The following is a 57,671-nucleotide window of genomic DNA, read 5'->3' as shown; positions in this document are numbered from 1 at the left end:
GGCAAAGAGCAGGTTCTCCTCCGGCGACAGGGTGTAGGCGGAGTGTCCCCAGTAGCCACCGGCAAACGGGCCGAGCTTGCCGCTGTCTACAAAATTCTGCAGGCTCAGCTGGGTGGCGGCGAAGTCGATGGCCGGTGCGTTGGGTGACAACGAGTTGGCCATCGACTCGGTGGCGGCAACGTTGGCCGAGAGTGCGCTGACGATATCAACCCAGTCCAGTGCACTCAGGTGGTAAAAATGTACCGGGTGGTCATGAACAAAGAGTCCGCCGGTCAACAGATTGCGGATATGACGGGCATTCTCCGGCACAGTGACATTTACCGCATCCTCAACCGAACGTACCGAGGTAACGCCGTGAATATAGGTGCAGACGCCGCAGAGGCGCTGGGTGATCAGCCAGGCTTCATCCGGATCGCGGCCCTGGAGGATGGTCTCGATGCCGCGGAACAGAGTACCTGAACTCCAAGCATCAGTTACCACACCGTTGTTGATCTCTACTTCTATTTTCAGGTGACCTTCGATTCGGGTCACCGGATCTATAACTAAACGTTCAACCATGATTCAATACTCCCTCGTTAATTACTGCTGCTTTTCTTGTTGCCCCGGTCAGCGTTCTTCACACGCCCATTCCCTTTGGTGGAACCATCAGTCGGGATATCACCGGTGCCATCGGTAGGGGTATCGCCACCATCAGTCGGGATATCACTGCCGCCACCTGAAGGGTAGTCATCCGACCCACCTGATTCCTCCACACTTCCGGAATAGACTGGGCTCATGGTGTCCCAGAAATTGGGTTCACTGCAGCCGATACACGGGTGGCCGACCTGCATGGGGAAGCTGGTCCCGTCGTTGAACTTGATGGTCGAACAGTTGTTGCGGGTGCGCGGACCTTTGCAACCTTGATGTTCCAGGCAGAACCTCTCCAGGCTGTCCTCATCATAGGGGCAGCGATCATGCACTGTACGACCATGGGCAAAAGTTGGACGGCCGAGTGAATCCAGGGCAGGAAGCTGCCCGTTCAGCAAATAGCTCGTGATAACTGCGACGAAATTGACAGGATTTGGCGGACAACCCGGCAGGTTGATGACTGGCACGTTGAGGCTCGGGAGCGCGTCCTGGACACCTTTGGCACCCGTCGGGTTTGGAGAAGCGGCTGCCAGGCCTCCATAGGCTGCACAGGTGCCGCAGGCAATCACCGCTTTGGCCTTGGGCAGGATCTCTTCCGCTATGCTCAGCATGGTACGCCCCCCAATGGTGCCGTAGATACCGTTGTCGGCGGTGGGGATGGCACCTTCCACAACACAGAAAAACTCACCCTGATGGACAGCTGCGGCCTCAGCAAGCAGGGCCTCAACAGTATGCCCAGCTGCGGCCATGAGAGTTTCATGATACTCCAGGGAAATGGTATCGAACAGCAGCTCGTCCATCCATGGGCTTGAAGTCCTGAGGATAGACTCGGTGCAGCCGGTACACTCGGCAAAATGCAGCCATAGGACGGGAGGTCTGTTGTCGGAGGTCAAGGCCTCGGCAATTTTGGGAATGAAAGTGATGTCGAGACTGAGCGCTGTAGCGACAACTCCACAGAATTTCATAAAGTCCCTACGATGAACGCCCTTTGTCGTCTGGGCCTGTTCTAACCTGAATTTCGGTTTCATACACATACTCCTTGCACAGAATTTTGGGAAAACCTACAGCTCTGAGACTCAATTTCCCAACATCATTCTCTGTCGTTAATAGAGAGACTCCCCCCCCATGGGTTGCCTACACTAAGAAACAGTCCACGGCAGCAAAGCGGCTGTGTCATTTCTTTTCAGCTCAACCAAATCTCTTCGACAGGAATGCATCTACTGCAAAGGTAAACCTAACAATATTATAGGCATACATCTATCACCTGCCAGGATCAAGCCTGCAACACAGCAATAGCCTAGAAGCGGTAGCAATACAACTATTTTTTTTACGGAAGTAACAACACTTAGCCGCACCAAAACACCCACAATGTGGCAGAAATCCAATTTGTTTCAAATGCTTGCAGCAGATAAAAAAAAGGCATTTCCAAGCCTTTTTTTTACTCATTTTTCCCGGCCGCCTTTCGGCAACCGGAAAGATGAGAGACCAGTTGCGGAAATTACAGTTAGAGAACCTTAATTTGGTAATGGCTGTCCTGATCGTTGTCGGTCACGTGCACCGCGCAAGCGATGCATGGGTCGTAGGAGTGAACGATACGCAGGATCTCAACCGGCTGCTCCGGGTTGGCCACCGGGGTACCGATAAGTGCTTCCTCGACAGGTCCACGTGATCCCGAAGCGCAGCGCGGGCCCAGGTTCCAGGTAGAAGGAACCACCATCTGGTAGTTACCGATCTTCTGGTTCTCGATGTTGATCCAGTGGCCCAGCGCTCCGCGTGGTGCCTCATTGAGACCTATTCCGGCTGCCTGATTCGGCATGGAAGCGGAAACTCTTGCGCTGCTGCCCGGCTGGAGCTGATCGAGCCAGTACCCCATCTCATCGGCGATGATCTTGGTCTCAATGGCCCTGGCGGCAGAACGGCCCAGGGTGGAATGCAGGGCATCAACACCAAGGCCTGCCTTGGCGAGAAAACCGTCTACAGCACTCACCACATTGGGGTGTCCCATACCGTAAGCAACCAACATACGTGCCAGAGGACCAACCTCCATCGGCTCACCTTTATAACGAGGAGCTTTCAGCCAGCTGTACCGATCATCAGTGTTGTAGCCAGTGTAGTTCGGCACGGTCTCTCCATATTGCGGATACCTGGCAGTGGAGCCTTCATACCAGCTATGGCGTACATGCTCGTTAATCTCAGCAAGCATAACGTCATTCACCTGGCCGATATTCTTATCCATGATTACACCAGCAGGCAGGAACAGATCACCCTGATCACTATTGCTCATCTGGAACTCACCAAAGGCCAGGTAATTCCTGAAACCACCGATTGTACCCCACTCAGGGTAAGCGGAGGCAAGATGCTGGACATCCGGCAGGTAGACATTGTCGATAAAATCACGCATCTCATTTAAGAGACTGCGGAATTCACCTATACGGGTGGTATTGATCTCATCTGCACAGGTAACGCCACCTACTCGTAAACTCTGGATATGCGGGTTCTTGCCACCAAAGATAGCGTGCATGCGGCCCGCCTTCACCTGTTGACGCAGGGCATAAAGATAATGCGCTGCAAAGAGCAGGTTCTCTTCAGGTGACAGGGTGTAGGCTGAGTGGCCCCAGTAACCTCCGGCAAAGGGGCCGAGCTTTCCACTGTTTACGAAATTCTGCAGACTTTCCTGTGTAGCAGCGAAATCTATAGCTGGTGCATTGGCTGAAAGTGACTTGGCCAGTGACTCGGTAGCGGAAACACTGGCAGAGAGTGCGCTGACGATATCAACCCAGTCAAGGGCACTCAGATGATAAAAATGTACCGGATGGTCATGCACGTACAGGCCACCGGTTAAAAGATTACGTATATGTCGGGCATTCTCAGGCACAGTGATGTTTAAGGCGTCCTCTACCGAACGCACTGAAGTTACGCCATGAATATAGGTGCATACCCCGCAGAGACGCTGGGTAATCAACCACGCTTCTTCCGGCTCGCGGCCCTGCAGGATGGTCTCGACCCCGCGGAACAGCGTTCCCGAGCTCCAGGCATCGGTGACAACACCGTTGTTAATTTCCACTTCGATTTTCAGGTGACCTTCGATTCGAGTCACCGGATCAATAACTATTCGCTCAGACATGATTTTGTCTCCTCATGTGAAATTTTCAGTGAACGGCACACAACTCAGCCATCATTGCTCCGGCCGCTAGGAAGCGGTATACAACGGAGTCATGGTGTCCCAGAAGTCAGGTTCGCAGCAGCCGATACATGGATGCCCCACCTGCATGGGAAAGCTGGTACCATCATTGAATTTCACATTCGGACAATTGCTTGAAGTCCACTGTCCTTTACAGCCAAAATTTTTCTGGCATTTCGATTTCTCCCGCCTGTATGGGCATTGCTGATGAATCCTCTTGCCATGGGCAAAAAGCGGCCTTTGGTTGCTGTCCAGCGCCGGCAGGGAACCGTTGAGCAGATAGTTGGTAAGTACTGCCACAAAATTGACAGGGTTGGGTGGGCAACCCGGAAGATTGATTACCGGTACATTCAGGTCAGGTAAGGCATCAAGAACACCTTTAGCGCCGGTCGGGTTGGGTGATGCTGCAGCCAATCCGCCATAGGCCGCACAGGTACCGCAGGCTATGACAGCCTGGGCCTTGGGGATAATTTCATTGGCGATACTCAGCATGGTACGGCCACCGATGGTGCCGTAAATGCCGTTATCCGCAGTGGGAATAGATCCCTCAACTACACAGAAAAACTGCCCCTCATAGGCGTTTGCGGCGTCTGTGAGCAAAGTCTCGACAGTGTGCCCGGCCGCTGCCATCAGGGTCTCATGATACTCGAGAGAGATGGTATCGAACAGCAGCTCGTCCATCCACGGTGCGGAGCTCCGCAGCAAGGACTCAGTGCAACCGGTACATTCGGAAAAATGCAGCCAGAGAACCGGCGGACGGTTGCCGGTGGTCAGCGCCTCGGCAATTTTGGGAATAAAAGTGGCGTCCAGACTGAGTGCACCAGCCACGGCACCACAAAACTTGAGAAAATCCCGACGATGAATGCCTGTTCCGGAATGGTTAGACAGGGATCGTAATTTCGGTTTCATACGTATACTCCTTAAGATTGTAAAAGGAAAAGCTTGCCACGAATCTCAATTTCCCTCACGTCCTCTGTCTTTTGAAAAGAACTCCCCCCGAGAGATCCGGCTGAAAGCGGTGCCCCCCTCGACACCGGGATAAAACCCTCTTTCGACCAAACCTCACTCGCTCTCTTCGACAGGACCGGGCATCTGTAATGCACCAGTCAATGGACGCGTTACAATCTAGCCAACCTTCCTTTAGGATTTGGTAAAATTTCCAAAAGAATCGTGTTGACACGCAGCAATGTATATCCATAAAAATTTCATGTTACAATGACTTTTTCGACCAACTCTGAAGACTGCACCTCCCCCTTCCCGATGAATCCTGCCGGGGAAAATATCGTCTTTAACCAAGTGACACTCACCGCGCAAACACGACAGGCCAACAGGTTAAGCGCGGCCAGCCCCAGGGGTTGGACAGCAAAATCCTGACAGGAAACCGTCATCAGGTTTGAGCTGATCGAGCCGGTCTCCATCTCATCGACGATGAACGTTGTCCGATGGTTGCGGCGGCAGAGAATGTAGAAACGGGATAGGCTGAACAGTACATTGCCCGAAGAAAAGGATAGACCATGATCACCCCTTACATTTCCTCGCACTTCGGAAAACAAGGGGGAAAATATTTACAGAATAGTGCAGATTTAATTCATACTCAGGTGCTGATAACCGCCCGGCAATACCTAAAATTCAAATTCTATTTTCAACAAACTATTCTTCCTCATAAAAGAATCGTTCCTCCCCAAATGCAGGCTTAAGCTGATCAAGCCAGGTGGCTGCCTCATCGTATCGGGCAAAAAATGGTTTCTGCACCCAGTTGGGGTTGCGGCCCTGAATGAATCGCAGTACCAGCGCTTTCTCGCCAGTCAACTCCACAACACCCTGAATCTCGACCTTACCCGGACCAGCGCTCATCGAAGGTCCGCGAACAGTACGGGCCAGCCCTGAAACTTTGCGAACCGCCCGACGATAGATATTCCAGGCCTCAACCAGCGGCACCTCAAAATAGCTTCGCGGCCCCGTATCCCTGACTATGAACATATAGTAGGGAATCAACCCCAGTTGTACCTGCTCCTGCCACATCCTCTGCCAGATATCCGAGGCAGCATTGATATGTCTGAGTAGCGGCGACTGCGTACGGAGAACTGCACCAGTCCCCTGAATTCGCGAAATCGCCGTGCGCACCGGTTCGGGCTGCATTTCCCGCCAATGGTTGAAATGCACCATCAGCGCCATATGTTTCCCGGCTTTGGTCACACACTCAAAAAGACGCAACAGGTCGTCACTGTCATGATCGGTCAGAAAACGATATGGCCAGTAAGAAAGAGCTTTACTGCCTATACGAATATTCCTCAACTGGCTGAATTCTTCCTTCAAGAGGGGCATTACTATTTTTTCCAGCCGCCGCGCGCTCATCACCAGAGGGTCTCCACCAGTAATAAGCAGATCGGTAACTTCAGGATGACGACGCAGATAAGCAAAAAGTACCTCTGGGTCAGTTGCGGCTATTCGTAATTCTTTTTCACCGACAAACTGAGGCCAGCGAAAGCAAAAAGTACAGTACGAAAAACAGAATTGCCCCTGACTGGGGAAATAGAGCACTGTCTCCCTGTATTTATGCTGCATCCCGGTTATCGGGACCTCATCCAGCCTGGGCACATTGAGCGTCTGCTGGTTGGCCGGGTGGGGGTTCAGTTCCTTATGAATCTCCTGGGCAGCATGCTTTATCTGCTCCGTCGACGCCTGTTGCCGCAACAAATCAGCAATTCGATTGAAATGCGTTGTTGACAACATTTCTGCCTGGGGAAAACAGAGCTGGAACATCGGATCCTGAGGGATTTTATCCCAGTCGATGAGTTGGTCGATCACATAGTGGTTCACTCGAAACGGCAGTACTGTAGCAACCACCCGAATGGCGAAACGTTGTTCCTCGGATAAACGTTCGAGTTGAGAAATCTGACTAAGCTGATGAGTACCGAACAGACGGGTTTCCATGGCGCACCTCCTATAGTTTTAGTGTACCGTGACTACCTGAACTCGGCAAACAGATGCGCGACTCTTGATGTCAACCCGTATCGGCAATATCCTGGAAAGAACTCATACAGCAGGCTATAAAAAAATAATTCTGACCGGAGCAAAGTTGACAATGGGCAACCTACTTCTCAAAACGGTGGTTCAGACCCTGTTCTTTTTAACGAGCAGAAAAAAAGTACGGGAGCAGACCATTGAGTTCCAGGCTCGCTATAACAACATGGCAAAAGAACTAACAGCCGCGGCAGGAGCAACCCAGGTGTTGGTGCCACCCATGCCGGGTGTTGATGAGAATATGCGCAACTGGTCATATTACCAGTTGCTGGAACATAACAGACTGGTCAACGAGGCGATAACAGCCTCGACAGAACAACTGGCAAAGAACCAGCCTCTTTCAGGAAAAGCAAAAATAAACCCGGCAACCGATGTGTTGCCCGCGGATGATATTGGCATTGAAGCTGTGGAAGGGTTTAACAGGTCAGTGGATGAGCATCTGCGCGTAATAGATGCACTTGATCAGTTGCGAAACACAGCGACCGCACCTCATCCTCTCTTTGGAACCTTTGACGCCCACAGGTGGAACTGTATGTTCGCGTTCCATCTGCGCATCCACCTTAAGCAGGCCCAAAAGATTATCGACCAGCTCCCTGAACTGATTAGAAATTCGGGGTAATCTCTTAATCTCAACACAGTAAACCCGGCGATAGTCATACCGGTCGCCAGGCATTCCACCAGGCCGAAACCGAGTAGCCAACCGGGATAAGCGTGCAGGTTACTCCAGATACTGCTGCCCCCCGGATAATCAGTGATACTCCCCCGGATGGTGCCAGGGGCACCGCAAACCAGCACCGGCAGCAAGGCAAAAAAAATAGTTTAGAATTACGGGTAGTTCTCTGTTTTCTGTAAACAGATTATCCAGAATGTACTCAGGCAACGACAACAAATCTGGTACGTTTTTGCCCACCTACCGTTCCTTGATGGGTACTTTTTATACAGCCCCCAGTAAGTCCCGCTATATCAAACAGCTCTCTAAACATATTAACAAATTGATTTTATTGGAATTTAGCAATCCATTCCGAAACGGTATGACTTTTGCTTAAATTTACTTTAGAAACGAAACCCGCATTTGCAATAATTTCAGACAGAGGATTTTTTATGTGGAGCGCACATCACGGAGGCTGGGGAGGTAACATGGGACATTGGTGGCAGGGAGGAAGTTCCTGGTTCTCAATCTGGCCACATCCACATGGTCCTTTTCTTTTTAACTGGCTTGTACCGTTACTTTTTTGGGGAATTGTTCTTTACGCCCTTGTCAGCATTTTCAGATATTTTGCCTCGAAGTCCAATAGCGGCGCAGCACAATCAGCTATGGATATCCTGCACAATCGCTTTGCTGCAGGTGATATTTCTGAAGATGAGTATATCTCAAGAAAAACCGTTCTGGAAAAAGGCTGATGTCTAGCACGCCTGTCATTCCAAGTAACGTTTACATATAGATCCACCGACACCTCACAGGGGAGACCTCTCGGCTCTCCCCTATTCGGTAAAGCCTTTAGCCTGCATTGCCTCGCTGTTCATGAATCGTGCCATACCGGTCTTCATCTTCCTGAACTGCAGTTTTTCATAAAAACCTTCTTTGCCCGGTGAAGCGTAGAGGATGATGTTGCAGTTCGATATTTTCGAGAGGATCTTTTCCATAATCAGCCTGCCCAATCCCTGCCCCTGAAAGTCTGTTGCCACGGCCACATCATAGACCCCGGCCTGATAGACTCCATCCGATATGGCCCGGCCAAATCCCGCCAGTTGTTTTCCCTGGTAGATGAAAACTGTGGTGTAGCTCCCCCTGAAGGCAGCTTCATGCTTTTCGGCTCCGTGGTGAGCCATGCCTACAGATTTCAATATGTCTGAGACATTCTGCCAATCGACTCCTTCACAATCAAATCGCACTTCAAAATTCATTCAATCCTCCGAAGTAACAAGTAGTAAGGTTTTCTGAACTTCAGTTTTATCCCGGATGGCTGAAACCAAGACTATTCACCATGCATTTCAGGGAAAATCCACTGGCCTGTATATGAGTTCAAGACAGTCGCAGCTTGCAGAATCGTACTGTACATTTCCTGGCGAAACCACCATTCTGCCTGCGTTGCAATACTAAACAAAGCACGATAAAATTGTATAAAATACCCTTCAACACATTGCTACTTTTAACTTTTTCTCTAAGAGAGAACGTCGATGGCAAACTCTCCCACCATCATCCAGGCTACACATTCCGATCAATGGGCAATTTTCTCCCCAAACCGGGTGAGTGGGAATCAGCTGATTGCATCTTCATATTAGCGAGGAACTCAGATGATTTGGAAAGCGGATTCTTATCCAGTTCACATTTGTGGTTCTGTCCATATTCTTCACAAAAAACAAAAAAAATTGATCGAGAGATATGAGAACTATTTACGCTCCGCAGAACACATAGCTTTCGAAACAGACCTGACTCAATCATCTCTAATTGATAACACATTGCTTTACTATCCCAGCGGCATAAGGATTCAAAATGATATCCCAAACGAGCTTTACAAAAAGGCAAAACAACTTTGGGATCTCTATGGAATAATAGGTATTGAGTTCGACCTGTTAAAGCCATGCACTGCCGCAACTTGGATGTTTTTAAATTACGCAGAGAAACGAGGATATAATGAAGCGAACGGTATCGACCAGGCACTCTTAACCAGAGCCAAAAAAATCGACTCAAAAAATCTCATTCAACTCGAAGATATCAACGCTCCGCTGAGAGCATTTGACACGGCCAGCAAAGAAGAACAAATTCAATACCTTGAAACAGTCACCTGCAAACTCAAAGATCAGTTCCGTGAACTGGAGACCATGATTCAGTGCATAATACACTCAAACATTGAATGGTTGAGATCTTACCTCGAAAATAACCTGAAGCTATATCCCACATTATTCAACAACCTAGTTATTGAGAGAAATCGTAACTGGCTGCCGAAATTACTCGACGTAATAAAACTTAACCAACCTGTACTCATTGTTGTTGGCGCACTGCATTGCGTAGGAACCTCCGGGTTGCCCAATCTTCTTTTACAAAAAGGGATTCAATTTCGACTCATTGAAGACTAGCCAGCCTGCTGCAACAAAATCAACAAAAACGAATCTCATATGCAGCAATTGCCGTTCTTCTGGACTCCATGGGATATTTCAGTTCCCGATCTTCTTGCGGGTACAGCCAAAAAAACTGGTGAAGATTCCATGAATAACAATTAGATATCTTACTCGTGCAAGAACAATTTCAAACTTTATAAAGCATGCATATGAGCCGTGTTCATATCTCATTTATGCAGCGTAGCGACATCGAGGAGGCCACAAAGGTTCTCAGCATTGCTATGCTGAACAATCCACTCCATATTGCCGTCTTTCAGGGTAATGGAGAGAACGAACGTTTGAAGATTGAAACGATGTTCGTTGAACTGTTTCATACCCGCCCCGGAATAGTTTTTCTTGCCAGGCAAGATTGTAAAGTCATCGGTGTTATGAGGATGAACTCATGCGCTGGTAAGAAAGATCAGGATGAAACACAAATGCTTCCAGATGAGAATGATTTCAATTTCAGGAAGTCTTTTTGGCTCCGGGAATGGGCAATACGAGATCCCCTGGAACAGCACTGGCATCTCGGACCAATCGGTGTACTGCCATCTCATCGAAAAATGGGAATTGGCTCCAAACTTATGCAACGGTTTTGCCAGGAGGTGGATAACTGTTCAGCACCAGCCTACCTGGAAACGGACACAGATGAAAATGTCACCTTTTACCAAAGGTTTGGGTTTGAAATTGTGGCCAGATCAAAGATTTTCCAGGTGGATAGTCGATACATGTCAAGAGCAGCGCAGCGATAACCTCAACACTTTGAACAGATAATAATTGAATTATAAAAACACAATGATCCCGGTAGATATAAAAGAAAAACTTGGCCAATTCGACGAATATTGGAGCCCGAAAAGTGTGGGTGAGCTCAACGGGCAGCTCGTGAAACTGGCAAAATTGAAAGGAGAATTTGTCTGGCATCATCACGCCAGTGAAGACGAATTATTCATGGTGATCCAAGGTAAGCTCACCATCAAGTTACGAGAGCGGGATGTTCAACTGCAGGAAGGACAGTTCTTTATCATTCCCAAAGGGGTAGAGCACATGCCCGTAGCCTTGGAAGAATGTCACGTGATGCTTTTTGAACCTGGGTCTGTTCTCAACACCGGCAATATCGTAAATGAAAAAACTGTTCGTGAAATCGAAAAAATATAACTCATTAAAAACAATTCCGACTTGATCGGACAACATCCAATCAAGTCGGATCGTTATAATTGCGTCTCAACCACTGGGATTACTGGTTATACGAAGTCTTATCGCTCATTCCTTCCCTGGTTGCCGGATTCAGACGCCCGGCCTCAACTGCTTTTTCACTCCACTCCTTGAGCAACAGTTCACGGAATTCATTTTTCTCGTCCACCAGCTTTTCGAGGTTCACCCCTGCCAGCTTCTGTGCCTTCTCTTTAGTGGAGAAATCCGGAATCTGGTAATCGGTTACTCCCAGAGTGGCCAGAATACCTGCCAGTTCAAGGCGTGCCTGCTGCGCTTTTTCATTGGCTACACCGAGCAGACGAAGGGTCTCTTCCGGTGCATGGAAGAATGAACCATGACTGGCGATTGAGTAATCCCAGATCCACTGGCCTGAGCGGATTGACTCCAACACCCCTGCCATCTGCTCTTCGGTGGCGCCTGACTCCCAGGCTTTACCGGCGGTAAGATGCGCCTTTGCCAGGTTATCCATGGTGATTTCCATCATCTGCTCTTTTCTGTCGAGCTTGGTTTTCACCAGTTGCTTGAACTCTTCTTCGGTCTCACGATGACAGGTGAGACAGGTATTTTCCACATTCTCCAACGGGCTGGCAATGTGGTGATCGGAGAACTTGACGCTGCCTTCCTGCTTGTACGGCATATGGCAATCAGCACAGGATACACCGCGTTGTGCGTGGATGCCGGTCTTGTAAATTTCGTAACCCGGATGCTGTGCTTTCAACATTGGAGCCTTACTGATCTTGTGGGTCCAATCTTTGAAACCGTAGTTGTTATAATACCGCTCCATGTCCTCGGCGCCCAAGCCCTCACTCCATGGGAAGGTGACCACCTTGGCAACCTGCTCCGTACCCTCTTTATCGGTATATTCGGTGTTTTTGAAATAATACTCCGAATGGCACTGGGCACAGACCAGTGAGCGCATGTCCTGATGGGTTATCTCATCGAGATTGGTGCCACTTGCTTCAAGAGCACGCTCAAGATATGGCCGGGTAAGGGTCAGGTCGCCGGTGGAGGAATCATGGCAGTCGGCACAGCCGATGGGGTTGACGATCTCTTCCCCCAGGCGTGCCCATTTACCCGTAAAATATTCATTTTCGCCCTGCTCTTCCATCACCCGCACCACATCCGGAGATTTACAGGTCCAGCAGGCTGTGGGCATGGGACCATCCACGGGGCCGACCGGAGCACCGGTTCTCAAGGTATTGATATTGGACTGCAGTGCATAAAAATGACCGCGGGGCGCATTATAGTCTTTGGCAAAACCGTAACCTGCCCAGAGAATTGCCAGCTGCGGCTTCTCTTCGAGCATATCTTTTATTTTGTCGTTCTTTTTCGTCTGTTTCCATGAGTCATACTGACGAGGGTAATAACGTGCCCACTCATCATTTCGACTCTCCACACCATCAGCCTTTACTACGGGGAGTGTGGTCAGAACCTCCCGCTCCACCTGTTTGCCATTAATTGAATTTGCCATCAAGCCCATACCTGCCAGGGCTACCGCCGACCCAATCATCAAAAATCCATATTTATTCACTCTATCCTCCCCAAAATTAAAGTTCGCGAATACCAAGATTATCTGGAGTCGATGAGAGACTCCGTACCCTGCCATGGGGAACCTCCCGGTGACACTCCCAGCATTTTCTGTCTGCAGCAGGGGCTCCGCTGAAATCGTGGTACCTGTCCTGGTTGCTTCTGATTGTCTCTGTTAGCCCTGCATGACATGCGATACAATTTGCCTGAACCCTTTTTGCACCATCATCACTGATTTGAATATTCTGCCCATAGGTGTTCAAGGTAAACGCAACGGAGTGATTCCAGCCGTCTCTAGCCTTGGCCAGATACTTATCAACCATCGAGTCTGTCGGCAGATGGCAATCCACACAGCTTGCGACGTTTTTGTGTGAACTGTGCTGCCAGGTTGCGTACTGCGGGTTCATTACATGGCAGTTGATGCATGCCAGCGGGTCTTTGGAGAGATACGAAAGCGCTTTGGAAGCGTCTACCAGGTAGACGAAAAACGCCAACGCAGCTACAAACGCAGTCAGCGAGCAATACTTTATCCAACAACTTGTTTTCATATGAGAATTCCTCTCCCTGTTATAGAAGGTCCCGTGGGCACCCGGAATCCCTTATGTCCTGAGACTCCCCCGAAGCTCGTGCTGTTGCCAGCATGAAGTACATATACATCCCTCCTCTTGGTTTAATCTTGGTTGTACGTTCATTTTCCTCCCCAGTCACTGGCGTACAATCGTTGCACCCTTAACGTTTCGATATTACGCTACTTGATCATTCCACAAGGTGGCACCCACATTCCTTGACTTAGGTCAAATTCTGATAATATTTCTTGTCGGCAAAGATCAGGCAGCCATGGAAAAGAAGTGATTTGTTATACAGACAGGAGGAGTTCTAACAGAAAGGGTGATTGATACTGGCGGGTTCTCTGGACTATACTGGCTAGGAGAAACCAACGACATTGTTTGCTCCCTCGCTTACAGAGGTGGCAGGCATCATCCCAAGAAGCACAATGATCCTGTGGGCTGCACAAGGTAAGAGCCATGATCGAGATTGACGGGGCATACGGTGAGGGAGGCGGACAGATCGTTCGCTCGGCACTCGGCCTGTCCCTGGTCACCGGTCGGTCGTTCACCATACGAAACATACGGGCAAAAAGGAAAAAGCCAGGACTGTTGCGCCAGCATCTGACTGCCGTTCGCGCTGCCGCCCAGATCAGCTCCGCCCAGGTCCGGGGAGCAGCGCTTGGTTCCGAGACGCTCTATTTTGAACCCGGCGCGGTTCAGGCAGGCAGCTACCTGTTTCAAGTCGGCACAGCCGGCAGCTGCACCCTGGTGCTGCAGGCCATCCTTCCCGGGCTACTGGCTGGCAGCCACCCCTGCCGCGTCACTATCGAGGGGGGCACCCACAACCCCATGGCTCCCCCATTTGAGTTCCTGCAACAGAGCTATCTGCCACTGCTAAACAGGATGGGAGTCGAGATTCGGGCAACACTGGTCCGGCCTGGATTTTTCCCCGTTGGCGGTGGCCGGATAGAGGTGGAGATTATCCCGGCCCGCTCCTTAACGCCGCTTGAACTGGTGACCAGGGGAGAGGTGTCCCTGTCTGCCCGCTCGTACTGCGCCCAGTTACCTGAGCACATCGGCCGCAGGGAGTTGCGGGTTGTCTGCGGCACACTGCATATCGACAGGGCAAACACAAGACATATTCAGGATGAACGATATGGTCCCGGCAATGTGCTCTCGGTGTTTGTCCACTCCGACCAGCTGACCGAGACCTTTACGGGCTTTGGCGAAAAACACCTGAGTGCGGAAAAGGTGGCGCAGCGAACCGTCAGCCAGGTGAAAAGATACCTGAAGAGCGGCGCGCCGGTAGGGCCCAATCTGGCCGACCAGCTGCTGCTGCCAATGGCGCTGGCGGGCACCGGTCATGTCAGAACCCTGCAACCGACCAACCACACCCTGACCAATATCGCGGTAATCGAAACATTTCTCGCCACTCGCTTTGTAGTCTCCCAGGTCTCACACGCCTGCTGGGATATCGCGCTTTAACTTGAGAAATCGAGATTCGATCTGACACTCACCTGCTGAAAAGTTCTATTTTCTTTGCCAGGTTACTCGAAATTAGTCAGCAAAATTTACAGGAAGAATCTTAACCTGATCCTATCCCTGCCCAACTGTAAACTCACAGTAGCAGCTTTCAGTCGGTAACTGGCAGAATCAGCACTAGATTCCGATTGGTAATATCATCTTAAGAAATTCTTTTTAACTTAAAAGCAACAAATGGTTGACTCCGTCAACCTATTTGCCTATAGTTGACATTGTCAATCAAATTGGATGTACATTTTAAATTGACGACACAGATTTTGTCAAAGACGGTATGGAGGAAGACACTTTGATAGGTAACTCACTGAAAACAAATCAGGTGAGCCGGGCACTCATCGAAATTGTCTGGCAATTTGGCCCCAAAGGTTTAGATGGGGAATGTTGCGAAGATCTTTCGATGCCAGAATACCTTGCACTTGAAGCAGCGAGTTTGACTGCTGATTGCCCTGTTCAGCATATTGGAGCCAGGCTCGGATTCACCAAAAGTGGTGCGACCCGCATTGTAAATCGTCTTGAGAAAAAAGGATATATCCAAAAATTACGCTCAAGTGAAGATGCAAGAATATGCTGTGTTGTACCAACAGAAAAGGGGGAGCAGATACTTGCTAATGTATCACAATACTACATAGATAGGTTAAAAACTGTCTTGGATAAAACCCCTGAGGGGCAATCTGAGCTCATAAAAAACGCCTTAATTACAATGGCAGAAGCATTACGCAGATAACGATCACCGAATAATTCGTGCTCACCCAAAAGTTATTTGGAAAGCACTTTTGATCTATTAGCAGATTATATCTGCGCTTTTTTTAACCCTAATGGTTGACGCTGTCAACTAAAGAACAACGCCATGAATTCTTTAGCAAAAACAATAGAATTTTTCGTATTCATTACCGCAGAATTGACAATCCTGTTTCTCGGTATCAGCACATTGGTCGCTTTGGCCCTCATGTATATCCCACAAGATAAACTCCGTTCTTGGCTGTCTAAACGAGGGATCTTTGGAAATTTCCTCGCTGCCATCGTTGGATCACTGACGCCATTCTGTGCTTGTTCAACTATTCCGATGACCTTAGGCATGCTTAAAGCAGGCGCACCTTTCGGTCCAGTGATGTCTTTTGTTATCTCATCGCCTCTCTTGAATCCTATCATTATTACGATGGTAGGTGCATTGATGGGTATCAAAGCATGTCTGCTCTATTTCGGTATTACGTTTATCGGCTCAGTTGTTTTCGGGATTGTATTAGAAAAATCCGGAGGTGCGGCCTGGGTCAAAAATGTTCAAGTAAAGCAAAGCTGCTGCAGTACGGCAACTCCAGATGAACCACGCACCTTTTCAGCAAAACTCAAAGCCTCATTTCTTACGGCTTGGAAAGATTTCAGAGGAGTACTTCCATTCTTACTGATTGGAGTTGCAATCGGTGCTGCTATCTACGGATATATGCCTCAGGAGTTTGTCATTTCATTGGCCGGGCCGGATAATCCATTCGCCATCCCCGTAGCCGCAATAATTGGTATCCCCCTGTATATCAGGGCTGAAACCGCAATCCCTATTGGTATGGCACTCGCAGAGAAGGGGATGAGTATGGGTGCGGTAATAGCATTGATAATCGGAGGTGCCGGTATGGCAATACCTGAGATGAGTATGCTGGCAGGGATCTTTCGCAAACGCCTTGTGGCATCAATTGTCGGTGTAATTTTCGCTACGGCGGTTCTTGGTGGCTTTGCATTCAACCTCATTATCGCCTGAGGGAAAACCATTCCACAGAAAGCAATCGCCCCACAGTCTTATATCAACAGTTGGTGCAACTAACAAAAAAACAATTCAACCAAAAGAGGTAAGAATCATGCAGAAAAATGACCAAACAGGACTATTTAAAAAGCTTTTTGGCAGTTCCAAGAAGGAGAACTGCTGTGGATTTGAAGTTGAGGAAATCCCTGTATCGAAGCGGGATACTGAAGAGAAAAATCAGGAAAAGCAATTGGATGATAAGCATCAAAAGAGCAACGGTTGCGGATGTTGTTGCGGGTGAGACAGATTGAATGGAGATGTGCCTCGGCATTTTTGAGGCACACCCCACTGTTCTCATGATCGTTATCAAACAATGCTAGTTGTCGCCGACCAACCTCTTGGTGGCAACCATTTCGTAAGGACGAAAAGCATGAATGAATTAGATGGAACTTTAAGGGAAATGGATTTGCAGTTTTTCGCTAATGGCAAACATGGTGTCACACTCTCCCAGGCGGCAGAATGTCTTGGTGGCTCAGGTGACTGTGTGTTTCTGGATGTGCGGACAGAAGAGGAAGCCGGTTATGTACAGTTTAACAATGTGCTGCATATTCCGTTCAATCTCTTACCAGACAGAATAGGAGAATTACCTGTTAACAAAACCATTATAGTATTCTGTACTTCAGTTGTCCGGGCAAGCATGGCTGCGTTTTATCTGAAAGCAGAAGGCATGACAGGTGCACGAACCTTGATGGCAAACTCGGAGGAAATGGTGGATCTTTTCTCTCCAGCTCAAGTATTGAGCCATCGAAATTCAATTGCTCAACAAAGGAATAATTGCTGCAACTAGGAGGGATTATATGGACAATTTACGAGCATATTTCAAAGAGATGGATTTTGAAGCATTCGGGACCGGTGGTTTCAGTACACCCGCAGCAAGTCTTCCTGAGCTGATAAAATCAAACATATTTTTACTTGATTTGCGAACTCGGGAAGAGGTCGAATCATTCTCCCTGCCGTTTGCCGCAAATATCCCCATTAATGAGCTTCCGGACCGACTCGACGAAATTCCTCAAGATATTCCGGTAATTCTTTTTTCGAGTGGCCCCTGGCGTTCCAGTGTGGGGCTGGCTTATCTCATCGCAAAAGGTTTTGATGAGGTTTCGATTATTCCGCAGGGGCTACCTGAAATGATGAAAACATTAAAACCCGGGCCATTGTTTGGGGCTGGTGTACATAAGCAAATTCAACCAGAAGTTGCTGCCGAGCAAAGTCAGGCAGCCTGTAATTGCGGGTGATAATGTTAGTAATTGTTGCGCTGTTATCGTTTGGCCTGAGTTTTATCTTTGCCATGGGAGGGGTGGGAGGTGCATTGGCTCTGGTGCCTGCATTGATGGCCATTGGTATCCCCGGAGGTATAGCGCGCCCGATTGGCTTGCTGGTTAATACTGTCAGCCTTGGAGCCGGTACCATTTACAATCTCCGGGCTGGCAAGTTCAAAATAGGAGCGTGGTGGCCTGTAGTACTCTTCTCTCTCCCAGCAGCCCCCATAGGTGCATGGTGCTCCACACGGATACCTCAAGATATGCTTGCGGCTTTCTTGGCCCTCTTTATGGTGGGTTCAGGTTGTCTTATGTTCCTGCCGAATCGGACAACGTTAAAGAAAGCCCGGGTAGCTTGTTCACCAGTGTGCGGTGCATCTCTTGGAGCAACATCAGGTGTGATCGGTGGCATGCTTGGAGTGGGAGGAGGTGGAGTGATCGTTCCTGTGCTTTATGGAATGGGTTTTCGTTCGCACCACATCGCAATGGTGACCGCACTTGTCGTCCCGTTCGCCTCTTTCACAGGATTTATCGCTTATGCTGCAATGGGCTCGATGACATTAGATACTGTTGCAGTTGCTTCTTTAGCGGCGTTGGCCGGTGGTATCCTTGGAACAAAAGTCATGCACCGGATTGATCAGCTGCGAGTTAAACAGCTTCTGGCGCTGACTTTGATAGTCTCAGGAGTCCGACTCTTATGGAAGCTTCTGTCTTGATGGAAGAAAAACTCTGCCGCTTTAAAGTACCGCGCACGCCATAAACACGTTTCAACCGGACAACCATATACACTGTGATTTTGAAATTGAACACCTGAGAAAAAGAACAGGGAGCTGCTCGCAGAGATAGATAAACTTTCTTCTAAGCACCTGCAGCTCCATTCTTTCCCAGACACAGACCAAAAGATAAATGGTCTATGTTTCTCCTAATATCTCCCGCTTCGGATACCAGGCTGAGGAGTTTCTGCGTGGGCGCATAATGTACAGAGATCTGATATATCCCGGCGATTTTTCCAGATCCATCTCTGATATCGAAACCTTTCAACACAATGCAATCGAATTGTCGCCAGAACAGGTGATTAAGCTTCTTCCTGATTATCGCCAGCAAAGGCGAATAGCGGCCAGGTTAAGATGTTTCCAGTAATCATTACCTGCTCGACAAAAAAAGTCTCACAACTGTCAGATTTGATTAAGACCCAATCCCTAAACGCGTCAGGTCCGTTCTACGTTGTGACGTTTTAACCACAACATAGAACGGACCAATCGTTGCCCGGCCCCTGATCCTTCCTCACTCCAATACCGCAGGTCCCGGCAAGGCAGCCATAAACTCAGCAACGGCTCATAGATTCAGGTTGAACTTCAAACCAAGTACGGTCGCATCAGAGATATCTTCGGAACCGTTCGGGTTGATGATGTACTGGAAAGTGGGCATCAGTTGCACCCCGTATCTCAACACAAAATTATAGGTAAGCTCCACCACAAGCTCATTGCCCCGTTGAAGGTCGGAGACGAAATCGTGGGTATAGGTATTGTATTTTGAATGGTCAGAGTGGATGAATATCAGGCCAAGCTTGTCCCTGTCCCGCCCGGGGAACAAACCTTCGTAAAGAAAGCCAAGAGTGGAGGAGACAGGCAGGGCCGCAATCTCTTCATCCGTGTTGACCACCAGCGAACCAAAAAACGCCAGCCCCTGCGCCGGATCGTGCGGCTCTCTGGTCAGCATCCAGTCAAGCAGCAGCCACAGTGAGAGATTGCCATCCGATTCACCGCCGGTCTTGAAGTTGGTAAAATCTCCGGTATGGTAATTCGCTCCCACCTTGATCACATTCTGCGTTCCGCCCTGCTCGGCCCGATCAAAAAAGAGGTGCACCTCACCGGTGAATGCCGCACCATTCAAACCAAGTTCCCAGTCCAGGCCGTTACTGTTCTGCTTCGTCCAGCCACCGTCAAAGATACCGAACTTCGCATCGACCATATCCGACACCCTGTACCTGGTATGAATGCCCGCTGTAGCATCGGGATAGGCATTCAGGGCATACGGGGTAAAGACACCTTTGGGGCTACCGCAGATGCCGTTATTCATGAAGTTGCAATAGAGATCTGAGCGGAGGAAGAGGTCGTTCATAACCAGTCGCCCGATATCCACCGACCATTCATCGGTAATCCGGGTGGTGAACTGAAAGTTGGTCAGCTTGGTTGTCTGTCCGCCAAAGGCCTCCTGGGGTTTGTTAAAATACTCACCGTAAATATAACGACCATCCGGGGATGCGGCAGGGGCTATATACTCCTCTCCGAGGTTATCACCTTCACGACTTGAGACCTTCATCAGGAAAGTGGTTCCTGGAATACCCACCACCTTGTCCAGATCAACTTTGACCTCCGCATTTATGTTATGCAGGTAGGTCGAATCTGTATCAATACCTCCTCCAAGCAAAGCAGCAGGTTCTGCGGTGTACGATAACCCCACATCCAATCCGGCATCATGGAGATCATTGCGCACTCCACCCCAATCACCAGTCAGGTTACCCTCGAAAGAATATGGCCCACCTAAAGCGATTACCGGAAAAAACAATAAAAAAAACAGAACACAAAGCAAGGGAAAGCCATGAAAACCTTTCATAATGCCTCCAATGTGCAAACGTTTTATCTCGCAGCATGAACAAACGACCTGCTGTTTCTCCTTTCCTCCTAACCCTCTATCCCTGAAAAGATCTAAATTCTATCATACCTTCATAATTCAATAGGCAGTCCTTAAATCAGATCAGGCGGCGTCATATTCGAAGTTTTTGACTGTAAACTATAGTAGTCCTATGTTTGCAGCCAAAACACTGAAGAAGATGACGTCGCATGGACTGATTAGCAATCAGATCATCTCTCTGTTGCGAACCTCCTCCTCCACATCCACCACCAATTCACGCATAGTCTCCAGCAGCACATAGATACACGGCACCAGCATGGTGGAGATCAGTGTGGCGGCTCCCATCCCGCCGAGCACCACCACGCCAATGGATTTCATGGTCATGGCACCGGCACCGGTCGCCACAGCAAGAGGAAAGACACCGAATACAAAAGAGAGGATGGTCATCATGATCGCCCTGAAACGTAGCCGTGCCGCGTTTACAGCAGAATCGATAATGGACATGCCACTCTCACGGCTCTCTTTGGCCACCTCGATAATGAGAATCGCGTTTTTCGAGGAAAGACCAATCAACAACACCAGACCGATCTGGGCGAACAGGTTGTTATCAAGGCCGGCGATATTCTGGGCAAAGAGCGCACCAAGCATAACCAGCGGAACCGAGACCATGATCATGATAGGCAAAATCCAACTCTCATACTGGGCAGCCAGCACCAGGTAAACCACAATCAGGGCAAAGGTGAAGACAAAAATCTGCGCATTACCCGCTAGTCGCTCCTGATATGACATTCCCGACCAGTCGAAGCCGTAACTGCCATCTGTCGGCAGCACCCGTTCAGCAACTTCCTCCATAGCCTGCATCGCCTGGCCTGAACTGTAGCCCGGAGCAGCAGATCCATTAATGGTAATGGATCGATACATGTTGTAGTGAGGCAGGTCTGACGGTCCTATGGTTTTGTTTAAGGTTGCAAGGGCTGCCATGGGTACCATTTTGCCTTCGCGGTTGCGTACAAAGAGCTCATTTATATGGTCGACCTCACTGCGGAATCCCATTTTTGACTGAACATAGACCCTGAAAACCTTACCAAATTTGGTGAAATCATTAACGTAGATCGAGCCGAGATAGGTCTGCAGTGTAGTGAAGACTTCGGCGAGATCTACTCCGAGTGCTGCAGTTTTGTTGCGATCTATATCTATACTGACGAATGGATAGTTCGGCGCGTAGGTAGTGTAGGCCACGCCAATACGAGGATCCTGATTCGCTTCAGCCACCAGACCGTATGCGTAATTGACGAACGTGTTCAGATCTCCTGACAGATAGTCCTGAAAGCGAAAATCAAAACCACCCACTGTACCAATACCCGGGATGCCAGGAATATTGAAGGCCACAACATTCGCCTCCAGGATTCCCTGGGCCTTCATATTCGTCTCACCCAAAATAGTTTCTATATCCCGCCCGATCTTCTGGCGATCATCCCAGGAGTCAAGCGATATGAAGCCAGCTCCTGCACTGGAATCAAGGGTGCCGGAAAGCAAATTATAGCCGTCAACCAGTACCAGATCCTTCACCCCCTCAACCCCTTGCAGAAGAACTTCAAGTTCCTTTCTGACCCCACTGGTTTGATTCAGCGACATACCAGGTTTGAGGTTAAACATCACCACCAGCACGCCTTTATCCTCTTCAGGGACAAAGCCGGTGGGAGTGGTTTTCAGTACCCAACCGGTAAGAACCAGCAGGCAAACAAATACCACTACCACCAGATAACGCAGCTTGATCAACAACCGCACCAGCCACATGTACCAGTCGGTGAGCCAGGCGAAAAACTTATCAAAAAGCGCAAAGAAAATAAACTTTCCCTTCCCTTCCGGCAGTCGCCTGATGACGATGGCCGACAGTGCTGGCGACAGGGTCATGGCGTTCAGTGAGGAGATCATAACTGCAAAAGAGATGGTGAGCGCAAACTGCCGGTAAACGGAGCCAACCAGGCCCGGCATCATAGAAACAGGGACAAAAACCGCCACCAATACCAGGGTGGTGGCGATAATCGGCCCGATAAGCTGCAACATTGCCTTTTTCACCACCTGGGGGATAGTCAAATCCGGTTCTTCAGTCATGATTCGTTCGACATTTTCAACCACCAGAATGACGTCGTCCACCACGATACCAATTGCCAGGATAAGACCAAAAAGCGTCAGGAAATTGATCGAAAAGCCTGCGGCAAACATCGCAGCAAAAGTTCCGACCAGAGAAACCGGAATTGCCACCGCTGCAATAACCGTAGGCCGCCAGGATCCCAGAAAAACAAAGACAATTAGAATAACTAAAGCGACGGCGATGAAAAGGTTGATTATCACGTTCTGGATGGCCACCTCAACAAAGAGGGTCGTATCATATGGAATTGAGTAAGTAACCCCCTCTGGGAAGCGCCTTTTTAACTCCTCCATTTTCTCCACAGCCAGTTTCTTGATCGACAGCGCATTAGCTTCAGGCAGCTGATAGATTGCGATGGAGGCGGCGGGCTGGGTATTGACTCGTGCATTCCAGTCGTAATTTTCAGCACCAAGCTCAATATCTGCCACGTCATCGAGGTAGACCAGGGTACCGTCATCCAGAGTTTTGATCACGATATTCTGAAATTGCTGCACATCTTCTAGCTGACCTTCGGTAGTAAGAACAAACTGTAACTGCTGATCATCAAAGGTCGGTGGAGAACCAAGCCTGCCGAGCGCCGCCTGGCGGTTCTGAGATTCTATTGCCGCCACAATCTCGCTGGGGCTGATACCCATCGATTTTATCCGATCCGGGTCGAGCCAGACTCGCATGGAGTACTTCTTCTCACCAAGATTTTCCACCGAGCCTACGCCTGGTATACGACGCAATTCATCGAGGATATTGATGGTTACGAAATTGCTCAGAAAACCTTCGTCATATCGCTCGTCACCGGTGAGTGCAAAAAGACAGACGATAGAAGGAGATTTTTTATCAACCACCACCCCCTGTTGCCGAACTTCAGCAGGCAACTGCGGAGTTGCAATGGAAACTTTGTTCTGCACATCCACCGCAGCAATATCCAGATCATAACCCGGCTCAAAAAACACACTGATACTGGAAGACCCGGAGCTGGTACTGGACGACTGCATATAGATCATTCCCTTTACGCCATTGATCCGGTCTTCCAGAGGCCTGGTCACCGCTTCCTCAACCGTAAAGGCGTTGGCGCCCACGTAGGTTGCCGAGACGACAACAGTTGGCGGGGAAACATCCGGATATTCCTGCACCGGCAAAATAAAAATAGAGACCAAACCACCAAGAACGATCAGCAGGGAAATGACCATCGCGAAGATTGGTCTCTTGATGAAGAATATTGAAAACATAGCTACTCCGTTTCAGGCAGCATATTTTGCTCTCTCAGATACGCTCTGATACCTTTGCTGTCGCTCACATCGGTAACGTCCACTTTCCTATCTGGTTGGAGCTTGGCAAGACTGGAAATTATCACCTGCTCTCCACCTTCAAGACCTTCGGTAATTATCGTGTAGTGCCTGCTCTCATATCCCTTCACCACGTCGGCTCGCTTGATCCTGCTCTCCTCGTCAACGATATAGACAAAGGTGGAGCGCTGATCTTCATTTACAGCCGCAGGGGGTACCACCATAAAACTTGCCTGATCCGTCACCATTACCTCGACATAGACAAATGTTCCTTCCAGCACACTGTGATCCGGGTTACCGACTTCAGCCCGCATGGTGATGGTGCCTGTGGTGCGATCTACCCTGTTATCGCTGAAATCCACAGAACCGGTCAGTTGACCTCGTTCCAACAGGTTGCCAGAATTACCGGGCACGTTGACCCTGGCTTCCATGTTGTCCTGTGACATGTATTTGCGCATGATCTGGAATTGCAGCTCGGTCGGATTGAAATATGCGTACAAGGGGTCGTCACTGATTATGGTTGTCAGAACAGTCTGTTCTCCATATCCGACGATATTTCCCACATCCACGAACTTTCTACTCACCCTGCCGGAGATCGGTGCCCGTACATCGGTGTAGCTCAGGTTCAACTCCGCTTCCCTGATCGCTGCCTGGTCCGCTTTCAAGGTTGCCTCAAGTTCCGCCACCCGGGCTTCATACTGATCCAGGGTGGCTCGCGGAGCCAGTTCTTCGGCCACCAGTGGCTGGTAGCGCTCAACATCCCTGCGTGCCAGAGCCAAGGAGGCTTTGTTCTGTTCAAGACGCGCTTTAGCACTGTCCAGGGCAGCTTCATAGGTATCTTTTTCGATGATGAACAGGATGTCATCTCTCTTGACATAATCTCCCTCGGCAAAAAGTGCCTCCATGAGCTTGCCTGCCACCCTGGCCCGCACCTCTACCCGTTTGGTGGCCTCAGTTTTGCCGGTATACTCCAGCCAGACTGGCAACTGTTCAGCCTGTACTGATATTACCTCAACCGGAAGGGGCGGCGGTTCCTGAGGCGGTCCCTGCTTCTTTTCCTCACTGCAGCCCTGCACCATCACCAGGGTAAGCAACAGCCAGATAATACGACTCAGATGGGTCATCTATATCCCCCTTTAAGGTGTAATCGTAATAAAGATTCCTTTAACATCTAACACATTGTTGCTCTAAATCAAATTCTGTTCTACCATAAAAGACATTTAGATAGATTGTTTTTCGATGAGTTGCAGAGTTGCCCCATACCGGGCGTAACTCAAACTCAACAGTCACGTGCTGATGCTTGGCAGAACGCTCAATAATTTTTCGTTCGGAGAGATATTATGTACCGTATGTCCAGCCTGTTTTCGTTTCTGGTAATCAGCCTCACACTATTTGCTCCTGGTCAGCTTCGATCGGAGACGTCTCAACTCGGGCTCAATGACCTGATAGAGATCGCCCTTCAGCAAAATCCGCAGATAGAAATTGCCAGACAGCAGCTCGCAGGAGATGCGGGAATACTGACCCAGGCGAAATCCGGCTACCTTCCGCGTCTAGGCACTACTGCTGACTACGGCAGGGTATATGTTGACGGTCTGAGTCCTGAGGATGAAGATAACGTCGCCTCCCTGCTTTTGACACTCTCCCAGCTCATCTATGACTTCGGCAGAACCACCGGTCTGATCGATGCCAGCGCCTTCAATGTTGCAGCGTCAGAAGAAAATCTCAGACAAGTTTATCACGATGTGGTCCTCGATGTAAAAAATCAATTCTACGATGTACTTGAGAGTCAGGAGCTCATTGTCGTAGCCGAAGAGGCTGTAGCTAATTATACGCGCCAACTCTATCGGGCCAGAAAATATCTGGAGGCGGGTATACGAACCAGAATCGATGTGACGAACGCTGAGGTCAACCTGGCTAACGAACGGCTGGGCCTGGTGCAGGCCAAAGCTGATTTACAGTCGGCCAGGGTTGCGCTTGAGCAAACTTTAGGTGGTGCACCCAACAACGGGGACTATCAGGTTGTAATAGATGAGACCGGTCTGGGGGACTTGGTTACAGATAAGCCACCGATCCCCGATACATTGAATAACCTTCTGGTTACCGCGGAGCAAAACCGACCTGGGTTGAGTGGATTCGGCTACCTCATTGAAGCGGCTGAAGCAAATCTTCGCTCGGCCAAAGGCGACTACTGGCCGTCCATCGGTGTGACCGGCTCATATACAGGTTACGATACCGATATCTCAAGCCTGAATGACACCTGGCAGGTAGGCGTCGGTGCCACCTGGGAGCTTTTCTCCGGCTTTGAGACAGAGGGGCTGGTTGCCGAGGCCAAGGCCAACCTGCGTGAAGTTACCGCAGGTTATCGCCAATTCAACCTGTCAGTGACGCAACAGGTAACTGACAGCTACCTGCGTGCTGTTGAAAACAAAGAAGGTGTTGATATTGCCGGCCAGTCTCTGGGGCTCGCCGAAGAGAACCTGGAACTGGCCGATAAACGGTATCAAACAGGTCTTGGGGACTGGCTGGAATTTAACGATGCCCAGTTGCTTCTTACCCAAAACCAGACTAATCTGGTTGTAACGTATTACACATACTTGAGATCCCTGGCGCGGATCGAGTGGTCCACCGGGGTTATCCCCGAACTGCAGGACCGCACATACAGATAGCACAGAGAAAAAATACCGAAAACAAGCCAACAACCATTCAGCGTACTGACAGGAAGCTTTATGGATAAGTACAAAGAAACACCTGATATTTTAACTTCTTCTGAAGATTATGCCAGCAGATTTCATGGCAAGACCGGTGAGTATTTCCTCGAGATTCAATTAGCGAAAGTTGAGAAATACCTGGGGGGTTACTACAGGCCAACAATTCTCGACGTGGGCGGAGGCCATGCCCAACTGGCAATCCCCCTCATCCAGAAAGGTTACAATGTAACCATAACCGGCAGTGACGATTGTTGCGAAGAGAGGTTGCTGGCCGCAGGTTTACAGGGAAGCTACAGCTACCATACCTGCGACATGCTCAACCTGCCGTTTAAAGACAACTGTTTCGATGTGGTTCTCGCATTCAGGCTTATATCCCATGTCGAACGTTGGCAACTTCTCATTCGAGAACTGAGTAGAGTCGCCAAAAAAGCAGTAATTATAGATTATCCCGATTGGCGCAGTACCAACATCCTCTACTCCATGCTTTTCCCGATAAAGAAACTCTTTGAAAAAAACACCAGGAACTACACTCTATTCACCCGCAAAGAAATTTCTCAGGAGTTTGAACGTAACGGCTTGATTGTAACCGAATTTGATCCTGAGTTCCTGCTTCCCATGGTGGTGCACAGGGCCGTAAACTCCAGATACTTCTCGCAGTTTTCAGAAAATGTGTTCGCTACGATTGGTGTCACCCAGCTGCTGGGCTCTCCCATAGTCGCCTGCGCTCAGAAATTGCAAAGCACATATCAGGCAGAGCGGTCTTCTTTAAAGAGCTCGGTTCTGTCCCCAGCCAAACTACGGACATCAGACCAGCTCCGCAACAACTGAACCACAAAATCTGACCAGCTCCATCGGAGCTGAGACAGATCGTCGAATCCTATCCTGCCTTGAACTGTTTTTTCACCTCCTGCATGATATTTCGCTGCATGGAAAAGATAGTACCTTCCCTGTGTGCAAACAGGCCTTAACACATTTTCTGCAATTCTCTTCCCGACAATATCCAGCTCCGCTGAGTACCGCGTTGTTATTGGGTTATTTTCTTCATGCGGAACCAATATGGCACAAAGCTTGCTCTCCTGGAATCAAACATTTTTCATAGCATTTTTTATTAGCGATACCTGCCGGAGTGGGCCGGTATCTGTTGCAAACAATTTTGCTTTAATCTCAGGGAGGGAATTATGGCAGACAGTACGATCAAGACAGAAACCGTTGTCGTCGACGAAGCAAAAAGTTCGTTGAGTGATTTATGGAAGAAGGAAGATTACTGGGCGATCTGGCTCGGCTTTGCCCTGCTGCTTGCCGGCCTGGCTATCTTTATGCCACGTCAGCCGGAAGGTATGCAGGAAGTGTTCAACACTTCAAATGCAATCATGAAGCAGGAAGCAGCAAAAGCTCCATTTAAAACTGTAGCTTTTATCGAAGCCCAGGACGCAAAGGAAAAAATCAAGGCAAGAAGTCAAAATTTCGCTAAAGATCTCGCTGCAGTCATGAGCAAGCCGAAAGGTTGGACCACAAACCCACTTGATGCTTTCATCATGACCCAGGAACAGGCAGATGCTAAAAACGCTGCTGCCAAACCTAAATATGAAGCTGCCAAGGTAACTGCAGTTACCGCTAAAGCTGCTGCAATTACCGCTGAAAATGCTGCTGCTGCCGCTGGTTTCGCCAACACCGAGCTGAACAGTGTTGCTGAAAAGAAGATTGATGACTGGAGACGCGCCAACGCCAAAGAATCTTCTGCCAAGAAAAAAACCAAAAACAAGCCTTTTAACCTCTTCCCGAGCCTCTTTGGAATGTTTGTTGCCACCGGTCTGCTGTTCTCGATCGGTATCTACTTTATGGGTGGCTCCGTTACCGGCTTCCTGAAAGGTTTCACCGCTGTTTTTGCAGTAAGTATTCTTGCCTACGTCTTTGCAGGCCAGGCTACCGCTAAACACTACGGCATTGGCTACGCTGCCTGGGCCATCGCCATCGGTATGATTATCGCCAACACTGTCGGCACGCCTAACTGGGTCAAGCCTGCCCTTCAGGTGGAATTCTTCATCAAAACCGGCCTGGTACTGCTCGGTGCCGAGGTACTGTTCAACAAGATCGTTGCCATCGGTGTTCCTGGTATCTTCGTAGCATGGTTCGTAACCCCTACAGTACTTATCACTACCTTCTGGTTCGGTCAGAAAGTATTGAAGATGGAGTCCAAGACTCTGAACATGGTTATCGCCTCTGACATGTCCGTGTGTGGTACCTCTGCAGCTATCGCTGCCGCCGCAGCATGTCGCGCCAAGAAAGAAGAACTTACCCTCGCCATCGGCCTGTCCCTGGTTTTCACCTCCATCATGATGATCGTTATGCCGGCCGTCATTAAAGCCACCGGTATGCCGTATATCCTCGGTGGTGCCTGGATGGGTGGTACCATTGATGCGACTGGTGCCGTTGCCGCTGCCGGTGCCTTCCTTTCCGAGAAAGCACTCTACGTTGCTGCAACCATCAAGATGATCCAGAACGTACTGATCGGTGTTACCGCTTTTGGTATCGCTGTTTACTGGACCATGAAGGTAGAGCCCAAAGAGACCGGCAACAAAGTTGGCTGGATGGAAATCTGGCACCGCTTTCCGAAGTTCGTACTCGGCTTCCTCGCGGCTTCTGTTTTCTTCTCTTTCCTCTACACCCAGATCGGACCGGACGCTGGTTTCACCATGATCGACAACGGAGTATTGAGAGGTTTCACCAAGACCTGCCGCGGCTGGTTCTTCTGCTTCTCTTTTGCTGCAATCGGTCTTGCTACCAACTTCCGTGAGCTTGCTCACTACTTCAAAGGCGGCAAGCCTTTCATCCTCTATGTATGCGGCCAGTCTCTGAACCTGGTTCTTACCCTTGGCATGGCCTATATCATGTTCTATCTGGTATTCCCGGAGATCACTGCTGCGATCTAATACAATTGGGGAATTAAACAGTAAAACTGCACGGGGATAACCCGGGCAGATAGAACACAATGCGGCGGAGCCCTTACAGGCTCCGCCGCATTCTTCACCGAGGAGAAATCTATGGAAACTGCATCACCCAAAAGCCAGGTTCGGGGCTTTGCCCAACTCATTGCCTGCTGCTTTGTCGTCTGGGCCACTACATTTCATGTTCTGCCTGCGTTGACCCAGTCTCACCCCGACATCCTTACACTTGCTGACTTTATTGATGAATCTGAAATCGATACTGGTGAATTCTACTATACAGGCGTCGAAGTTGTCGTTCAGGCCGATATCAACACCCGTTCAACCATCGAGTATTTTGCCCATAAGTAACAACAACAGACCTCACGACCTTTCATTCCAACGTACCCCACACGTATTTAAAGGCGGTATGTGAGTAGCTTGCTTCACGGCAATCTGCTCACCTACCGCCTTTTTTCATGCCACCAGTCTTTCCCGCCTGCAAAAGGCTGCCCCAGCCCGGTAATCCCCCCTCAGAACTCGAAAGGAAGTCAACCTACTTTTGCTACAAAACACGGCAACATGGCAGAGATCCAGTACGAATTGCCCTAAGCGTTTTTTCACACCATATCAAACAATACTATTTAAGAGATGCCCTCAGGGTACAGCCCTTACGATTCACACCTTTTCCCGTATTTCAGCCCGTAAATTAGAACAACATGACGTACTGTCAAAATCTTGGATCTGGCAACACCTGAACAATCAGCAATCCGGACCAGCAGCACCACCTGCTCCAAAGGCATGCCCAAAGCACCCCTTCCCCCTGCACCTTCATCAGTTTCACTCTTCAGCAAAAGCTATAGTCAAAAAACGCAATATCAGGCCCTTGAGCTAGAGACTTTTCACAACCACCACACCCGCGCCCAGCAGTGCAAACCTGATAGCCACAACTGCAAACCTGAGTTTACACATCCACATTGTGGCCATTCTGTGCATTTGCGCACCCGGTGCCTAACATTAAATAGTTAGGAAATAATTCACATAATGGCATGAGATTTGCTGGTATGACCAGTGTTGATATAAAGCAGTTTTCACCTGGTCTCAATCAGGGCATCCGGGTGAACATTTTTTAGGCATTACACTTGAGCATTTTAACTCACGGGAGAGAATCATGGCAGAAGCAAAGACTCAAGTCGACAGTAATATCGTCGTCGACACAGGACAAAGCAAGTGGAGCGATTTGTGGTTGAAGGAAGATTACTGGGCAATTTGGCTCGGTTTTTCCCTGCTTATCGCAGGTCTCATCATTTTTATGCCACGGCCACCGGCAAACATGCACGAGGTATTTGATAAATCAAATGCCATCATGGAGCAGGAAGCTGCAAAGGCACCATTCAAGACTTTAGAATTCTTTGAAGCTCAGGACGCAAAAGAGAAAGTTCGGGCAAGAAATCAGAGTTTTGCTAAAAAGATCGCAGGATTCATGGACAAGCCTAAAGGCTGGACCAGCAATCCACTTGATGCACTGTACCGAACCCAGCCACAGGCTGACGCGATCAACGTAAAGAAAGCGCCTGCCGCCGAAAAAGCAGCCGCTGCCGCTGTTGAAGCACGCGCCACCGCATTGGCCGCCCAGGATATCGCCGCTGCTGCAGGTTTTGCCAATGCTTCTCTGAATGCAACTGCTGAGACAGAGATTGATCAGTGGAGACGCGCCAACGCCAAGGCTTCTTCTGCCAAATCCAAGGCGAACGCCAAACCGTATAATGTCATTCCTGGTTTGCTCGGCTTTATGGTAGTCTCAGGTCTGTTCTTCTCCATCGGTATCCATTTCATGGGTGGCGATGTAAAGAAATTCCTTATCGGTTTTACCGCTGTTTTTGCACTCTCTGTATTCGCCTATCTCATGGCCGGTCAGGCCACCGCTAAACATTATGGTTTCGGTTACGCAGCCTGGGCAATCTTCCTCGGTATGCTGATAGCTAACACCGTCGGCACTCCCGACTGGGTTAAGCCTGCCCTGCAGGTTGAGTTCTTCATCAAGACCGGTCTTGTTCTGCTCGGTGGTGAGATCCTCTTTAACAAGATCGTAGCAATCGGTGTTCCTGGTATCTTCGTAGCATGGTTCGTTACCCCTGTTGTACTCATCACTACCTTCTGGTTTGGCCAGAAAGTGCTGAAGATTGAATCCAAGACCCTGAACATGGTCATCTCTTCCGACATGTCCGTATGTGGTACCTCTGCCGCAATCGCAGCCGCCGCAGCATGTCGCGCCAAGAAAGAAGAGCTGACCCTCGCCATCGGCCTGTCCCTGGTTTTCACCTCCATCATGATGATCGTTATGCCGGCCATCATTAAAGCCACCGGTATGCCGTACATCCTTGGTGGTGCCTGGATGGGTGGTACCATCGATGCAACCGGTGCTGTTGCCGCAGCTGGAGCATTCCTCTCCGAGAAAGCACTCTATGTTGCTGCAACCATCAAGATGATCCAGAACGTTCTGATCGGTGTTACCGCTTTTGGTATCGCGGTGTACTGGACCATGAAGGTAGAGCCGAAAGAGACCGGCAACAAGGTTGGCTGGATGGAAATCTGGCACCGCTTTCCGAAGTTCGTACTCGGCTTCCTCGCGGCTTCCGTATTCTTCTCTTTCCTTTACACCAAGATCGGTCCGGACGCTGGTTTCACCATGATCGACAACGGTGTACTGAGAGGTTTCACCCGCATCTGCCGTGACTGGTTCTTCTGCTTCTCCTTTGCAGCGATCGGTCTGGCTACCAACTTCCGTGAGCTGGCTCCCTACTTCAAGGGTGGTAAGCCGTTCATTCTCTACGTATGCGGTCAGTCCCTCAACCTGGTACTTACCCTTACCATGGCCTACATCATGTTCTACCTGGTGTTCCCGGAAATCACCGCAGCAATCTGATTCGTGGATACGTGGAATGTAAAGTAGTACAGTTGAAAAAAGTACATCTGGCAGCGGAACCTTCGGGTTCCGCTGCCCCTTCATTGGAGGCACAAATGAGCAAGGAATTGAAAAAATCAAAAGTAAAAGGTATTAGCCAACTTGCAGCCAGCCTTATCGCAGTCTGGGGTGTTACCTTCTACGTTTTGCCTGCAATCACCAGTTCCAGCGACTCTATCCAGGGGCTTGCAGATTACATAGACGAAACCGGCATCGAGACTGGCAATTTCTACTACACCAGCGTGGAGATTGTTTCACATGCCGACATGAATGCCAGATCTACCATCGAGTATTTTGCCGACCGACCAAAACGCATCGCGGCAATCCAAAAAAACAGTGCCATTGTGGGTGAATAAACCGGCAAGAGCCCCTTTGCTCTTTTGCTGCACCCCAAAAAGGTCTCACCCGGCAGGACCCTCAAAATCCTGCGCACAACTCGATATCTTTCGCTGCTCTGAAAAATAAGGTACATTTCGACTGAACCGATGCCCGAAAACTCTCAAATCAAAAAACCGGCATCAATCGAAGTACCAGAGCAACGAAAAGGTATCATGAGAATTCCCCGACTATATTCACTGCAAAGCAAATTTATCCTAGGCCTGATTTTCATCATAATGATCATCAGTGTCATCAATATCACCGGCCTCTGGTTTTTCATGCAGAAAACCCTGCAGGATGAGGTAAGCACCAGAGCGGAGATCGTTCTCGACCAGGTCGATTCTGTTAAAAAATATGTACAGCTATCCCTGCGCCCAAAGATGTTTGAAGAGGTTCCCGACAAGTTTATAAGAGAAGCGATGTCCTCCTCCTTCATCACCCGCAGCGTCATGGAGCAGAATCATTCCGCTAGCCTGAACTATATTTTCCGACGGGTAGCTATCGGGGCAAGAAATCCCGAATTTGAGGCAAATAAGGTTGAAAAGGAGTTGGTTCAATATTTTCGGGACAACCAGGATCAGGAGCTCTGGACGGGTACAAAGAAGATCAGGGAGCAGGACGTTTACATCATGGCCCGCCCTGTTCGCTACGGTCAGAGTTGCCTGCTCTGCCATGGTGACCCAGCCGACTCCCCCAAAGAATTGGCAGATCTTTATCCGGATTCGGGATTTTATCACACTCTTGATTCCATCGACGGCATAGATCTGGTTGGCATCCCCACCAAAGAGTATGCTGCCAAAAATGACAGTGAGTTCCTGCTCTATGTTGTTATCTACCTGACAATTTCATGCCTGGTTCTATTTCTTATTTATCAGGCATTTCAAAGGGTTGTCATTGTTAACCTGCGCACTCTCACCAGCCAGTTCCGTAATAGTTTTAAAGACCAGAAAGGCAGCGAGTTGCTCAAGAAAGTGGAACACGGCGATGAAGTTGAAGAGATGATAGAAGCCATGGAGGGACTGGGCCAGCATCTCTATGAGACAGACAAACAACTTAAGAGTCACACAGCCAATCTCGAAGCAGAAGTAGCACGCAGAACAGAGCAGCTCTCTTTAGAAAACTTACGCAGGCGCCGGGATTTCGAGCTCTTCGTCGATATTCTCAGGTCACTGAAAGCAAGTCAGAAACAGTCCGATCTCTGGCAATCAGTGTTGCCTGTACTCACCAGGACACTTGGTCTGCAGTCTGCATCATACATCTGCACATTTTCCAGTAACCGCAGCTATAGCTGGCCGCCAGGCGCCATGGCCCCGGCATTGCCTGCAAATCACGTAGATCTTCTCACTCGACCACGGATAGTTGCCCAGTATAACACTGTATTCATTCCCATTGGCAGCAGTGATGATAATATCGAAGGATTATTGTATCTACAGCGCCCTCCCGGTAAAAGCTTCAGCGACGATGAAGTAGAGATGTTTAATGCCGTTGGCCGGCAGCTTGGTATCGCTGCAGAGAACCTTGCGGCACTTGATTCCGTATTGCGCCAGACCAACAACCTCCAGGCGATTTTTGAGGGTATCACAGATCCGTTGATGCTGATAGAACACCCGGGGGCGATTATCATGGCCAATGACGCAGCGAACAATCTGCTTGAATCACTTGCTTTTAACGACAGGAAGCAGACAATAACTCAATGCCTTGTGTCCCTCGGTGGCAAAGAGGTTTCCGAACTTTTGCCGGAAGATCCACCATACAGCTCAAAATCAAAAGAGATTACCATCGATGGCGGCAGAAGCTTCCTGCTTTCCACCTTCCCGCTGATACCCGCAGGTGACCAGCCTCCTCGCCTTATTCTGTCAATTCAGGAGAATACCGAACACAAACGAGTTCTCCAGCAGATGGTTCAATCGGAGAAAATGGCCACGGTGGGTGAGCTTGCTGCCGGCCTGGCCCATGAGTTGAACAACCCGCTCGGCGTAATTCTCTGTTATGCCGAGCTGCTGAAAAAATCGGTCTCCGACCCTGAATTGCAGGAAGATATCAATGTGGTTCTCAAACATACCCAGCAGGCTCAGGCGGTACTGCTCGATCTGCTGAACTTTGCCCGACCCAAAGTTTCCATGTCCAGCCACACTGTAATTGGCGATATCACCGAGGGGGTAACCAATGTGTTCAAAGTGAAGGCGGCTAAAGAAAATGTAACCCTTCGCTGTCACCGCTCCGATGCTCATCGCAGGGTATTGGTCGAACCAAGTGTTATTGAACACATCGTACTCAATTTACTCCTTAACGCACTTGACGCGGTTTCGGAGGCAAACGGCACCATAGATGTTTACATTGATTACCTTAAAGAAACAAATGTGGTACAATTGAGGGTCGAAGATAGTGGCACCGGCATCGACCCTGCCATCCACCCCTACATATTTGACCCGTTTTTCACCACCAAGGACGTGAACAAAGGAACAGGCCTGGGACTGGCAATCATCTACCGTTCCATGGAAGAGTTAGGTGGCACTATTGAAGCCCGTTCTTTGCCAAAAGGCGGTGCTGTCTTTGAATTGAATTTCCCCGCCAGCGATAGTTAAGGAACACAACCATGAAGGTTGAAATGCATATACTTCTCGTCGATGACGAGCCCGACTTCAGCCGTGGTCTTTCCAGGCTGATTTCGGTGGAATACCCTGAGATACAAATCAGTACTGCCTCAAGCGGTGAAGAGGCTCTGGCCGCAGTTGCCGGTAACCAGGTAGATCTGGTCATCACCGATCTCCGTATGCCAGGCATGGACGGTATTACCCTGTCCAAAAAACTATTGGAGATCCAACCCGGTATCAAGGTTGTGCTCCTGACAGGCTATGGCACCATTGAAAAGGCTGTAGAGGCTGTGCGCCTGGGCGCCTTCGATTTTCTCACCAAACCGGTTGCATCGGATCAGCTCTATAGCACGCTGAATAAGGTAAGAGAATATATCCGGCTCGAGCAGGAGAACAGCCGGCTTAAAAAAATGCTGGAGGGTAACAAGAGCGATATATTGCTCGGTCAGAGCCCGGCAATGCTCGAGGTTCAGAAATCCCTGCAGATGGTTGCAGTTTCCGATTATCCCGTGCTCATCTTCGGTGAATCAGGTACAGGCAAGGAACTCGCCTCCCGCATGGTGCACCAGCTCAGCAACCGTAGCGATAAACCATTTATCGCTGTGAACTGCCCGGCAATTCCCGACTCGCTGATGGAGAGCGAGCTGTTCGGTTATACCAAGGGCGCCTTCACCGGGGCGGACAAGGACAGGGATGGTCTGATCCAATCCGCCAACCTGGGCACCCTGCATCTGGATGAAATCGGTGACATTTCCCACGCCATGCAGTTGAAACTTCTGCGCTTTCTACAGGAAGGAGAGGTTCGCCCGGTAGGTTCCACCAAAACCTATAAAACAGACGTACGCATCATCGCCTCCACCAACCAGCAACTTGAGGAGAAGGTCAACCAAAACACCTTCAGGGCAGATCTCTATTACCGCTTGAATGTGGTGACAATACATTTGCCGCCGCTCAGGGAACGTGTTGAGGATATCGCCCTGCTCACCCGGTTTTTCCTCGACCAGACCTGCAAGGAGATGCGTATCGAACAAACCGACCTGGAGCCCGATGTACTCTCCTACCTCAGCACCAAGGATTGGCCCGGCAATGTTCGGGAGTTGCAGAATTATATACGAAGACTGGTGATTTTCTCCGGGGGAGCCAATATCACCATGGCCACTGTGGGACGTATCGAAAATCCCGGCCAGGCCGTACCCAACATCGACGGCGAACTCGGCCCGTACAAAATGATGAAGGCTGCGGTCGCCGACAGGTTTACCAAAAATTATTTTGAACAGCTCTTCAAGGAGACGTCAGGCAATGTCTCTGAGGCCGCCAGGATAAGCGGTTTGTCCAGGGTCGCCATCCAAAAGCTGTGTCAGCGCCTGAGCCTTGACCCGGGTAAATTCCGCTAGGAACTGTTTTAAAAATTATGTTTTTTTTTGCGCAACAGCACCCCTGAGAGGCTATTATTGCGAGGTAAAAACTGAAAAAAAGATCCGATAACACACTCCCTACAACTGTAGCGCAATCAAATCTGACGATCTCCCATCGTTTTCATATAGCCGCGGAAAAATTCACAGAAGGAACCTTAACCTTGGTTTCGGCGCCCCACCTTGAAATCTCACAGTAATGCTATTCTCTTCTGGGCTATCGAGAGTTTGATGACATATGATTGTCAGTCATCTTTCAGGAGAGGTGGCGGGTATTCTCTTGCATCAGAAATTAAATCAGTCCCTTTCTCGCCTGTCGCATGCCCTGAGGATTGTCATCCTGATGCCACTGGGAGTCTACCCCCTGTGAATACGACATTGCGATTCCAAAGAACTTCGTGGGAAAACCGGCACAAGAGGATACGGCCGTCAGATTTTGCCATGGGGACAATCAGTTGAAAAGGCACTTCTTTATCTGTCTTACCTTCTCTATCATCTATATTTTACCGTTCGTCTTTATCTAAAATTCTAGTTCGGCGATTTCTGGCTCAGCCTGAAACTGCCCTGCTTCCCCAGAGCTGTGTGATACACGTTTTCATGAGCTGGAGATATTCGGCTAACGTTTCTTGAAATGAACAAACCCAGATCGAACCCACAAAGAAAAGTTAAATAAATTCATATACATGTTGTTATTTTAACAATTTTAACACGGTCTCTTCTTGCAGACACCGCCATTTTCTTTGTATCTGAGAATCTGCACCAAAATTCAGTCAGCACATCTTCTTTAGCGCGATGAAGGGGATAGGGAACACAGGTGATTTTGCTTCGTTAAAGGACATTGTCTTTTTTTGGGGGGAATTGATCCGGCAGTAATCGCACTCCTGTTCTTCCGGCCGTCACGTAAATTTTTTCCTTCGCCCAGGCCAGCTCGAATGTTGTAAGCGTATCCAGTGATCCAAAACAAACAGGTAAATTGTCGGACAGGTTGCTATTGCAACAGGCTTTCACGTCCGCATGCGCAATCAAACAGCGTACAATTTCAAATCAGGGAGGCTAAAATGAGTACTCCAGGACGCAGAAGGCATACGGTGCCTAGCATCAAGATGGTTCCTTTTTTAGCGATGCTCTTTTTCAGTCTGTATTTTTTTCTGTTCGGAGCCGCGGTTGCTCTAGCCGAATCACAGAAAAGCTGTGAAAATGGCTCTGTTTCTGCCTGCATGTCAGATATCCTCGACCAGGAGGACGAAATGATCGACCAGGCTGATGATATGCTTAAGGAAATGGAATCAGCCGGGATTTTTGCAGTTATCAGGGTGCAGACCGGGGTTAATCCTCAACCCGAACTCATTGACAGGATTGAAACACTACGTAACGACAACCGTCGGGCCCGTGAGATGAATGATACGGCCACCGACGAGGATTATGACGAGATGCTGTCAAAGGCCGACAAGGAGCAGGGGAACAACTGCAAGGATTCTGACCTGCTCTACTACGAGTCCCTAACAGATGACAATTACCTGCCACCTGGTTACTCCTGGGTGGATAAAGGATATGGTAAAGACAAGTTCGGCAATGGAAAATGTGATGTCTTTTCCGCTACAAATCTATACGGAGAAAATGTCTGGGTAAATGAGCGCGAAGCGAACATGTGTGATCAGGTCTGTAAGGACAAAACTGATGGCAACGGGGTTTCACGAAAAGGCCAGAATAAAGAGCGCTTCGTCGGGAGTTTGAAGGATGCCATTTCTTCCACCCGTACTGCAAATGTGATGCTTGCCCAGCAGCGCGCAATGATCTCCGAATTGGGAGCCATACTTGCCGCCATGCCGGTAACCCAGGCCGACTACCAACCCCAAGCCCCAGCAGACCCCTGCGACAACGTCACGACTGATCCGGTAAGCGGTTTCCTTGTGGCTGAAACGGTTCTTCAAGGTATTATTGCCTATTGGAATGCAAATCTCGTTTTAACTGATATTGGGGTTGAAATACTTGATACCGCAAAAGATGTAGCCAGTGATGCCGCTGGCCAAGATATTGCTGGATTCAATGCCAAGGCAAGCTGTATACCGCTTACGATCGCAGCCCACGTCGCCAAGGGGCTTAGTGATTTCTCCAAAGGAGTGATCACTGCATTGAGTGATGCAAAAGAAATCGTCGCCCTCAGTGGGGAAATGGCTAAGTCCTATCAAGCAGACGACTCCAAAGCCTGCAGCAAGCAGATTTGGAACCAGTTCAACACCTCGGAAGGCAAGAAAGGCAAGGTCGTGGTCTTGCAGGAGGATGTAAACCTCCTCAAAAGTGATATCAGCGAGCTCAGGACAAGTTCAGGCAATACCAACACACAACTTCTGGACCTGGAAGACCAGCTTGCGGCAATCAAGAAGTATATGGAGGATAATCGCACACTCCTCCTGGTGCCTGAGGGTCAGCGCAGTAAAATTGTTTTTGATCAATAAGATAAGATTTACAGGAGAGGCTCCCCAGGCAATGGCCGCTCCTGTGGCTGGGTGCAGCCGGGACCGGTCTGCCAGATCGGTCCCGGCTGTTATCAACCTGTTCGACATCAAAAGCAAAGGTAAGAAAAATGCGGCCTTCATTTCAACTCATGTATGGTGTGCTCGTTTTACTTTGTATGACATCAACAGCTTCAGCCTCGATTCAGGCCGGTCACCGGAACTTAAGATTTGTACAGGATGAAATTATAGTAAAATATACATCCGGAACCAGTCGGAATGAGATCAACAGCATCAACCAACTTCATCAGACCTCCGTATTATCTGAAAATCGGAAAGGTCGCTTCATGAAACTGAAGGTTCACGGCCAAGGGCGATCTATAGATAAACTCGTACAACAATACCGACGTGACCGCAGGGTAGAATATGCCGAACCGAATTACATAGTTCACGCGGCGATGTTTCCAAATGACCCCTATTTCCATGAATCTTGGGGTCTATTTAACAACGGGCAGACTGGGGGAACGACAGAAGCCGACATTTTCGCCCCCGAATCCTGGGATGTTCGATCCGATGCCTCCACCGTGATTGTGGCGGTGATCGATTCCGGTGTGGACTATACTCACCCTGATCTTGCTCCTAACATGTGGACAAACGATGGCGAAATAGCAGGCAACGGTATTGACGATGACAATAACGGGTTTGTCGACGATATCCGGGGCTGGGATTTTGCCAATGGTGATAATGATCCTTACGACGATCATTCCCATGGAACTCATGTCGCTGGGATCATTGCAGCCGCAGGCAACAATGGTACAGGCAGTGCGGGGGTATGCTGGTCGGCCAGCATTATGCCTCTGAAATTTCTGGATGCCACCGGCAACGGAACCGTGACCGATGCAATCGAAGCCATCCAGTACGCAGTACAGAAGGGGGCCAAGTTGTCAAATAACAGCTGGGGAAGCGAAGGCTTTTCACAAGCGCTCAAGGAGGCTATCGGAGCTGCAGATCATCTTGTCATTGCTGCAGCAGGCAACAGTAGCTCCTTCACTGATATAACCCCTTTTTATCCCGCCGCATACGATTTACCGAACATCATTTCAACTGCCGCAACGGACCACAATGACAACCTTGCAGCTTTTTCGAACTATGGCCCTTCCACAGTACATCTGGGCGCACCGGGAGTGGATATCCTGTCAACCACCCCAAATGAGTCATATGAACACATGAGCGGAACCTCAATGGCGGCACCACACGTCACCGGTGTCGCAGCGCTGCTTATGGCCGAATTCCCAGCATCGACAATCATCACAGTGAAAGACCGTATACTCAACGCCGTATCACCTGCAATCGGCCTCAGGGGCAGGGTTGCAACAGGCGGAAGACTCAACGGATATGATGCTCTGCTCGGCAAGGTATCATTGGAGCAGCCGGAGTTGACAACAATCTTTTACGATGATTTTGAGCAGGAAAATGATCCATGGACTGTCCAGGGCGAGACAGCCCTCTGGCACCTCTCCGGCACCCGGTACTCAAGCATTTCCACATCATGGCACTATGGAATTGACAATACTCTCAACTACGATACCGGAGCTGCCAACGAGGGCTATCTCATCTCGCCCCCGATTGACCTGACCACGGTCACCTTTTCAACACTCCTGTTCAACCACTACCTTGAAACGGAAGATGATCCGAATTTCGACAAGGCCTTTGTAGCCATCAGTACAGACGACGGAGCTTCATTTACTGAGATATTTACCAGCAGGAGCACCGATAACATCATGGCTCAGGAAACACTGGACATCGCAGCATACGATGGCGAAATAATCCGTCTCCGGTTTTCGTTCGACACCGTTGACAAGATGTATAACGATTTCGAAGGTTGGTACATAGACGATGTCTCCGTCATCGGCCAGCCAGCCGCACCTTTGCCGAGCCTGCCTCCGACGGCCGATGCCGGGACCGGTGACACGCTCTCGGACGCTGATGGAGATAGTTTTGAGTTGTATACACTCGACGGGTCGGCCTCGATGGACCCCGAAGGCTTTCCTCTTTCTTACCTATGGACCGAAGATCAACGTGTCCTTGGAACAGCAGAAGTCTTCACCGGCAGTTTTTCAATAGGGGAGCATTCGATCACCTTGACGGTTACGGACAATGAAGGCATGAGTGCTACGGATGAAGTAACAGTGACCGTTGTCGCCAATCAACCACCGGTGGTGGATGGTGGTAATGATCGGAGCATTGACGATGAGGATGGTGATGGAGCGGAAACCGTACTGCTTAACGGCTCCGCTTCATCGGATCCTGACGGGCAAATCATCTCCTATCTCTGGCAGGACGGTGAAACAATACTCGGCACAGCCGCGACGTTGGCTGTGCCTCTTTCAATCGGTGAACATGTTATTACCCTGACCGTCGAAGATAATGGCGGGGCAACAGGAGCCGATACGTTCATCGTGACGGTGAATGACGCCTCCATAGCCCCAGATGCAAGGATGCACATTGCTGATATGGATCTGCTTCTGATGAAAAGGGGTTCCAGCTATCTCGGCAAGTCCCTCGTTACTGTTACTGACGGGAACGGCATGCCATTGAAGGGTGTATCGGTTTCCGGACGCTGGGAGCTCAACGCCTCGTTACTTATGGTCGTAACGAAAGGGACCGACAAAAACGGTGTTGCTGTCCTAGAATCCAGAAAGATATCGGTAAATTCTGGAGACACCCTGGCCTTTGCAGTTGAAAACCTCACCCTTGATGGGATGACCTATATACCTGCGGACAATGCTGAAAGTTCTGACTCTACCCATATCCCATGATTGGTTCTACTTAGCAAGAAAGCGCATTGTGCTAACCACTTATTCAATAAAGCAGGTTCCTGCCTGTCGGGTATTCAGTCCGGCAGGGGGGCAATAGGTAAGCCAATCAGGGTGCCAACCGTAGCTGCAATGCCCGCTCCTCAAGCAAGTCCCTTGCAAAGGAAGGGGTGTCGCAGGCAACGAGAACAAATTCAATAGTGGCGAGGATATTATGCCATTTTGGATAGTTGGGCAAGGTGGTCGCATCGAGGTATTTATCCAGGGTCTGGGTGCGGGAAAACCCATCCGGATTGGTGTAGACTTTCCAGATGCCGGATTGTTCCGCCAGGTCGGCTTTGGTCAACCCAGTTGACTGTTGCCAGTATTCAAGGGACAGATTCATGGCCTCGATGGCCAGGCTTTTTCTGATCATATCATTCGAATTCCCGGCCAGGCGCGATTCCATTTCCGTCAGGGCAGTCCGGACGAGCTTAAAGTTGTTCTGTACCTGCTGCAGTTCGTCCGGCGATTGGTGTTGCAGAGATTCCTCCATGCAGAGCATACGTTGTCGAGTAGTGTTGAGCCCTTCAATCAGCTTCAGGACCGACATTTGGTCAGCCGGATAGTTGCCACCGTTCCATTGATCCTGAGGAGTAAAGATGAGTACGACCAATTGCTCGGCATCAATCTCCAGCCGGACAAACTGAATTGCACAGGCAAGCGGTGGGCTCTGCTGCCGCATAATGGTGAATCGCTTTTCCCTGATTCGATCATCTCCTTCACCATCACTCAATATTTGCTCCAAAACTTCCATGGATTCCCGCCTGCTTTCAGGTGTAAACACCTCCCCGACGTGGAGGCCGAGCAACGCCAGCGCATCGCTTTCCAATTGTGCGGCCCCTTTGGAATTGACGAATACCAGTTCTAAACTCTCATTAACGGCAAGCACCGCATCGTTGACCGTATCAAGGATCCTAGCGAGTCGCCGCTGCATGACCTTCAGGTCAAGCTCGGTGCGTTTTCGCCGCTTTATCTCCGTTTTCAGCAGCAGGTTCTCTTCCAACGTCTTATAGGCCTTTTGTAGATCCAGCTGAGTCTGCACGCGGACAAGCAGTTCATCTCTGGCAAAAGGTTTGGTAATGTAATCGTTGGCGCCAGCCTTAAACCCCCGTACCAGATTATCCAGACCACTGCGGGCGGTAAGCAGGATGATTGGTAGCTCGGCGGCGGAATATTTCTCCCGTAGCTGCCGGCAGACTGCATAACCGTCGAGTTTCGGCATCATAATATCCAGCAGAATCACGGCCGGTATATGACCAGCTTGAACCTTTTCCAAGGCTTCAACCCCATCGGCGGCAAGGTCAAAGGGGATGGATTTTGCCTGGAGATGATGGCCAACCACCTGTAGATTCACTGGATCGTCGTCGACGACAAGTATCGATTCACCAGGAACCACAGCTCGCCCCTTCGGCCAGTGGGGTATGTGGTTGGGAGATAACGATGGAACCGCCCGCCGGTCATGATCAACGGTAGATGATTGCTGGCTGGCTGGAACGGTGAAACTGAAATCAGAGCCACGGGGTACGTCTGAATCAACCTCTAACGTGCCGCCATGGAGTGTTACGAGTTTTGCCGCGATGGGCAGACCGAGGCCGGTGCCACCATATTTGTGAATCGTCTCGGCGTCTCCCTGCTCATAGGGGGAAAAGATCGTCCCGAGGCGGGACGGGGGAATGCCGATACCGGTATCGGAAACCGATACCCGCACCCAACTGTCTTGTAAAACTGCATGAACCCGCACCACCCCCTTTTCCGTAAACTTGATGCCATTGCCGATCAGGTTGTAGAGAATTTGCTGAAGACGGTCTTCATCTCCATGAATGGCTGGTATGTCCTCGCTAATCTCATTGATCAGCAGAAGCGCTTTCCTGTCGGCCAGTGGCTGCAGCCCGTAAATAACACTGTCCGTGAGGCTTTTCAGATCGACAGCCGTGGGGTTGAGCGTTACATCATGATTTTTCAGCCGAGCGAAATCGAGAACATCATTGATTAACCCGTTCAGTCTTCTTCCACTGGCAATGATGGTTTTCAGGCTGGTCTGCGCCATTGATGAAGCAGGATCGCCATTTTGCTGAAGCAGGCTTTCAGCCATGCCCACGATCCCGTTCAGTGGTGTGCGCAGCTCATGGGTGGTGTTGACAAGAAATTCATCCTTGAGCATGTCCAGTCGCTCCAAGGCGAGATTTTTTTTGGCTAGTTCACCGGATAGCATGTTGACCTGCCTAAAACTATCTGAACTACGAACAGACAGAACGAACGACTGGGACAGAATGAGGAAGAAAATGCCGAAATGAGTTAGGTAGCTAAGGTAGATGAGCTTATTGGCGCTGAGAATATCAATGACGACGGTAACCGTTAAAAGCAGCATGCCGCCTAGTAGAATAGCGGCTTTTTGGTCACCCTGAAACAGGGCTCGGACCAATACATAGAGGATGTAGACGAAGATGACCAGGATGAACAGCTGACAGGGAACAACGAGCCAGCTGGCGATCCGGGCGGGTGTTATGAGAGTGATGCAACCGATTATGGCCATGCAACCTAGCAGGATTGATGCGGGCATGTCTCTTTTCTTCTTACCGAACACGCTGACAACAAAGAGTAGCAGACCTGCAGGGCCAACAATGATCGTACCAAATTCAAACTTGTATGCCGGTTCCCACGGTATGTGTGGAAAGATCTGGGTTAGATAGTAGTTGCCGGTAACGAGAATCCTTGCAGCTATGAAGAGGGTGAAAATGGCAAGGTACAGGGGGGAGCGATCATCCTGATAGAGTACATACAGGCTAATATAATAGATCCCCATCACCATGAGGCAGCCGAATAGGCTGAGATCGAAAATCCACTGGAGGTTTAGTTCGGAACGAAGGGTGTCAGCATTGCCAAGCTTGATGGGATTCCAAATCCCGCCTTTTCGGTGATTGAAATTGGCCACCTGCAGGATGATTTCGAGAGATCCGCTATTGTCATGAAAAGGTTTTTGCTCAAGCCGGTACCGGGGGGTTACTGTGTCACGTTCCGTCCCCACTTCACCGTTGCGAGCGACGATCTGTCCATTGATATAAAGAACGTAAGCGGAAGACTGGTTTTTGATACTGATAGCCTTTATACGCCCATCTCGCGGAACAAGTGTAGTTAAACGGTAAGTTGAGAAGCCGTTCCCTGTAAGCGTCTGGCCGTCTACTTCCTTTCCGTTCCAGGCGCCGGGCAGGGTTGCCAGCCCGGTTGGCTGGGGAGGGGGGACAACGCTGAAATCAGAAGGGTCAAGCAATTGCTGCCAGTACCATTCCCACTCTCCGTTGAGATTGATGTTGCCGTCACGCTGAAAATCCCAGCCAGAAAGATCGAGCAGGCCGTTCTGAGCTTTCGGAGAACTGTTACCGGCGGAATTGGCTGTTCCTGCGAAAATCAACATAGCAGCCAGCAGTAGGCAAACTACCTGACCTTGGACGTTCACGACACCCCCTCAAAAGAGAGTTAGGCTTCAATTGCACGTTATTGTAATGATGCAAGAAATTTCTTTTTCATTAAACATTTCACAGTAAACGATCAACACCGATCCTACAACATATTACAAATTCTCCCGAATTGGCTGCAGCATCTCAGTATTTCAGCAAATCCTGCCGAAGTATCTAACCTCCTAAAATTATGTAATGCAAACATCACCTCTCATGGGGAGCAACGAAATGACATCCATCAAAGGCTCTATACATGCATACCATGCTCAGCCAGGTCGCCTTGTAACCTTTCTGGCCCATATGTTTCCCGGCTTCTCTGGTGAGCCGCTTTGATCTCACCGGCAAGTCGTTTATCTTCTTTTTGACGTGGTGAATCAGGACGTTTCGGCTATGCATAATAACCACTTGTCGAAACATCCAGAACCCAACAGAAAAAAGGCACCCTATGCCCAGATCAAAACTTTCTGATCATCGCGTACCGTGCAGCAACTCCTTGGCTGGTAAGCGAGCTCGCGAGACTCTGAAGTACGCGGCACTGAGCTGAATCAGGTAATGCAACACTTTTCCGCCACACTTCTGAGGGAGCAAAAAGCCATGTATGTTCCTTGAATGTTGGTTTAATTGGTCATAGGGACACCTCCTTGTCCTCGTTTTCTTAACATTGGTGTCTTTTTCCTCCACCTTACCCCAGTTCAAGGAAGGGAGTCTCCAACAGCCTCCGGTATATCAGAGGGGTTATGATTCTCCGCAGCTCCCCTCTCCGGATACCTTCCTTTCACACTCAAAAAAATTCTTTCCCAGACGCCACAAGCCCCTCATAGAAACTGACTTTCATAACAATCGAATATAACCAAACTTTGCTGCAATGCCCAATTTTGTTGAACTTCGCAGAGGCTACTTCACCACAACAACCTGCCCATTTAGTCGTTGCCTTGCCTACATATATACGCTATTCTCCCGCTTTTTTTTCAGTAGGCATTGAACCTATCAGTTTTACGAAGGGAGCAGTTTGTAGTTATGCAGAATTCCGAAGTAGCCGACCTGGCCGGCAAAATAGATACAACTTCGCCTAAGGTAATCAGCTTCTTGCTGCCATCTTTACTGGGAGTCTTTTTGTTTATGACTCCTATTCCATATAATGGCTCTGTAACCATTCCCGTTGCCATTCTGGCCAAACTCTTTACCACCGGCATTGGGGAGTGGGCAAAGTGGCTTATCACGGCTCTGATATGCAGCAGTGCGCTGATGAGCAGCTACGTGCTGTTTGCCAAGCCCAGTTGGTTGGGTAAAAGCCCCTTATTGACTGCATTGTTCAAACTTTCGCCCGGCTGGTATGCGGTCCGAATGGCAGGTGCCGCGATGGTGCTCGCCATCGTATCTGGCTTCGGTCCTGAAGTTATCAGGTCTGAAGACACCGGCGGGCTCATCCTCTTCGATCTGCTGCCTACCCTTCTCGGTGTGTTCCTTTTTGCCGGCATGTTGCTGCCGCTCTTGCTCTACTTCGGTCTGCTGGAACTGGTGGGCACCCTGATGAGCACAATCATGCGTCCGCTCTTTACCCTGCCTGGCCGTGGCGCAGTTGACTCCCTTGCCTCATGGCTCGGTGATGGCAGCGTAGGCATCATGCTGACCACCAAACAATATGAGGACTGCCACTACACCCAGAGAGAGGGTGTGGTCATGGCAACAACCTTCTCAACCGTCTCTATCACGTTTTCACTGGTGGTTCTGGCCCAGGTTCGCCTGGAGCATATGTTTCTGCAATTTTATGCTGCCGTCTGCGCTGCTGGTTTTGCCGCAGCCGTTATCACCCCGCGTATCCCACCACTATCGCTTTTTACCGACAAATACATTAACGGCAAGAAACGGCAAGGCAATGAAGACCTGATTCCGAAAGGACATACTGTACTGAGTTGGGGCTGGCACCAGGCCCTGCAACAGGCGCAACGTGCCAGTAAACCTGGTCTGGTACTGCAACAGGGACTGAAAAACGTGGCCGATCTATGGATCGGGGTGCTGCCGGTGATCATGGCGGTAGGTACTGTGGCTCTGGTCATTGCAGAAACGACGCCGATCTTTACCTGGCTGGGTATGCCGTTCATTCCGCTGCTGGAATTGCTGGGCGTGCCCGAAGCGGCCAAAGCCTCAGCGACTCTAATGGTTGGCTTTGCAGACATGTTCGTGCCTTCAATCCTGGCCGCATCCATTGAAACGGAAATGACCCGCTTCGTCATCGCTGCAGTGTCCGTGACCCAGCTTATCTACCTTTCAGAGGTGGGCGCGCTTATCCTCGGCAGCAAGCTGCCGGTGAAACTCTGGCAACTGTTCATCATTTTCCTGGTGCGCACCCTGGTGACCTTGCCGGTCATTGCGATGATGGCACACCTGTTCTTTTAAGCTGAAAGCACACTGAAGGCGTATAGGCCCAGGACTGCGCTGACTACGCAAATATCCTGTCGGAATATTTCAATATGGTACTGCCTGAGTTCACGAGAAACTCGGGCTACCCCCGTGCTCTTCACAGTTCTCTTCGTGAACCTGATTGAGTACGTATCTGATACAGATGCAATACCAAAGAGCCAGAGTGCGCCGCATACCGCACTCTGGCTCTTTTTGTGCGCTACTCCGGAGATAATTTTTTCCCCTATCTTCGCTTTGCCCCAAGCCGTTCCAGATCCCTGAGATACTCTTCTGACCTGTCCAGATAAAAAGCCAGGGCCTTGGTAAAATTCTTGCCGACCAAGCCATCCACGAATACCTGGCTGATCTCTTTATGTCTTTTCAGCACCAGTTGAGAGCGATAAAAAATCAACCACTCCTCTTCCGACATGTCCTGCATGGTCAACCATAATGCCTTGCTTGCACGCGGTTGGTACATCCAGAAATACATCAGGTCAAGCGCGTTTACGATGATATATTTCTCCTGCTCCCTGGCCTGGTAATTCAGGGTCTGGATAGTCATTTTCGGAGACTGCAGAAGGTCGAGTACATCCTCTTCAGGAAGCATCAGGTCGAGCTGGGAAAAGACACCAAAAAGTTGGGTGATCTTGGCTCTATAAGCAGTCAGTCTCGCTCTGATATTTGCTTGTCGGTCAGCAAGGCCTTCTATTATCCCCGCAACACAGTCTGAGGCAAATTTTGAGATTATTGCGGCCCATTTCTGCAACATTCCAGAAACATCCGGAACGCCAGCCATATACAAAACGGCTCCAACCAGAGAGTTCAGCAGAACAGCCAGGGGAATCGCCAGGATGGAACGGAAAAAATTACCTATAGTTGCACCCTTAGGCAGCCCCCGCAACATATTATGGCTGGAAATATAGATGCCATTGGCTAGCCCCATCACTGCGTACAGCATGATCGGGTTATTGGCCGTGGTTACGCCAAAACCCTTATCGAGCAAGAGAGTTTTCACCAGGAAATCAAGGAGGGGAACGGAGAAGCCGGTATATAAGAGGGAGTCGGCAATTCGGTTCCAATTGACCAGGGAACTCCAGGGCAATAACGGAGAACGCTTGAGGCCGCCGCCCCCCAACACAGACTGGATAATATTTCGTGAACCGGTAATACCAAACCAGATAACCGCACCAAACCAGGCAAGTAACCACCACTCTTTCGTCAGGTAAAAGGTAAGAAAAGCCGGTATAAAGCCCAACAACACCTTCAGACTGTTCTTTATGGTAGTGTTCAGATATTTCCAGCTGTTCGCGATGCGGGCTGGTACACCTTGCTTTGCGCGACTGCCGTTTTTAATCTGGTCCGCGCTACCGTTGCCAGAACCTCTGGCAATACCACCAAGCGTGGCAATGTTACCGGAAGTACCGGCATGAACGACGAATTCATCCATGCTCCAGTCAGTCCACTGCTGCCCCATGCGTATTCTGAGAGCCCTGACGAGACCACCAAGTTTATTTAAACGGCTCCCGGTATCGGGCAAATGATGGCTTTTTCGATGGCTGGTCCTGGTCAACATGGCGCTGACAGGAATAATGGTACGGTCAGCACTGGCTGCAGCCTCATAGACCTTGCGTTGTGACCTCAACGGCAAGGTATCGATCACCGCAAACCCCATCCCGTGCCGATGTTCAGCCTGCCCTGTTGAACCTGAACCAATCCGGGAAAGCAGGCTTTTCCGTTTGTAATAATTATGAAATTCTTCGAGATTATAGAGGATATCCAATAACCTTCGTTTACGGCTTTCAAGGAGCCGTAATTCAGGTGCCAGTTCACTTTTTTTCTCTTTTTTCCCTTGCAGGCTCCTGATAATCCACTGATATCGCTCTTCATGCTCCCAGATAATTGCCCGTATCGCTCTCTTGAGACTGATGACGTTATCTTCATTCAAGGCCCTTTGCAAATCACCGACAAGTTTGTAATTTCGCTCCGGACTCTTTAAATCGACAGCTTCACCGGCAAAATATTCCCTGCCTGAGCTTATGCCGGAAGTCATACCGTGGGCTGCATCAACGAGGTTATATGCTTCGATGTGGGTAATCATTCCCCCACAGTCATACAGTAGCTCAAGGGTATCCTGCAGAGACAAATTGCCGAGGTTCAGAACAAATCTCGAGCTTGAATGCAACGAGCGCAACCTGCGCATCAGAGATTGGGGGGATTCCTGTAACAGTTTCGGGATATCCGCAGATCTACTCTCGTCGTCCACCAAGACAGGACGATTCGGGTTATGCAGCTGCGGATTGCGTGCCGGCGCCAGAAACTCATCGATTATGTTTTCAACCTCAAGAGTTGCCAGGCGTCTCTTTCTTAACTCAAAAAGCTTCTCCTGCCCCCCGGGATTGTGCCTGTTGTATTCTTCCACCACAGCACCGATTTCTCTTAAAAGCGTATCCCGAATATATCTGGCGAGATGAAGCAGCGATGGCTGCCCCACACCAATAAAAGATAGGAAATTGCTGAGATCAAGCGGCTCAAGCTCGAGCTGAAGATTTTCGTTCAACTGCGGTAGATACAGCTCATTGAACAGGTCGAACACATCAAAAACATAGCGCTGTTGATACAATGAGACCTGTCTCGCCTCTGTCATCAGCTTTTGTGTTTCTTCGTGCTCAAGAAAACTGAGAAACTGGCTGTTGCTGGTAAAGTCGTGAGGTTCCCAGGTGAAACGAACATATTTATCATGGAACCTGCTGGTCATCTCAATGCCCACCTGGACCTTCACATCAAGGATCTCACCGGCAGCAATCAATTCCCGCACCACATCGGGTCGCACAAAATTATAGTAAACAACTGTCAGATGCCTGATTCCCTTGATCCAGGCATCCATTACAAGATGGGTAGGAGATTTCCGGCCCTTGGTATTGGCATCGTGCACATGATGATCAAAGGCACACTGATTCCATTCCTCGGGCATCTCGAGCAGATGGTACTTTTCAAGTTGCGCTCGAACAGTCCGGGGATTGCCTGCTGAAACCATGCGAAAATCATGGGCCAGTTTCAACTGACGAAGTTCATCCCCCTTACTCCGCATCAGCTCTTTCATTATCTGCAGCAAGGCCCGGGCAGCATTTTTGCGATAGAAATTCAAAGAGAGCTGTACCTCATCCTGCAGCCCCTGCAATGCCTTGATCCGGCCTTCCGCCTTGCCCTTGTCAAAAGAATCGAGCAGCCTTGCCATGGCGTAGGCAACACGAAGGCCCTGGGGAGCGGCCATCTCCTTGATGCCGTGGGGGTGCATATGCTCTTCAAGCAGAGTTTGCAGAACTTTCGAGCTTGCGCCCTGGTCCACGACATCAACAACGACTTCCAGAAGCTGATAATCTTCCTGATCAAAAAAAAGAGATGAAGGCCGAATTTGCATGATGATATCTGGGTGCATCCGCAACGGTAAAAAACGAGCTGCAGATGTCAGGGTGAATTTTCTACAAACTCAGTACTATCGAAGACAAACACGGTGTAGCCTCTGGTAGTATCTGAAGGGATTGCCGGGAAAAAGCGTAGAATTGTTTCCCAGGCGCTGGAATTATACTGAAAGTGGCTCCCTCAGCCCGCCCGGGCGGACGGGGAACCACCTCTATGAATGCTAATTACATTTTCTTTGACCAGGTTGCAAGATATTGTTCTACCAATTGCCTAATATTATAGGCAATTGGTCAGGATAACCCTGTCTGAACTGATGATACCTCCAAGCTACACACCAGACCTGACCATGAAAAGTCTATAGGCCTGTCACTACTCGATATAATCTGCAAGCAAGCGGGCAGCATCCTTGTAATAATCAGTAAAGATGCCGTCGACTCCCAGCTTGGCGACAGCCAACAGGTCATCGGGATCATTTACAGTAAAGACCTGCAGAAGAAGCCCCCGCTCGTGCGTTCTTTCGATAAAGCTGGCAGGCAGTGAGCGATACCAGACATTGACCGACACCGCATTCATCTCACAGGCCCTGTCGAGCAGTTGATCTGTATAGTATTCACCGGCCAGACATGCCTCGATCTCTTCAGCCAGGACCTGGCGTAAACCAGGGTCAGGGCACTCTGAATCGAGAAGTTGCAGGTTTTCCTCAAGACTGGCAAACCGCGGCAGCATATATTCTTCGGCACCATAGGCAAAAATACGCTCAAAATATTGCTCCGCCTCCGGCCCTGTCTTTGGCATCAACTGCTTACGCCGGATCGCACCGTCGAGCAATGCTATTTTCAACTCCGGACAAACCTTTTGAATATCTTCAAGTTCCTGCCAGTTAAACGAGCTCACCACCAGATCTGAATATTGCAGTTTTGCCGCGGCAACATACTCAGCGAGCATTTCACCAGACCGGGTACCCGTATCAGCCCCTTTGAGCTCGAGGTGAAGAGCCGGTCGTTCTTCAGCCTTAATAGCCGAGAAAAAGTCGAACACCTCCGACAAAAAGGGGATGCGATCCTCACCACGTGTCGGGTCCCCGGCGAAAAGGCTCTTCAAAGTATTGGAATCGGTGCCGGAGACCGCACCTTTACCAGTGGAAACTTCCTTGAGATCTAGGTTATGGACCACTACCAGATGGCCGTCACCCGATAACTGCACATCAAATTCAATGGCGGGAACACCTTCTCCGGCAACTTTCTCGAAAGCGCGAATGGTATTCTGATTATAGCCGGGGTAATAGCACCCCCGATGGCCTATCAACAGCATTTAGACATCCTTTATTACAAGAGGTTTGGCAAAAACATTACTACTGCAGGCAGGTAGGTCACCACCAGCAGTACCAACAGCAGAGTAATAATAAATGGCCATATTTCCATAATGAACTGACCGATCCGTACCCCTGTGATGGAGCAGGTCGTAAACATCATGGAACCAAAAGGTGGTGTTATCCCACCAATCATGATGTTTACAATCATGATCAGGCCAAAGTGAATCAGATCAATGCCCATAACTTTGGCCAGTGGCACGAGAAGCGGTGCAACAATGATCAGCAGCGCCCCCCCTTCCAGGAACATGCCAAGGATCAGGAGCAGGACATTTATTACAATAAGTATAACCCATGGAGAATCTGAAATGGCCAGGATGCTCTGAGTCAGCTGGTGCGGGATTCTCTCCCAGCTCATATACTGGCCAAAAACGGAAGCTGCAATAATAATCAGCATTACCGAACTGGTAGCAAGAACTGTATTTTTTAATATTATGGGGAAATGTTCCCATTTCAGCTGTTTGTAAACAAACGCACCGATAACGATACAGAACAGCACCGCCATCGCGCCCGCTTCGGTGGGGGTAAAAACACCAAAGCGGATACCGAAAATTATACCGAAAGGCAGCAACAATCCCCAAATCGACTGTTTGAACTGTTTGAAAATCTCAGCTCCAGAGGCCATCTTCTCCCGGGTCGGCTGATAATTTCTCTTTCTGGCAATGAGATGAACGGTAAACATCAGGCCGAAACACATGAGCAGCCCCGGTGTATAGCCGCCAATGAACATCTTTGCCACCGAAACCTGGGCGATAAGAGCGTAGATAATAAGGTTGATGCCTGGCGGGATAACCGGCGCGATTGCAGATGAGGCGGCAGTTATCGCTGTTGAAAATGGAGCGCTGTAACCGCGCTTTTTCATCTCCGGTACAATAATTTTCGACTGCATGGCCGCATCCGCATTGGCCGAACCGGAAATACCGCCCATCAGAGTTGAGAGCAGAACATTCACCTGGGCAAGCCCGCCTCGCAGATGGCCGGTGAGCACCTCAGCCATTCTCATCAGCGAAGCACTTATCCCTGAGTAATTCATAATCTCACCCGCCATGATGAAAAACGGAATAGCCAGCAACGGGAACGAAGCGGTTGAGGTAAGAAACCTCTGCAGAATGAGATCCGGCGGTGTTCCCACATCGCCAAAGGTAAAGTAGGCAAGAGCCGCGGCCAAAAGGGCGAAAGCTATGGGAATGCTGGTGAAATAAAGCAGCATTACGATGATGACGGGGAATGTTGACATGGCGTTATTTGTTTAAATATGTAACGTCTTTGGGCGGATTGCGGACATGTATAATTTGCTGATCTTCACTTTGATGAACTCGCTTTTTGCGGAAGCTGGTCATCTTCGGGGGAGAACAGCTTGCGCAGATCCTGATAGCAAAAGGTCAGGGCATAAATCGTCATCAGGGTAAAACCAACAGTCAAAGCCAGATTTACGTAAATTGCAGGGATATCGAGAACCGGAGTGCGTTTCAACTTGTTCGCCTGGATAAAGAGAACGCTCAGGTAAGCGATATAGCCATTGATAATGACCATCATCATATCGATTACCACAGCGATAACAGCGCGATACGTCCGGGGACCAAAGCGGGTAACGAAATCGATGCCAATATGCATTTTGTAACGATAAGCCGCAGCGGAGCCCACAAAAACAGACCAGATAAAACTGGTTGTGGCCACCTCTTCAGCCCAATACAAGCCACCGTGGAAAAGGTACCTCAGGGCTACATTGACAATGACTACCAGTACGGTGACACAGAGAAAAGCACCGGCGAGGATAAGGTCTAAGTTGCTGAAAATCTTTTTAGGTGTATTCGACATTGATCACAAAGAACGTGCACGGAAGACATACCTTCCGTGCACCGATAAGAAATTTTATCTCATGCTGTCAAGCTCTGAGAAAATCGCTTCAAAAACACCAGGAGTCATACCCTGATCTTCTTTATACAGCGGAGCCAGCGCCTTGCGGAACGCATCGCCGTCAACTTCATTGAACTTCACGCCGTATGACTCAAGCTCCTTCACCACACCACCGTGCTGGGACTTCAGCAGTTCTACCATATCGGTTGCACCTTTGGTGAACTCTTCCGCAATGATTGCCTGATACTTGGCAGGGATAGAGTTCCATACATCTGTAGAAATATATACACCACAGGTGCCAAGAATATGGCGGGTATTGGCAACATTTTTGGTTGGGCCTTCGTATACCTTGGTACCGATATTAGTGAACTCGGAACCTTCAAGTCCATCCACAACACCCTGCTGAACAGCGGACAAGGTCTCACCCCATGGCAGAGGAGTTGCAACTGCGCCCATGGCGGTAAGGGTATCGATATAGGACTTGGAACCCGGAGTTCTGATCTTCATGCCATTCAGATCTTCCGGAGTGGTGATGACTTTCTGGGTGATCAGGTTTCTGAAACCATATACATAGTCGAGGGCGAGAATCTTAATACCCTGCTCCTCGGCCTTGGCCATCATATCGGCAACAAGTTCACCCTCGGTAAGGGCAACGTATTCATCGAAGCTGCGATAGAGCATTGGGGCATAGAGCGCTTTAAAGTCTGGAACATAATCACCGATGAAAGATGGATCTTCAACAGAAATGAAGTTGGCTCCGCGAACTACCTGCTCCACACCTTCCTTGTAGGCTGGGAGCTGCGCTTGTGGAAAAGTCTGGATATTGATCGCCCCATCGGTCTTCTCCCGAATGGAATCCGCCACAGCATCCATGGATATGGTCAACTGCTCTGCCGGGCTGAAAACGTGGCTCAATCTCAGGGTTAATTTATAATCGTCAGCAATGGCTGATGATCCACCAGCCAAGGTCATAGAAACAAAAAGTCCCAGTGCCGCCAGTTTACTTTTACGCATTTTTTTCTCCTTTAATCGTTTTCCACTTTATCGCGTGGTGTTTTGTACAACGCTGTATATGTATTCTCCCTGGCTCGTACCAGCAGACAGGGAAAAACTAACTCTTCAACTCATAGTTCAACAACTTCCAGGGAAACTGCTCCCGGGAACAAAGAAAATATTGTGCAGCCTCATATCCTGTTCTGCTTGTGCCTGCTTCTGGCCAGGCGACCGCTGTCATTCCTGCCTTAACAGCCGCCGAAACCCCGACAATGGAATCTTCCACCACCAGACATCTGGCCGGGCTCACCCCAAGCTTTTCTGCCGCCACCAGATACGGTTCCGGATCAGGCTTGCCATTTACCACATCCTGCCCTGATATACTGAAACGTACCATTTCTCTCAGCCCCAACAGGGCGAGATTGGCCTCGACTACCTGCATGTCGCCGTTGGATACACAGGCCTGGGGAATACCAAGTTCGGCAATTTTATTGAAAACAGCAATTGATTCAGACCGCGCCATCCCCTCTTGCAAAGCCTCGCAATAGATATCGGCGCACTCCTGGCAAAAAGATTCCAGATTACTATTAAACTCATGGACTTTCGCAAGATGCTGCCATTTCTCAGCCATGGACTTACCAAGCAAAAGTTCATTGTCCTGCTTATTGAGGGTATAGCCCCGTAAGCGACACCAATCGGCGATTACTTCATAATGCAACTCTTCACTGTCAATCAGCGTTCCGTCAATATCCCAGAACACCGCTTCAATAACAGCCCTGTCCGATGATGCAACTGTACTACCCATGTTTTACAACCTCGTCTGTATCAATTCTCAAGCACAGCTTGAGCGGTTACCTCATCGGTAACGAGTATATCTGCGTATCCTGCCCGCAGGACCGCCTGAATAATTGGAACTTTATGAATACCACCCGAGGCGACCACTTTAGTCGGTATTTTCTTCAAGTGATGTAGATCGGCTCCCATGAACCGTCTGTTAATAGGATGATCAATCGGCTGACCGTCTTTGTCCAGAAAATAGCCGAACACCTCCCCGACAGAATCTGCTTCAAGAAGGGAATTCCATTCACTTTCGGTAAGCGCCCCGAGCACCACATTGGTGGAACGAACGGTAAGATCACCTGCACCGACCAGCGCCATATCCACTTCTACTGCACGCTGAAAGGTTCTTTCAAACATTGGCTGGGTCATGAGAGTGGTACGAACCTCCTCAGAGGTTACATACATGGGGGCGGCGATATAATGACATTTCGAAACATTGAGCCGCCTGGAAAAAACCGCTGCGATATCATAGGGATTAGTCGTTCCGCTTCTTGGCAGACCACCAAAGAGTGAGACAATGGAGGTTTCAGATGGTCCCCGCTGCACCACCCCGCCCAGGCCAGCACGCAGGGTTTTCCCCCAGCCAAGCCCAAGACTCTGCCCATCCCGCAAATTACCTGAAACGTAGGAGCCAGCGGTTTCCCCTATCGCTGCATAGAGATGTTTTTCCTTGACGGGAGTCGGTACCACCATAGCTTTAACAAGTCCATACCGCTTCTCGAGCTTATTCTCCAGCTCTGCACAACTTACCTCTTCGGCATTAATGATAATCTGGACAAAACCGCTATCCCGGCAATCCTGAAGTGACTTATTAACCCGTGCACGGGTTATCCCGAGCTTGGTGGCGATTTCGGCCTGGGTCAACCCTTCGTTATAGTAGGCCCAAGCGATCCGTGTCAGTAAGGTATGTTCATTGTTCACAGTGATACATTCTCCCGAGTGTTAATACATATGTATCCAATTATTGACCTATATACATGGTACACAGCTGGGATGCAAGCACTGCCGTAAGCAGTAATAAATATTTAACACAATCGACCAGCACCATTAAGAACCTAACAATACGATGCAAATGCCCCACCCCAACCTAAACCAACCAAAAACATAAGGCATAGAACGGACCCAAGCCAGGACCTACATCTGTCAACCGAACCTTACAAAATCCCCCCCCCAATGG

At 49.5% G+C, this 57,671-nt stretch carries 43 protein-coding genes and 1 pseudogene (1 of these 44 only partly in view); 23 read left to right on the top strand and 21 right to left on the bottom strand.

Features of this window, described 5'->3' with window-relative positions:
* From ACN5NT_RS09895 to ACN5NT_RS09870, 6 genes and pseudogenes are all read right to left on the bottom strand, one after another.
* Positions 1-558 carry the beginning of a nickel-dependent hydrogenase large subunit gene (locus tag ACN5NT_RS09895; RefSeq protein ID WP_136798937.1) on the bottom strand. 1,062 nt of this gene lie to the left of the window's left edge, so 558 of the gene's 1,620 nt are visible here — the first part of the coding sequence; the start codon lies at positions 556-558; its stop codon lies off the left edge, out of view.
* A gap of 203 nt (positions 559-761) precedes the next feature.
* Positions 762-1,655, bottom strand: a pseudogene (locus ACN5NT_RS09890) (hydrogenase small subunit); the annotation flags it as partial.
* Positions 1,656-2,131: 476 nt separating this feature from the next.
* A complete protein-coding gene (locus tag ACN5NT_RS09885; protein WP_419175314.1) occupies positions 2,132-3,751 on the bottom strand; it encodes a nickel-dependent hydrogenase large subunit in 1,620 nt (539 codons plus the stop codon).
* Positions 3,752-3,817: 66 nt separating this feature from the next.
* Entirely contained in the window at positions 3,818-4,717 is a 900-nt protein-coding gene (locus tag ACN5NT_RS09880; RefSeq protein WP_136798939.1) for a hydrogenase small subunit, read from the bottom strand.
* Between the two features lie 296 nt (positions 4,718-5,013).
* Complete coding sequence (locus ACN5NT_RS09875) at positions 5,014-5,349, bottom strand: hypothetical protein (protein ID WP_136798940.1); 336 nt, start codon at positions 5,347-5,349, stop codon at positions 5,014-5,016.
* A 109-nt stretch (positions 5,350-5,458) separates the two neighbouring features.
* Entirely contained in the window at positions 5,459-6,742 is a 1,284-nt protein-coding gene (locus ACN5NT_RS09870; protein WP_419175313.1) for a KamA family radical SAM protein, read from the bottom strand.
* 151 nt (positions 6,743-6,893) lie between these two features.
* Between ACN5NT_RS09870 and ACN5NT_RS09865 the strand changes: the two genes are divergently transcribed.
* Together ACN5NT_RS09865 and ACN5NT_RS09860 are read left to right on the top strand one after the other, a co-directional pair.
* Positions 6,894-7,451: a DinB family protein gene (locus tag ACN5NT_RS09865; protein ID WP_419175312.1), complete on the top strand. Its 558-nt coding sequence runs from the start codon at positions 6,894-6,896 to the stop codon at positions 7,449-7,451.
* Between the two features lie 419 nt (positions 7,452-7,870).
* A complete protein-coding gene (locus ACN5NT_RS09860) occupies positions 7,871-8,233 on the top strand; it encodes an SHOCT domain-containing protein (protein WP_419175311.1) in 363 nt (120 codons plus the stop codon).
* An 81-nt stretch (positions 8,234-8,314) separates the two neighbouring features.
* On the opposite strand, the gene ACN5NT_RS09855 is transcribed toward ACN5NT_RS09860, so the two are convergent.
* Positions 8,315-8,737 carry a GNAT family N-acetyltransferase gene (locus ACN5NT_RS09855; RefSeq protein WP_419175310.1) on the bottom strand — a complete coding sequence of 141 codons (423 nt, stop codon included), beginning with the start codon at positions 8,735-8,737 and terminating at the stop codon, positions 8,315-8,317.
* Between the two features lie 390 nt (positions 8,738-9,127).
* Here ACN5NT_RS09855 and ACN5NT_RS09850 point away from each other — a divergent pair, with 390 nt between their 5' ends.
* The 3 genes from ACN5NT_RS09850 to ACN5NT_RS09840 all read left to right on the top strand — a co-directional run bounded on the left by ACN5NT_RS09850 (position 9,128) and on the right by ACN5NT_RS09840 (position 11,086).
* Entirely contained in the window at positions 9,128-9,910 is a 783-nt protein-coding gene (locus ACN5NT_RS09850) for a TraB/GumN family protein (RefSeq protein ID WP_136798945.1), read from the top strand.
* Between the two features lie 191 nt (positions 9,911-10,101).
* Positions 10,102-10,683, top strand: coding sequence for a GNAT family N-acetyltransferase (locus ACN5NT_RS09845; RefSeq protein WP_419175309.1), 582 nt, complete (start codon positions 10,102-10,104; stop codon positions 10,681-10,683).
* A gap of 43 nt (positions 10,684-10,726) precedes the next feature.
* Positions 10,727-11,086, top strand: coding sequence for a cupin domain-containing protein (locus ACN5NT_RS09840; RefSeq protein WP_419175471.1), 360 nt, complete (start codon positions 10,727-10,729; stop codon positions 11,084-11,086).
* 79 nt (positions 11,087-11,165) lie between these two features.
* Here ACN5NT_RS09840 and nrfA read toward each other — a convergent pair whose 3' ends face one another.
* Positions 11,166-12,674 carry an ammonia-forming cytochrome c nitrite reductase gene (gene nrfA / locus ACN5NT_RS09835; protein ID WP_419175308.1) on the bottom strand — a complete coding sequence of 503 codons (1,509 nt, stop codon included), beginning with the start codon at positions 12,672-12,674 and terminating at the stop codon, positions 11,166-11,168.
* A gap of 16 nt (positions 12,675-12,690) precedes the next feature.
* The gene (nrfH, locus tag ACN5NT_RS09830) at positions 12,691-13,218 is read right to left on the bottom strand and encodes a cytochrome c nitrite reductase small subunit (protein ID WP_419175307.1); all 528 of its coding nucleotides are present in this window, start codon (positions 13,216-13,218) and stop codon (positions 12,691-12,693) included.
* Positions 13,219-13,695: 477 nt separating this feature from the next.
* Between nrfH and rtcA the strand changes: the two genes are divergently transcribed.
* The 7 genes from rtcA to ACN5NT_RS09795 all read left to right on the top strand — a co-directional run bounded on the left by rtcA (position 13,696) and on the right by ACN5NT_RS09795 (position 18,521).
* Positions 13,696-14,703 carry an RNA 3'-terminal phosphate cyclase gene (gene rtcA / locus ACN5NT_RS09825; RefSeq protein ID WP_419175306.1) on the top strand — a complete coding sequence of 336 codons (1,008 nt, stop codon included), beginning with the start codon at positions 13,696-13,698 and terminating at the stop codon, positions 14,701-14,703.
* Between the two features lie 328 nt (positions 14,704-15,031).
* The gene (locus tag ACN5NT_RS09820; RefSeq protein WP_419175305.1) at positions 15,032-15,481 is read left to right on the top strand and encodes a MarR family winged helix-turn-helix transcriptional regulator; all 450 of its coding nucleotides are present in this window, start codon (positions 15,032-15,034) and stop codon (positions 15,479-15,481) included.
* A gap of 123 nt (positions 15,482-15,604) precedes the next feature.
* On the top strand, positions 15,605-16,504 hold the full coding sequence (locus ACN5NT_RS09815) for a permease (RefSeq protein WP_419175304.1): 900 nt from the start codon (positions 15,605-15,607) through the stop codon (positions 16,502-16,504).
* A 107-nt stretch (positions 16,505-16,611) separates the two neighbouring features.
* On the top strand, positions 16,612-16,797 hold the full coding sequence (locus ACN5NT_RS09810; RefSeq protein ID WP_419175303.1) for a hypothetical protein: 186 nt from the start codon (positions 16,612-16,614) through the stop codon (positions 16,795-16,797).
* 119 nt (positions 16,798-16,916) lie between these two features.
* Positions 16,917-17,333, top strand: a complete 417-nt coding sequence (locus ACN5NT_RS09805) for a rhodanese-like domain-containing protein (RefSeq protein WP_419175302.1) — start codon at positions 16,917-16,919, stop codon at positions 17,331-17,333.
* A 40-nt stretch (positions 17,334-17,373) separates the two neighbouring features.
* Positions 17,374-17,781, top strand: coding sequence for a rhodanese-like domain-containing protein (locus ACN5NT_RS09800; protein ID WP_419175301.1), 408 nt, complete (start codon positions 17,374-17,376; stop codon positions 17,779-17,781).
* Positions 17,782-17,783: 2 nt separating this feature from the next.
* Positions 17,784-18,521 (top strand): sulfite exporter TauE/SafE family protein, encoded by a 738-nt coding sequence (locus ACN5NT_RS09795; RefSeq protein ID WP_419175300.1) that lies wholly within the window; start codon positions 17,784-17,786, stop codon positions 18,519-18,521.
* A 619-nt stretch (positions 18,522-19,140) separates the two neighbouring features.
* Here the strand turns inward: ACN5NT_RS09795 and ACN5NT_RS09790 are convergent.
* The 3 genes from ACN5NT_RS09790 to ACN5NT_RS09780 form a co-directional block, all read right to left on the bottom strand.
* The gene (locus ACN5NT_RS09790) at positions 19,141-20,421 is read right to left on the bottom strand and encodes a carbohydrate porin (RefSeq protein WP_419175299.1); all 1,281 of its coding nucleotides are present in this window, start codon (positions 20,419-20,421) and stop codon (positions 19,141-19,143) included.
* 243 nt (positions 20,422-20,664) lie between these two features.
* Positions 20,665-23,814 carry an efflux RND transporter permease subunit gene (locus ACN5NT_RS09785; RefSeq protein ID WP_419175298.1) on the bottom strand — a complete coding sequence of 1,050 codons (3,150 nt, stop codon included), beginning with the start codon at positions 23,812-23,814 and terminating at the stop codon, positions 20,665-20,667.
* Between the two features lie 2 nt (positions 23,815-23,816).
* Complete coding sequence (locus ACN5NT_RS09780; RefSeq protein ID WP_419175297.1) at positions 23,817-24,995, bottom strand: efflux RND transporter periplasmic adaptor subunit; 1,179 nt, start codon at positions 24,993-24,995, stop codon at positions 23,817-23,819.
* A gap of 216 nt (positions 24,996-25,211) precedes the next feature.
* Between ACN5NT_RS09780 and ACN5NT_RS09775 the strand changes: the two genes are divergently transcribed.
* The 10 genes from ACN5NT_RS09775 (at position 25,212) to ACN5NT_RS09730 (ending at position 42,121) form a co-directional block, all read left to right on the top strand.
* The gene (locus ACN5NT_RS09775; protein WP_419175296.1) at positions 25,212-26,537 is read left to right on the top strand and encodes a TolC family protein; all 1,326 of its coding nucleotides are present in this window, start codon (positions 25,212-25,214) and stop codon (positions 26,535-26,537) included.
* A gap of 60 nt (positions 26,538-26,597) precedes the next feature.
* A complete protein-coding gene (locus ACN5NT_RS09770; RefSeq protein WP_419175295.1) occupies positions 26,598-27,407 on the top strand; it encodes a class I SAM-dependent methyltransferase in 810 nt (269 codons plus the stop codon).
* 350 nt (positions 27,408-27,757) lie between these two features.
* Positions 27,758-29,509 carry a YeiH family protein gene (locus ACN5NT_RS09765; protein ID WP_419175294.1) on the top strand — a complete coding sequence of 584 codons (1,752 nt, stop codon included), beginning with the start codon at positions 27,758-27,760 and terminating at the stop codon, positions 29,507-29,509.
* 111 nt (positions 29,510-29,620) lie between these two features.
* Complete coding sequence (locus tag ACN5NT_RS09760) at positions 29,621-29,872, top strand: hypothetical protein (protein ID WP_136798614.1); 252 nt, start codon at positions 29,621-29,623, stop codon at positions 29,870-29,872.
* Positions 29,873-30,671: 799 nt separating this feature from the next.
* Positions 30,672-32,426, top strand: a complete 1,755-nt coding sequence (locus ACN5NT_RS09755) for a YeiH family protein (protein ID WP_419175293.1) — start codon at positions 30,672-30,674, stop codon at positions 32,424-32,426.
* A 95-nt stretch (positions 32,427-32,521) separates the two neighbouring features.
* Entirely contained in the window at positions 32,522-32,821 is a 300-nt protein-coding gene (locus tag ACN5NT_RS09750; RefSeq protein WP_136798612.1) for a hypothetical protein, read from the top strand.
* A gap of 195 nt (positions 32,822-33,016) precedes the next feature.
* Positions 33,017-35,428: a c-type heme family protein gene (locus ACN5NT_RS09745; protein WP_419175292.1), complete on the top strand. Its 2,412-nt coding sequence runs from the start codon at positions 33,017-33,019 to the stop codon at positions 35,426-35,428.
* Between the two features lie 11 nt (positions 35,429-35,439).
* Positions 35,440-36,831 carry a sigma-54-dependent transcriptional regulator gene (locus tag ACN5NT_RS09740; protein WP_419175291.1) on the top strand — a complete coding sequence of 464 codons (1,392 nt, stop codon included), beginning with the start codon at positions 35,440-35,442 and terminating at the stop codon, positions 36,829-36,831.
* Positions 36,832-37,907: 1,076 nt separating this feature from the next.
* Positions 37,908-39,305 carry a hypothetical protein gene (locus ACN5NT_RS09735; protein ID WP_419175290.1) on the top strand — a complete coding sequence of 466 codons (1,398 nt, stop codon included), beginning with the start codon at positions 37,908-37,910 and terminating at the stop codon, positions 39,303-39,305.
* A 128-nt stretch (positions 39,306-39,433) separates the two neighbouring features.
* Positions 39,434-42,121, top strand: a complete 2,688-nt coding sequence (locus tag ACN5NT_RS09730) for a S8 family serine peptidase (protein ID WP_419175289.1) — start codon at positions 39,434-39,436, stop codon at positions 42,119-42,121.
* 106 nt (positions 42,122-42,227) lie between these two features.
* Here ACN5NT_RS09730 and ACN5NT_RS09725 read toward each other — a convergent pair whose 3' ends face one another.
* Positions 42,228-45,614, bottom strand: a complete 3,387-nt coding sequence (locus ACN5NT_RS09725) for an ATP-binding protein (RefSeq protein WP_419175288.1) — start codon at positions 45,612-45,614, stop codon at positions 42,228-42,230.
* A 205-nt stretch (positions 45,615-45,819) separates the two neighbouring features.
* On the bottom strand, positions 45,820-46,011 hold the full coding sequence (locus tag ACN5NT_RS09720) for a hypothetical protein (RefSeq protein WP_419175287.1): 192 nt from the start codon (positions 46,009-46,011) through the stop codon (positions 45,820-45,822).
* A 621-nt stretch (positions 46,012-46,632) separates the two neighbouring features.
* Between ACN5NT_RS09720 and ACN5NT_RS09715 the strand changes: the two genes are divergently transcribed.
* Positions 46,633-48,012 (top strand): YjiH family protein, encoded by a 1,380-nt coding sequence (locus ACN5NT_RS09715; RefSeq protein ID WP_136798606.1) that lies wholly within the window; start codon positions 46,633-46,635, stop codon positions 48,010-48,012.
* Positions 48,013-48,259: 247 nt separating this feature from the next.
* On the opposite strand, the gene ACN5NT_RS09710 is transcribed toward ACN5NT_RS09715, so the two are convergent.
* The 7 genes from ACN5NT_RS09710 to ACN5NT_RS09680 form a co-directional block, all read right to left on the bottom strand.
* Positions 48,260-51,433, bottom strand: a complete 3,174-nt coding sequence (locus tag ACN5NT_RS09710) for a hypothetical protein (RefSeq protein ID WP_419175286.1) — start codon at positions 51,431-51,433, stop codon at positions 48,260-48,262.
* A 371-nt stretch (positions 51,434-51,804) separates the two neighbouring features.
* Positions 51,805-52,746, bottom strand: coding sequence for a glycerophosphodiester phosphodiesterase (locus ACN5NT_RS09705; RefSeq protein ID WP_419175285.1), 942 nt, complete (start codon positions 52,744-52,746; stop codon positions 51,805-51,807).
* 14 nt (positions 52,747-52,760) lie between these two features.
* Entirely contained in the window at positions 52,761-54,041 is a 1,281-nt protein-coding gene (locus tag ACN5NT_RS09700) for a TRAP transporter large permease (RefSeq protein ID WP_136798603.1), read from the bottom strand.
* Between the two features lie 65 nt (positions 54,042-54,106).
* Positions 54,107-54,622: a TRAP transporter small permease gene (locus tag ACN5NT_RS09695; RefSeq protein WP_419175284.1), complete on the bottom strand. Its 516-nt coding sequence runs from the start codon at positions 54,620-54,622 to the stop codon at positions 54,107-54,109.
* A 54-nt stretch (positions 54,623-54,676) separates the two neighbouring features.
* Positions 54,677-55,675 (bottom strand): C4-dicarboxylate TRAP transporter substrate-binding protein, encoded by a 999-nt coding sequence (locus ACN5NT_RS09690; RefSeq protein ID WP_136798601.1) that lies wholly within the window; start codon positions 55,673-55,675, stop codon positions 54,677-54,679.
* Between the two features lie 97 nt (positions 55,676-55,772).
* Positions 55,773-56,459 (bottom strand): HAD family hydrolase, encoded by a 687-nt coding sequence (locus ACN5NT_RS09685; protein ID WP_419175283.1) that lies wholly within the window; start codon positions 56,457-56,459, stop codon positions 55,773-55,775.
* A gap of 20 nt (positions 56,460-56,479) precedes the next feature.
* Positions 56,480-57,415 (bottom strand): sugar-binding transcriptional regulator, encoded by a 936-nt coding sequence (locus ACN5NT_RS09680; protein WP_136798599.1) that lies wholly within the window; start codon positions 57,413-57,415, stop codon positions 56,480-56,482.
* Positions 57,416-57,671: the final 256 nt, after the last annotated feature.

The sequence above is a fragment of the Desulfosediminicola sp. genome, from assembly GCF_048381775.1.
Taxonomy (GTDB): Bacteria; Desulfobacterota; Desulfobulbia; order Desulfobulbales; family Desulfocapsaceae; genus Desulfopila; species Desulfopila ganghwensis.
Note: the sequence above shows the minus strand (reverse complement) of the source record. Positions and strands in the feature narration are given on the sequence as shown.

What these genes read in the sequence shown, in the direction of transcription:
- ACN5NT_RS09785 (WP_419175298.1), bottom strand. Translation starts at nt 23,814, where the DNA reads ATGTTTTCAATATTCTTCATCAAGAGACCAATCTTCGCGATGGTCATT.
- ACN5NT_RS09870 (WP_419175313.1), bottom strand. Translation starts at nt 6,742, where the DNA reads ATGGAAACCCGTCTGTTCGGTACTCATCAGCTTAGTCAGATTTCTCAA.
- ACN5NT_RS09795 (WP_419175300.1), top strand. Translation starts at nt 17,784, where the DNA reads ATGTTAGTAATTGTTGCGCTGTTATCGTTTGGCCTGAGTTTTATCTTT.
- ACN5NT_RS09730 (WP_419175289.1), top strand. Translation starts at nt 39,434, where the DNA reads ATGCGGCCTTCATTTCAACTCATGTATGGTGTGCTCGTTTTACTTTGT.
- ACN5NT_RS09765 (WP_419175294.1), top strand. Translation starts at nt 27,758, where the DNA reads ATGGCAGACAGTACGATCAAGACAGAAACCGTTGTCGTCGACGAAGCA.
- ACN5NT_RS09885 (WP_419175314.1), bottom strand. Translation starts at nt 3,751, where the DNA reads ATGTCTGAGCGAATAGTTATTGATCCGGTGACTCGAATCGAAGGTCAC.
- ACN5NT_RS09880 (WP_136798939.1), bottom strand. Translation starts at nt 4,717, where the DNA reads ATGAAACCGAAATTACGATCCCTGTCTAACCATTCCGGAACAGGCATT.
- ACN5NT_RS09735 (WP_419175290.1), top strand. Translation starts at nt 37,908, where the DNA reads ATGAGTACTCCAGGACGCAGAAGGCATACGGTGCCTAGCATCAAGATG.
- ACN5NT_RS09710 (WP_419175286.1), bottom strand. Translation starts at nt 51,433, where the DNA reads ATGCAAATTCGGCCTTCATCTCTTTTTTTTGATCAGGAAGATTATCAG.
- ACN5NT_RS09700 (WP_136798603.1), bottom strand. Translation starts at nt 54,041, where the DNA reads ATGTCAACATTCCCCGTCATCATCGTAATGCTGCTTTATTTCACCAGC.
- ACN5NT_RS09720 (WP_419175287.1), bottom strand. Translation starts at nt 46,011, where the DNA reads ATGCATAGCCGAAACGTCCTGATTCACCACGTCAAAAAGAAGATAAAC.
- ACN5NT_RS09685 (WP_419175283.1), bottom strand. Translation starts at nt 56,459, where the DNA reads ATGGGTAGTACAGTTGCATCATCGGACAGGGCTGTTATTGAAGCGGTG.
- ACN5NT_RS09750 (WP_136798612.1), top strand. Translation starts at nt 32,522, where the DNA reads ATGAGCAAGGAATTGAAAAAATCAAAAGTAAAAGGTATTAGCCAACTT.
- ACN5NT_RS09790 (WP_419175299.1), bottom strand. Translation starts at nt 20,421, where the DNA reads ATGAAAGGTTTTCATGGCTTTCCCTTGCTTTGTGTTCTGTTTTTTTTA.
- rtcA (WP_419175306.1), top strand. Translation starts at nt 13,696, where the DNA reads ATGATCGAGATTGACGGGGCATACGGTGAGGGAGGCGGACAGATCGTT.
- ACN5NT_RS09815 (WP_419175304.1), top strand. Translation starts at nt 15,605, where the DNA reads ATGAATTCTTTAGCAAAAACAATAGAATTTTTCGTATTCATTACCGCA.
- nrfH (WP_419175307.1), bottom strand. Translation starts at nt 13,218, where the DNA reads ATGAAAACAAGTTGTTGGATAAAGTATTGCTCGCTGACTGCGTTTGTA.
- ACN5NT_RS09850 (WP_136798945.1), top strand. Translation starts at nt 9,128, where the DNA reads ATGATTTGGAAAGCGGATTCTTATCCAGTTCACATTTGTGGTTCTGTC.
- ACN5NT_RS09760 (WP_136798614.1), top strand. Translation starts at nt 29,621, where the DNA reads ATGGAAACTGCATCACCCAAAAGCCAGGTTCGGGGCTTTGCCCAACTC.
- ACN5NT_RS09715 (WP_136798606.1), top strand. Translation starts at nt 46,633, where the DNA reads ATGCAGAATTCCGAAGTAGCCGACCTGGCCGGCAAAATAGATACAACT.
- ACN5NT_RS09780 (WP_419175297.1), bottom strand. Translation starts at nt 24,995, where the DNA reads ATGACCCATCTGAGTCGTATTATCTGGCTGTTGCTTACCCTGGTGATG.
- ACN5NT_RS09805 (WP_419175302.1), top strand. Translation starts at nt 16,917, where the DNA reads ATGAATGAATTAGATGGAACTTTAAGGGAAATGGATTTGCAGTTTTTC.
- ACN5NT_RS09745 (WP_419175292.1), top strand. Translation starts at nt 33,017, where the DNA reads ATGAGAATTCCCCGACTATATTCACTGCAAAGCAAATTTATCCTAGGC.
- ACN5NT_RS09705 (WP_419175285.1), bottom strand. Translation starts at nt 52,746, where the DNA reads ATGCTGTTGATAGGCCATCGGGGGTGCTATTACCCCGGCTATAATCAG.
- ACN5NT_RS09855 (WP_419175310.1), bottom strand. Translation starts at nt 8,737, where the DNA reads ATGAATTTTGAAGTGCGATTTGATTGTGAAGGAGTCGATTGGCAGAAT.
- ACN5NT_RS09810 (WP_419175303.1), top strand. Translation starts at nt 16,612, where the DNA reads ATGACCAAACAGGACTATTTAAAAAGCTTTTTGGCAGTTCCAAGAAGG.
- ACN5NT_RS09770 (WP_419175295.1), top strand. Translation starts at nt 26,598, where the DNA reads ATGGATAAGTACAAAGAAACACCTGATATTTTAACTTCTTCTGAAGAT.
- ACN5NT_RS09690 (WP_136798601.1), bottom strand. Translation starts at nt 55,675, where the DNA reads ATGCGTAAAAGTAAACTGGCGGCACTGGGACTTTTTGTTTCTATGACC.
- ACN5NT_RS09800 (WP_419175301.1), top strand. Translation starts at nt 17,374, where the DNA reads ATGGATTTTGAAGCATTCGGGACCGGTGGTTTCAGTACACCCGCAGCA.
- ACN5NT_RS09740 (WP_419175291.1), top strand. Translation starts at nt 35,440, where the DNA reads ATGAAGGTTGAAATGCATATACTTCTCGTCGATGACGAGCCCGACTTC.
- ACN5NT_RS09845 (WP_419175309.1), top strand. Translation starts at nt 10,102, where the DNA reads ATGAGCCGTGTTCATATCTCATTTATGCAGCGTAGCGACATCGAGGAG.
- ACN5NT_RS09865 (WP_419175312.1), top strand. Translation starts at nt 6,894, where the DNA reads ATGGGCAACCTACTTCTCAAAACGGTGGTTCAGACCCTGTTCTTTTTA.
- ACN5NT_RS09775 (WP_419175296.1), top strand. Translation starts at nt 25,212, where the DNA reads ATGTACCGTATGTCCAGCCTGTTTTCGTTTCTGGTAATCAGCCTCACA.
- ACN5NT_RS09820 (WP_419175305.1), top strand. Translation starts at nt 15,032, where the DNA reads ATGGAGGAAGACACTTTGATAGGTAACTCACTGAAAACAAATCAGGTG.
- ACN5NT_RS09695 (WP_419175284.1), bottom strand. Translation starts at nt 54,622, where the DNA reads ATGTCGAATACACCTAAAAAGATTTTCAGCAACTTAGACCTTATCCTC.
- ACN5NT_RS09840 (WP_419175471.1), top strand. Translation starts at nt 10,727, where the DNA reads ATGATCCCGGTAGATATAAAAGAAAAACTTGGCCAATTCGACGAATAT.
- ACN5NT_RS09755 (WP_419175293.1), top strand. Translation starts at nt 30,672, where the DNA reads ATGGCAGAAGCAAAGACTCAAGTCGACAGTAATATCGTCGTCGACACA.